Annotated in this window: 55 protein-coding genes (2 of these 55 only partly in view); 18 read left to right on the top strand and 37 right to left on the bottom strand. The window is 69.2% G+C overall.

What is annotated here, in order from left to right; translation table 11 throughout:
• The 3 genes in view from E6A21_RS12710 to E6A21_RS12700 are tightly spaced (at most 46 nt apart) and all read left to right on the top strand, a layout consistent with a single transcriptional unit that may run on beyond the window.
• Positions 1–406 carry the 3' end of a 1,4-dihydroxy-2-naphthoyl-CoA synthase gene (locus E6A21_RS12710; protein WP_171041387.1) on the top strand. The gene continues 557 nt to the left of window position 1, outside the view, so only the last 406 of its 963 coding nucleotides appear in the window; its start codon lies beyond the left edge, outside the window; the stop codon is at positions 404–406.
• A gap of 14 nt (positions 407–420) precedes the next feature.
• Positions 421–1,602: an AMP-binding protein gene (locus tag E6A21_RS12705; RefSeq protein ID WP_138444522.1), complete on the top strand. Its 1,182-nt coding sequence runs from the start codon at positions 421–423 to the stop codon at positions 1,600–1,602.
• A 46-nt stretch (positions 1,603–1,648) separates the two neighbouring features.
• Complete coding sequence (locus E6A21_RS12700; protein ID WP_138444521.1) at positions 1,649–2,527, top strand: 1,4-dihydroxy-2-naphthoate polyprenyltransferase; 879 nt, start codon at positions 1,649–1,651, stop codon at positions 2,525–2,527.
• A gap of 41 nt (positions 2,528–2,568) precedes the next feature.
• On the opposite strand, the gene E6A21_RS12695 is transcribed toward E6A21_RS12700, so the two are convergent.
• The gene (locus tag E6A21_RS12695) at positions 2,569–2,886 is read right to left on the bottom strand and encodes a DUF4229 domain-containing protein (protein ID WP_138444520.1); all 318 of its coding nucleotides are present in this window, start codon (positions 2,884–2,886) and stop codon (positions 2,569–2,571) included.
• 25 nt (positions 2,887–2,911) lie between these two features.
• Between E6A21_RS12695 and E6A21_RS12690 the strand changes: the two genes are divergently transcribed.
• Positions 2,912–3,178, top strand: a complete 267-nt coding sequence (locus E6A21_RS12690) for a PLD nuclease N-terminal domain-containing protein (RefSeq protein ID WP_138444519.1) — start codon at positions 2,912–2,914, stop codon at positions 3,176–3,178.
• 44 nt (positions 3,179–3,222) lie between these two features.
• Here E6A21_RS12690 and ccsB read toward each other — a convergent pair whose 3' ends face one another.
• From ccsB to E6A21_RS12665, 5 genes are read right to left on the bottom strand one after another with little or no spacing between them, the layout of a single operon-like run.
• Complete coding sequence (ccsB, locus tag E6A21_RS12685; protein WP_138444548.1) at positions 3,223–4,305, bottom strand: c-type cytochrome biogenesis protein CcsB; 1,083 nt, start codon at positions 4,303–4,305, stop codon at positions 3,223–3,225.
• Complete coding sequence (resB, locus tag E6A21_RS12680) at positions 4,305–6,038, bottom strand: cytochrome c biogenesis protein ResB (protein WP_138444518.1); 1,734 nt, start codon at positions 6,036–6,038, stop codon at positions 4,305–4,307. Before resB ends, ccsB begins: the two co-directional genes overlap by 1 nt.
• Positions 6,038–6,790, bottom strand: coding sequence for a cytochrome c biogenesis CcdA family protein (locus tag E6A21_RS12675; RefSeq protein WP_138444517.1), 753 nt, complete (start codon positions 6,788–6,790; stop codon positions 6,038–6,040). Before E6A21_RS12675 ends, resB begins: the two co-directional genes overlap by 1 nt.
• 1 nt (position 6,791) lies before the next feature.
• Positions 6,792–7,406 (bottom strand): TlpA family protein disulfide reductase, encoded by a 615-nt coding sequence (locus tag E6A21_RS12670; RefSeq protein WP_138444516.1) that lies wholly within the window; start codon positions 7,404–7,406, stop codon positions 6,792–6,794.
• Positions 7,407–7,411: 5 nt separating this feature from the next.
• A complete protein-coding gene (locus E6A21_RS12665) occupies positions 7,412–8,080 on the bottom strand; it encodes a histidine phosphatase family protein (protein ID WP_138444515.1) in 669 nt (222 codons plus the stop codon).
• A 237-nt stretch (positions 8,081–8,317) separates the two neighbouring features.
• On the opposite strand from E6A21_RS12665, the gene E6A21_RS12655 reads away from it, so the two are divergent.
• From E6A21_RS12655 to E6A21_RS12645, 3 genes are all read left to right on the top strand, one after another.
• The gene (locus E6A21_RS12655; protein WP_138444513.1) at positions 8,318–8,866 is read left to right on the top strand and encodes a YceI family protein; all 549 of its coding nucleotides are present in this window, start codon (positions 8,318–8,320) and stop codon (positions 8,864–8,866) included.
• Positions 8,867–9,123: 257 nt separating this feature from the next.
• On the top strand, positions 9,124–10,074 hold the full coding sequence (locus tag E6A21_RS18030) for a hypothetical protein (protein WP_212745934.1): 951 nt from the start codon (positions 9,124–9,126) through the stop codon (positions 10,072–10,074).
• A 13-nt stretch (positions 10,075–10,087) separates the two neighbouring features.
• The gene (locus E6A21_RS12645; RefSeq protein WP_138444512.1) at positions 10,088–10,681 is read left to right on the top strand and encodes a hypothetical protein; all 594 of its coding nucleotides are present in this window, start codon (positions 10,088–10,090) and stop codon (positions 10,679–10,681) included.
• Between the two features lie 46 nt (positions 10,682–10,727).
• On the opposite strand, the gene E6A21_RS12640 is transcribed toward E6A21_RS12645, so the two are convergent.
• Together E6A21_RS12640 and E6A21_RS12635 are read right to left on the bottom strand one after the other, a co-directional pair.
• Positions 10,728–11,465: a redox-sensing transcriptional repressor Rex gene (locus E6A21_RS12640; protein ID WP_138444511.1), complete on the bottom strand. Its 738-nt coding sequence runs from the start codon at positions 11,463–11,465 to the stop codon at positions 10,728–10,730.
• A 75-nt stretch (positions 11,466–11,540) separates the two neighbouring features.
• Entirely contained in the window at positions 11,541–11,807 is a 267-nt protein-coding gene (locus tag E6A21_RS12635) for a glutaredoxin family protein (protein WP_138444510.1), read from the bottom strand.
• A gap of 48 nt (positions 11,808–11,855) precedes the next feature.
• Here E6A21_RS12635 and E6A21_RS12630 point away from each other — a divergent pair, with 48 nt between their 5' ends.
• Positions 11,856–12,665, top strand: coding sequence for an HAD family hydrolase (locus E6A21_RS12630; protein WP_138444509.1), 810 nt, complete (start codon positions 11,856–11,858; stop codon positions 12,663–12,665).
• Between the two features lie 108 nt (positions 12,666–12,773).
• Here the strand turns inward: E6A21_RS12630 and E6A21_RS12625 are convergent, their stop codons facing one another.
• The 4 genes from E6A21_RS12625 to E6A21_RS12610 all read right to left on the bottom strand — a co-directional run bounded on the left by E6A21_RS12625 (position 12,774) and on the right by E6A21_RS12610 (position 15,710).
• Positions 12,774–12,872 carry a 30S ribosomal protein bS22 gene (locus E6A21_RS12625; RefSeq protein WP_003792170.1) on the bottom strand — a complete coding sequence of 33 codons (99 nt, stop codon included), beginning with the start codon at positions 12,870–12,872 and terminating at the stop codon, positions 12,774–12,776.
• 150 nt (positions 12,873–13,022) lie between these two features.
• A complete protein-coding gene (locus tag E6A21_RS12620) occupies positions 13,023–13,235 on the bottom strand; it encodes a helix-turn-helix domain-containing protein (protein ID WP_138444508.1) in 213 nt (70 codons plus the stop codon).
• Between the two features lie 135 nt (positions 13,236–13,370).
• The gene (locus E6A21_RS12615; protein ID WP_138444507.1) at positions 13,371–14,474 is read right to left on the bottom strand and encodes a 3-deoxy-7-phosphoheptulonate synthase; all 1,104 of its coding nucleotides are present in this window, start codon (positions 14,472–14,474) and stop codon (positions 13,371–13,373) included.
• A 216-nt stretch (positions 14,475–14,690) separates the two neighbouring features.
• Entirely contained in the window at positions 14,691–15,710 is a 1,020-nt protein-coding gene (locus E6A21_RS12610) for an acetylxylan esterase (RefSeq protein ID WP_138444506.1), read from the bottom strand.
• 142 nt (positions 15,711–15,852) lie between these two features.
• Between E6A21_RS12610 and E6A21_RS12605 the strand changes: the two genes are divergently transcribed.
• A complete protein-coding gene (locus E6A21_RS12605) occupies positions 15,853–16,887 on the top strand; it encodes a LacI family DNA-binding transcriptional regulator (protein WP_138444505.1) in 1,035 nt (344 codons plus the stop codon).
• A gap of 21 nt (positions 16,888–16,908) precedes the next feature.
• Here the strand turns inward: E6A21_RS12605 and E6A21_RS12600 are convergent, their stop codons facing one another.
• The 5 genes from E6A21_RS12600 to E6A21_RS12580 all read right to left on the bottom strand — a co-directional run bounded on the left by E6A21_RS12600 (position 16,909) and on the right by E6A21_RS12580 (position 23,754).
• Positions 16,909–18,342, bottom strand: a complete 1,434-nt coding sequence (locus tag E6A21_RS12600) for a Gfo/Idh/MocA family protein (protein ID WP_138444504.1) — start codon at positions 18,340–18,342, stop codon at positions 16,909–16,911.
• Positions 18,343–18,520: 178 nt separating this feature from the next.
• A complete protein-coding gene (locus E6A21_RS12595) occupies positions 18,521–20,020 on the bottom strand; it encodes a rhamnulokinase (RefSeq protein ID WP_138444503.1) in 1,500 nt (499 codons plus the stop codon).
• Positions 20,017–22,062 carry a bifunctional aldolase/short-chain dehydrogenase gene (locus tag E6A21_RS12590; RefSeq protein ID WP_138444502.1) on the bottom strand — a complete coding sequence of 682 codons (2,046 nt, stop codon included), beginning with the start codon at positions 22,060–22,062 and terminating at the stop codon, positions 20,017–20,019. Before E6A21_RS12590 ends, E6A21_RS12595 begins: the two co-directional genes overlap by 4 nt.
• Before the next feature lie 85 nt (positions 22,063–22,147).
• Positions 22,148–23,317 (bottom strand): L-rhamnose isomerase, encoded by a 1,170-nt coding sequence (gene rhaI / locus E6A21_RS12585; RefSeq protein ID WP_138444501.1) that lies wholly within the window; start codon positions 23,315–23,317, stop codon positions 22,148–22,150.
• Positions 23,314–23,754 carry an L-rhamnose mutarotase gene (locus tag E6A21_RS12580; protein ID WP_138444500.1) on the bottom strand — a complete coding sequence of 147 codons (441 nt, stop codon included), beginning with the start codon at positions 23,752–23,754 and terminating at the stop codon, positions 23,314–23,316. Before E6A21_RS12580 ends, rhaI begins: the two co-directional genes overlap by 4 nt.
• 169 nt (positions 23,755–23,923) lie before the next feature.
• Here E6A21_RS12580 and E6A21_RS12575 point away from each other — a divergent pair, with 169 nt between their 5' ends.
• The gene (locus E6A21_RS12575; RefSeq protein ID WP_138444499.1) at positions 23,924–25,021 is read left to right on the top strand and encodes a LacI family DNA-binding transcriptional regulator; all 1,098 of its coding nucleotides are present in this window, start codon (positions 23,924–23,926) and stop codon (positions 25,019–25,021) included.
• Here E6A21_RS12575 and E6A21_RS12570 read toward each other — a convergent pair.
• Both E6A21_RS12570 and E6A21_RS12565 read right to left on the bottom strand, forming a co-directional pair.
• Positions 25,018–25,596 (bottom strand): ArsR/SmtB family transcription factor, encoded by a 579-nt coding sequence (locus E6A21_RS12570; RefSeq protein WP_138444498.1) that lies wholly within the window; start codon positions 25,594–25,596, stop codon positions 25,018–25,020. The two genes, E6A21_RS12575 and E6A21_RS12570, sit on opposite strands and share 4 nt — an antisense overlap.
• 40 nt (positions 25,597–25,636) lie before the next feature.
• Positions 25,637–26,908, bottom strand: a complete 1,272-nt coding sequence (locus E6A21_RS12565) for an acetoin utilization protein AcuC (protein ID WP_138444497.1) — start codon at positions 26,906–26,908, stop codon at positions 25,637–25,639.
• A gap of 116 nt (positions 26,909–27,024) precedes the next feature.
• Between E6A21_RS12565 and E6A21_RS18185 the strand changes: the two genes are divergently transcribed.
• The 3 genes from E6A21_RS18185 (at position 27,025) to proC (ending at position 30,181) form a co-directional block, all read left to right on the top strand.
• Positions 27,025–28,407 (top strand): TrkH family potassium uptake protein, encoded by a 1,383-nt coding sequence (locus tag E6A21_RS18185; protein ID WP_246036471.1) that lies wholly within the window; start codon positions 27,025–27,027, stop codon positions 28,405–28,407.
• A complete protein-coding gene (locus E6A21_RS12555; protein ID WP_246036454.1) occupies positions 28,400–29,083 on the top strand; it encodes a potassium channel family protein in 684 nt (227 codons plus the stop codon). Before E6A21_RS18185 ends, E6A21_RS12555 begins: the two co-directional genes overlap by 8 nt.
• Before the next feature lie 267 nt (positions 29,084–29,350).
• Positions 29,351–30,181, top strand: a complete 831-nt coding sequence (gene proC / locus E6A21_RS12550) for a pyrroline-5-carboxylate reductase (protein WP_138444494.1) — start codon at positions 29,351–29,353, stop codon at positions 30,179–30,181.
• 48 nt (positions 30,182–30,229) lie between these two features.
• Here the strand turns inward: proC and E6A21_RS12545 are convergent, their stop codons facing one another.
• The 7 genes from E6A21_RS12545 to E6A21_RS12515 form a co-directional block, all read right to left on the bottom strand.
• Positions 30,230–31,090, bottom strand: coding sequence for a sugar phosphate isomerase/epimerase family protein (locus tag E6A21_RS12545; protein WP_246036452.1), 861 nt, complete (start codon positions 31,088–31,090; stop codon positions 30,230–30,232).
• Complete coding sequence (locus tag E6A21_RS12540) at positions 31,087–32,106, bottom strand: Ppx/GppA phosphatase family protein (protein WP_171041386.1); 1,020 nt, start codon at positions 32,104–32,106, stop codon at positions 31,087–31,089. The genes E6A21_RS12545 and E6A21_RS12540 overlap by 4 nt, the downstream gene beginning before the upstream one ends.
• A 7-nt stretch (positions 32,107–32,113) precedes the next feature.
• Positions 32,114–32,647, bottom strand: a complete 534-nt coding sequence (locus E6A21_RS12535) for an SseB family protein (RefSeq protein ID WP_138444492.1) — start codon at positions 32,645–32,647, stop codon at positions 32,114–32,116.
• Positions 32,644–35,412, bottom strand: coding sequence for a type I DNA topoisomerase (gene topA, locus E6A21_RS12530; protein WP_138444491.1), 2,769 nt, complete (start codon positions 35,410–35,412; stop codon positions 32,644–32,646). The genes E6A21_RS12535 and topA overlap by 4 nt, the downstream gene beginning before the upstream one ends.
• Before the next feature lie 222 nt (positions 35,413–35,634).
• Entirely contained in the window at positions 35,635–36,324 is a 690-nt protein-coding gene (locus E6A21_RS12525; protein ID WP_138444490.1) for an ArsR/SmtB family transcription factor, read from the bottom strand.
• 61 nt (positions 36,325–36,385) lie between these two features.
• Positions 36,386–38,002, bottom strand: coding sequence for a DUF7059 domain-containing protein (locus E6A21_RS12520; protein ID WP_246036450.1), 1,617 nt, complete (start codon positions 38,000–38,002; stop codon positions 36,386–36,388).
• A gap of 2 nt (positions 38,003–38,004) precedes the next feature.
• The gene (locus tag E6A21_RS12515; protein ID WP_246036448.1) at positions 38,005–38,853 is read right to left on the bottom strand and encodes an aldo/keto reductase; all 849 of its coding nucleotides are present in this window, start codon (positions 38,851–38,853) and stop codon (positions 38,005–38,007) included.
• 166 nt (positions 38,854–39,019) lie between these two features.
• Between E6A21_RS12515 and E6A21_RS12510 the strand changes: the two genes are divergently transcribed.
• Positions 39,020–39,580: a hypothetical protein gene (locus E6A21_RS12510; RefSeq protein WP_138444487.1), complete on the top strand. Its 561-nt coding sequence runs from the start codon at positions 39,020–39,022 to the stop codon at positions 39,578–39,580.
• Here the strand turns inward: E6A21_RS12510 and trhO are convergent.
• Positions 39,570–40,475: an oxygen-dependent tRNA uridine(34) hydroxylase TrhO gene (gene trhO, locus E6A21_RS12505; RefSeq protein ID WP_138444486.1), complete on the bottom strand. Its 906-nt coding sequence runs from the start codon at positions 40,473–40,475 to the stop codon at positions 39,570–39,572. The genes E6A21_RS12510 and trhO overlap by 11 nt on opposite strands.
• A 116-nt stretch (positions 40,476–40,591) precedes the next feature.
• On the opposite strand from trhO, the gene E6A21_RS12500 reads away from it, so the two are divergent.
• Together E6A21_RS12500 and E6A21_RS12495 are read left to right on the top strand one after the other, a co-directional pair.
• Entirely contained in the window at positions 40,592–41,278 is a 687-nt protein-coding gene (locus E6A21_RS12500) for a GNAT family N-acetyltransferase (protein ID WP_138444485.1), read from the top strand.
• 73 nt (positions 41,279–41,351) lie between these two features.
• Entirely contained in the window at positions 41,352–43,712 is a 2,361-nt protein-coding gene (locus E6A21_RS12495; protein WP_138444484.1) for a DEAD/DEAH box helicase, read from the top strand.
• Positions 43,713–43,723: 11 nt separating this feature from the next.
• On the opposite strand, the gene E6A21_RS12490 is transcribed toward E6A21_RS12495, so the two are convergent.
• From E6A21_RS12490 to ssd, 7 genes are all read right to left on the bottom strand, one after another.
• Positions 43,724–44,179, bottom strand: coding sequence for an Rv3654c family TadE-like protein (locus E6A21_RS12490; protein ID WP_138444483.1), 456 nt, complete (start codon positions 44,177–44,179; stop codon positions 43,724–43,726).
• A gap of 29 nt (positions 44,180–44,208) precedes the next feature.
• On the bottom strand, positions 44,209–44,610 hold the full coding sequence (locus E6A21_RS12485) for a TadE family type IV pilus minor pilin (RefSeq protein WP_138444482.1): 402 nt from the start codon (positions 44,608–44,610) through the stop codon (positions 44,209–44,211).
• A gap of 12 nt (positions 44,611–44,622) precedes the next feature.
• On the bottom strand, positions 44,623–44,988 hold the full coding sequence (locus E6A21_RS18430; RefSeq protein WP_425471553.1) for a DUF4244 domain-containing protein: 366 nt from the start codon (positions 44,986–44,988) through the stop codon (positions 44,623–44,625).
• Between the two features lie 201 nt (positions 44,989–45,189).
• Positions 45,190–45,816 carry a type II secretion system F family protein gene (locus E6A21_RS18310; RefSeq protein WP_171041384.1) on the bottom strand — a complete coding sequence of 209 codons (627 nt, stop codon included), beginning with the start codon at positions 45,814–45,816 and terminating at the stop codon, positions 45,190–45,192.
• Entirely contained in the window at positions 45,813–46,148 is a 336-nt protein-coding gene (locus E6A21_RS17925; RefSeq protein WP_171041383.1) for a type II secretion system F family protein, read from the bottom strand. Before E6A21_RS17925 ends, E6A21_RS18310 begins: the two co-directional genes overlap by 4 nt.
• Before the next feature lie 590 nt (positions 46,149–46,738).
• A complete protein-coding gene (locus E6A21_RS12470; protein WP_138444479.1) occupies positions 46,739–47,986 on the bottom strand; it encodes a TadA family conjugal transfer-associated ATPase in 1,248 nt (415 codons plus the stop codon).
• Positions 47,983–49,134, bottom strand: coding sequence for a septum site-determining protein Ssd (gene ssd / locus E6A21_RS12465; protein ID WP_138444478.1), 1,152 nt, complete (start codon positions 49,132–49,134; stop codon positions 47,983–47,985). The genes E6A21_RS12470 and ssd overlap by 4 nt, the downstream gene beginning before the upstream one ends.
• Before the next feature lie 121 nt (positions 49,135–49,255).
• Here ssd and E6A21_RS12460 point away from each other — a divergent pair, with 121 nt between their 5' ends.
• Positions 49,256–50,923: a bifunctional 3'-5' exonuclease/DNA polymerase gene (locus E6A21_RS12460; RefSeq protein WP_246036447.1), complete on the top strand. Its 1,668-nt coding sequence runs from the start codon at positions 49,256–49,258 to the stop codon at positions 50,921–50,923.
• 34 nt (positions 50,924–50,957) lie between these two features.
• Here E6A21_RS12460 and E6A21_RS12455 read toward each other — a convergent pair whose 3' ends face one another.
• Genes E6A21_RS12455 through E6A21_RS12445 form a run of 3 tightly spaced genes read right to left on the bottom strand, consistent with a single transcriptional unit; the run spans position 50,958 to position 54,036 of the window.
• Positions 50,958–51,632: an NUDIX hydrolase gene (locus E6A21_RS12455; protein ID WP_138444476.1), complete on the bottom strand. Its 675-nt coding sequence runs from the start codon at positions 51,630–51,632 to the stop codon at positions 50,958–50,960.
• On the bottom strand, positions 51,629–52,597 hold the full coding sequence (nth, locus tag E6A21_RS12450) for an endonuclease III (protein WP_138444475.1): 969 nt from the start codon (positions 52,595–52,597) through the stop codon (positions 51,629–51,631). The genes E6A21_RS12455 and nth overlap by 4 nt, the downstream gene beginning before the upstream one ends.
• Entirely contained in the window at positions 52,495–54,036 is a 1,542-nt protein-coding gene (locus tag E6A21_RS12445; protein ID WP_138444474.1) for a solute carrier family 38 member 10, read from the bottom strand. Before E6A21_RS12445 ends, nth begins: the two co-directional genes overlap by 103 nt.
• A gap of 237 nt (positions 54,037–54,273) precedes the next feature.
• Between E6A21_RS12445 and acs the strand changes: the two genes are divergently transcribed.
• Positions 54,274–55,778 carry the 5' portion of an acetate--CoA ligase gene (gene acs / locus E6A21_RS12440; protein WP_171041382.1) on the top strand. 463 nt of this gene lie beyond the right edge of the window, so the window shows 1,505 of its 1,968 coding nt (coding positions 1–1,505); it begins with the start codon at positions 54,274–54,276; its stop codon lies off the right edge, out of view.

Genomic DNA, 55,778 nt, shown 5'->3' with positions numbered 1-55,778 from the left:
CTTCAAGCAGACCGACGCGACGGTCGGCTCGTTCGACGCCGGGTACGGCTCCGCGCTCCTGGCCCGCCAGATCGGTCAGAAGCGGGCGCGCGAGATCTTCTTCCTCGCCCGGGAGTACTCGGCCGAGGACATGGTGGCCATGGGTGCGGTCAACGAGGCCGTGGACCATGCGCGGCTGGAAGAAGTCGCCCTCGAGTACGCGGCGGACATCGCGCGCCAGTCGCCGCAGGCCGTCCGGATGCTCAAGTTCGCGTTCAACCTCGCCGACGACGGACTCGCGGGCCAGCAGGTCTTCGCAGGCGAGGCGACGCGGCTCGCCTACATGACGGACGAGGCAGTCGAGGGACGCGACGCCTTCCTCCAGAAGCGCGACCCCGACTGGTCGGCCTTCCCCTACTACTTCTGATCGGGAAGGAACCCATGAGCCTGGACCCTGCCCTCAAGGCGCTCGCTGCGGCGCTCGCCTCGGAGGGCCCCGCGATCGAGTTCGGCCCGGGCGGGAGTCGTTCCGGGGCTTGGCGGCCCTGGCGGCCCACGGCTGCGGCGAACTCGCTGCCCGCGGGGACCGCCGTCGTCGTCCGCACCTCCGGGTCGACCGGGAGCCCCAAGGCGACGGCGTTGACCGTCGACGCGCTCGCGGCGTCCTCGATGAGCACGGCATTCGCCCTGCACGGGGAGGGGCAGTGGCTGCTCGCGCTGCCCCTCGAGTACGTCGCGGGGGTACAGGTCCTGGTGCGCTCGCTCTTCGCCGGGACCCGGCCGGTCGAGATGGACCTCTCCGACGGGTTCACGCCGGAGGCTTTCGAAGCCGCCGCCGCGGAGCTCACCGATCCGATCCGTTTCACGTCCCTCGTCCCGACCCAGCTGCGCCGCCTGCTCGAGGACCCGTCGCTGCGGCTTGCCCAGCTCCTGCGCCGCTTCAATGCCGTCCTGATCGGCGGAGCCCCCATCCCGCCGGGCCTGCTCGAGCGGGCGGCCGAGGCCGGCGTCAGAGTCGTGACCACGTACGGTTCGGCCGAGACCTGCGGCGGGTGCGTCTACAACGGCTTCCCGATCGAGGGGGTCTCGGTCCGGATCGCCGAGGACGGCCGGATTCGGCTCGGTGGTCCCGTCGTCGCTGCAGGCTATGTGGGCGATCCCGAGCTGACCGCCGCGCATTTCGTCGTGGAGGACGGCGAGCCCTGGTTCGTCACATCGGATCTGGGCGAACTCACCGCCGACGGGCAGCTCCGGGTCTTGGGGCGCGTCGACGACGTCGTCATCACCGGCGGCGTCAAGGCGTCCGCCGCGCGCGTCGCGGCGGAACTCGAGGCCGTCGACGGCGTGCGGGAGGCTTTCGTGGCAGGCGTGCGGGACGCCGAGTGGGGGCAGGCCCTCGCGGCCGCGGTCGTCCTCGAGGGGGTGGCCCCCGGCACGCCGCCCGCGGGGCGCGATCTCGCACTGGGGATCGTGCGGGCCGCCGCCGTCGAACGACTTGGCCGTCTCGCTCCGAAGACCTGGCTCGTACTCGACGAGCTGCCGCTCCTGCCGAACGGCAAGCCGGACCGGCAGGCCCTCGTGCTCGTCCTGGCCCGAGCCCACGTCGCGCGGCCCCCCGTCTGACAACAGCTCAACCTGCCCCATCACACCGACACCTTCAGGAACACTCGTGGCAACTACCGCCCAGTGGGTCCAGGGCGCCCGCCCGCGGACCCTTCCCATGGCCATCGCGCCCGTCATCGTGGGCAGCGCCGCTGCCTACGGCCTCGGCTCGTTCAAGCCCCTCAACGCGCTCCTCGCTGCGCTCGTCTCCGTCATGCTCCAGATCGGCGTGAACTACGCCAACGACTACTCGGACGGCATCCGCGGGACTGACGACGAGCGCGTCGGCCCGTTCCGGCTCGTCGGCAGCGGTGCCGCCAGTCCGGCTGCCGTGAAGCGGGCGGCGTTCCTCTCCTTCGGCGCCGCGGCCGTGTTCGGGCTCGTGCTCGTCGCGCTCTCGGGGACCTGGTGGCTCATCATCGTCGGCGCGCTATCGGTGCTCGCCGCGTGGGGCTACACGGGCGGCAAACGGCCGTACGGCTATCTCGGCCTCGGGGACCTGTTCGTCTTCGTGTTCTTCGGCCTCGTCGCCACACTGGGCACGACGTACACCCAGGCGCTCACGCTCAGCGGGGCAGCATGGGCGGGTGCGGTCGCGACGGGCCTCATCGCGGACGCGCTGCTCATGGCCAACAACGTGCGGGACATTCCCACCGACCGCATCGCAGGGAAGCACACCCTCGCCGTCCGGCTCGGCGACACCGCCGCCCGGCGTTCCTACCCAGCAATGCTGGGCGTCGCCATCCTCGCGGCCGTGCTCCTCGCCCCCGCGAACCCGTGGATGCTGCTCGTGCTCGTGCTCATTCCCGCCGCCATCGCGCCTTCGCGGACGATGCTCTCAGGGACGGCCGGGCCGGGGCTCATCCCCGTGCTCCAGCAGACCGGCTTCATCAACCTCGGCTTCAGTGTGCTGTTCGGAGTGGCCGCGGTGCTCGGGCGCGCATAAGCAGCGCCGCGCTGACGCAGCCGGCGCTCAGGCAGCTCCGCTCAGTTGTCCTTCTCGGAGTCCGGGGCGTGGAACTCCGGATACTCCTCGTCGGAGCGCTGAGCCTCGTCGATCGCGTCCTCGGCTTCAGCGTCCTCCACCTCTCGGCGGGCACGGACCTTCTTGCGGCCTCCGAAGACGTCGCTGACATCCCCCGCGGCGGCATTCCTCTGCCCGTGAAGGAAGAGGAAGCTCACCGCAAACGCGATGATGCACGCGTAGACGGCCGAGAGGACCCCACCGATGCCGAGCAGCAGGAAGACGACGAACGGAACCACGAAGAGGGCTGCACGGACGAGGGAGTACTTCAGGAATGCCACTGGTCAAGTTTACTAAAATGGAGGCATGGCCCGCCTTCTGCCCGTCATCGCGGTTCTGGCCGCCTGGCTCTACGCCATGGTCGACTGCGCGATGGCCGACCGCGCAGCCGTCCGCGGTGGTCTCCCGAAGGCGGCTTGGTTCCTGATCACGGTGCTGCCCGCCCTCGGAACCGTCCTCTGGTTCATCTTCGGTAGGCCGCGCCGCGCAGCACCGCCCAATGCGGGTGGAAACAGAGGGGGCCGGCGCCCGGTGGCTCCGGACGACGACCCCGACTTCCTGCGCGGGCTGTGAAATAACCCACGGCCTGCGAAATCCTGCGCAGGCTCTGAAATCCGCTACGACGTCGGCAGCCCCGCGTACGAGTGGAGGCCCGAGAAGTACATGTTCACGACCGTGAAGTTGAAGATCACGCACAGGTAGCCGACGATCGAGAGCCATGCGGCCCGTGTGCCGGTCCAGCCGCGGGTCGCCCGGGCGTGCAGGTAGGCGGCGTAGACGACCCAGATGACGAAGCTCCACACTTCCTTCGTGTCCCAGCCCCAGAAGCGGCCCCAGGCCTTCTCGGCCCAGATGGAGCCGAACATGACCGTGAGGGTCCACCCTACGAACGCGATCGTGTTGATGCGGTAGCTGAGCGTCTCGAGCGTGAGGGCGCTCGGCACGAGCCCGAGGAACCCGCCCTGGTCGGCGCCGCCGGCCGCGATCCGGGACTCGCGGCGGGCCTGGACGAGCTGGAGCACGCCCATCGAGAACGTGAGGGTGAAGAGCGCCGAGGAGAGGACGGCGATCGAAACGTGGATCACGAGCCAGTAGCTCTGGAGGGCCGGGACGAGGTGGCCGACGGGGGTCCAGAACGCGACGGCCGCGGCGACCATCATGACCACGGCGAGGCCGAGCACGAAGGTGCCCAGGAACCGGAGGTCGCGCTTGATGAGCGTCAGGAGGAAGACGGCGACGACGAGGAAGGCACCGGTGGTGCAGAACTCGTACATGTTGCCCCAGGGGACGCGGTCGGCGGCAATGCCGCGCGTCACGACGCCGGCCCCGTGGATCAGCAGGCCGAGGATGCTGAGGGCGACGCCGATACGGGCCGCATTGCGGCGCGTCGTGTAGCCGAGGCCCGGGTCCGCGACGGTCGCGCCCTTCGACGGGACCGCGGACGACGACGCAACTCGGCGTCCGGCGTCGTCGGCACCTCCCGCCGAGGCCGACGACGCGGCCGCGCTGGCACCCGCCATGGCTGGCACCTTGGCCGAGGCAGCCTTGCTTTCGGCGAGGCGCCCGGCGTCACGCTGGCCGGTCTTCCCGCTGGTGGCCATGTCCCACGCGAACGCGAGGAAGGCCACGACGTACGTCCCGGCAGCGAGCAGCATGAAGAGCTCACTGTACGAGCCGAGGGTCTGGTTGATGGGGAGCATCACGAGCCCTTCCCTGAGGTTGACTGAGTCCTATTCTGCGCCTGCCCGGCTTCTCCCGGAGCGCCGGAGACCGGATCGGCGAGATCCCACGACTTCGCGAGCGCGGCGCGAAGCGCCTTGCCCTCCCCTGCGAGTCCGTGGTCTTCGCCACGGGCCAGGAGCCCGTACTCGACCATGGTGCGTCCGTCCTCGTGGTCTCCGAACCGCAGCCAGACGCGGCGACGCGGCACGAAGAGCGAGGCAATGAGGCCGGCGAGGGAGAACAGCGCAAAGCCGAGCGCCCACACCTGGCCGGGGTTGTGATGGACGTCGAGCGCTACGTAGCGCTTGAGTCCGTCGAAGCTGATCGATCCCTGGCCGTTGGGCAGCGTGTAGGACTGCCCCGCGTTGAGGACGATGCCGCCCGCGGGCTTGTCGCGCCCGTTGACCTGCGTGAGCTTGGAGACGTCGAGCGCGTAGACGCTCTGCGGGGACCCCTTGTCGAGGCCCAGGTTGCCCACGTAGGAGTTGAGGTTGAGCTGAGGGGCCAGCGGGTCGGGGTCTGCGCTGTACGCGACGCCGTTGGAGTCCTTGACTGCGGTGGGGAGGAAGAATCCGACGAAGCCGAGCTGGGTGGGCTTCGCGTCGGGCGCCTTCACCACAAGGGTCGACGTGTAGACGGTGTCGGTCGGAAGCGATGGGATCGGGCCCTGGTAGGCGATCTTTCCGTCGCCGCCGCGGACGGTCACGACAGGCGCGTAGCCGTTGCCCACGAGGTAGACGTCCGTTCCGCCGATGCTCACCGGGTCGTTGACCTTGAGGTCCTGCTGCTTGGGGGCGGCACCCGGGGAGTCCTTCGTCGTGAGGTGCGCCGTGAAGTCGAGCGGCTGGCCGAAGTGGCCCGGCGACTCCCGGTCGTAGACGACGTCGAACTTGTCGAGCTGGATCGAGTACGGCGCGAGCCACGAGGACTGGAAGTCGGTTCCCGGGTTGAACTGGTCGTAGCCGACCAGCGTGTTCACGAATGTGTCGCCCTCGACAAGCGTTCGCTGCCCGCTGTAGCCGAACAGCACTCCGATCGCAATGGAGATGAGGACGCCGATGAGGCCGGTGTGGAAGCACAGGTTCCCGAGCTCCCGCAGGTAGCCTCGCTCGGCACCCACCGAGGCGAGGGCCGCCTTGCCGCCGGGCCCGCCGTCGACGGTCGCGGGGCGCAGGTCGACTCGGTAGCCGCGCTTCTTCAGCGCCGTAGCCGCCTGTCGCGCCGCCTCCTCCGCGCCCAGCCTCTGCTCCGACGGCACGACAAGCGTGCCGTAGACAGGCAGGCGGGAGAGCCGTGCGGGCGTCCGCGGCGGCTTCGAGCGCCAGGCCTTCCAGTGCGCGATAGCCCGCGGGATCACGCAGCCGATGAGCGAGATGAACAGCAGCAGGTAGATCGCGGAGAACCAGACGGACGAATAGACGTCGAACATCTGGAGCTTGTCGAGGATCGGCCCGTAGTCGGCGTGGTCCTTGAGGTACTGCGTGACAAGGGACGGGTTGACGGGCCGCTGCGGGAACAGCGAGCCGGGCACCGCAGCCACGGCGAGGAGGAGGAGCAGGAAGAGCGCGGTCTTCATGCTCGTGAGCTGGGTCCACGCCCAGCGCAGCATCCCGAGGACGCCGAGCGCCGGCACGGCGACGTCTTCCCGGTCCCTCTGCCGCGGCTTGCGCGGCTCCTTGGGGGTCTTCTCGTTCTGAGTCTTGAGGGTCATCAGATGGGCAGCCTCACGGTTCCGATCCAGATCTGCAGCTGGGAGATCCACTGGCTCCACACTCCGGAGACCATCAGCACGCCGATCAGGATCAGCATGCCGCCGCCGAAGGCCTGCAGTGCCCGGCGGTGACGCTTGAAGAACTTGAGCGCGCCCATTCCGCGGCGGAACGCGAGCGCGATGAGCAGGAAGGGGACCCCGAGCCCGAGGCAGTACACGAACGTGAGGAGCGCCCCCTTGTACGCGGTGGCGCCGTTGGTGAAGGCCAGGAGCTGCACGGCGGCGAGGGTCGGGCCGATGCATGGGACCCAGCCGAGGCCGAACGTCACCCCGAGGAGCGGCGCCCCCCAGAGGCCCGACGGCACCTTGACGTGCACGCGCGCCTCCCGCTGGAAGATCCCGAGGCCGCCCATGAACACGATGCCCATGAGGACGACGACGATTCCCAGCACGCGCGTGAGCCACGACGACGAGATGGCGAGCCACGCGCCGAGCTGGCCGAAGACCGCGCCCGTCGCAACGAACACCGCTGTGAACCCGAGCACGAACAGCCCGATCCCGGAGACCATGCGGCCGCGTTTCTGCTTCTCGAGGTCGACGCCGGTCAGACCCGTCACATAGCCGAGGTAGCCGGGGACGAGGGGCAGGACGCACGGCGAGACGAACGAGACGAAGCCCGCGAGCAGTGCCACCGGCACCGCGAGCAGGAGGGAGCCGTTGAGGACGGCGTCGCTGAAACCGTTCCCGCCCACGCTACGCGGCCGCCGCGGACTGGATGAGCGACTTGAGCGTGCCCTTGTCGAGCTCGCCCAGGATGCGCGCCGAGACTCGGCCCTGCTTGTCGAGCACGAGCGTCGTGGGGACCGCGCCCGGCGGCACGACCCCGGAGACCGCGAGGAGCACGCGCCCGTCCTGGTCGTTGAAGCTCGGGTACGGGATGGCGAAAGTCTGCTCGAACGCCTGGGCCGTGCCCTTCTCGTCCCGCAGGTTCACCCCGTAGAAGACGACGCCTTGGGGCGCGAACTCGTCGTGGAGCTCCTTGAGCGACGGCGCCTCGACGCGGCAGGGGGCGCACGCCGCGAACCAGAAGTTGAGTACGGTCACATGGCCGGCGAAGGTCTTGGCGTCAACGGCGGTGCCGTCGTAGAGGGTGCCCGTGAAGGCGATGGGCGGCTTGCGCTGGTCATTCGCGTACTCCGTCACCGATCCGTCGCCGGCCACGTAGTTCTTGTCGTCGCCCGCCCGGGCCTGTGCGGCCAAGGGGTCGTTCGAGGCGCATGCCGCGAGCGCGGCCACGGACAGCGCGGCAGCCGGGACGGCGGCGGCGAGCCGGAGGAAGCTGCGCCGGGTGGGATCTGGGGCGGCCATGATCCTCAAGCCCCCGGTGTCGTCGCGGCGCCCGGGAGCAGCTCGGCGGCGGGTTCGGTGTAGCGGAGTGCGACGACGGCGCCGCTTGCGGCGTCGACGGTCAGGCTCGTGACGGACGCGAGCGTGCACTCGCGCATTCGCGGATCGTGCCACAGGGGACGGCCTTGGACCTTGAGCCGCGTCACCCAGATGGGGAGCTGGTGGGCCACGAGGATCGCCTCGGCGCCGTCTCCGCCGCGGTCGACGGCGACGCGCGCAGCGTCGGCGACAGCGGCAAGGACGCGGGCGGCCTGCTGCTCGTACGGCTCCCCCCAGGACGGGCGGAACGGGTTCACGAGGTAGGGCCAGTGGCGCGGCTTCGCGAGTTCGCTGCGATTGACGCGCAGGCCCTCGAAGTGGTTCGCAGCCTCGATGATGCGGGGCTCCCGAACCACGTCGAGGCCGAGGATCGCGGCCGTCGGAGCGACCGTCTCCTGTGCACGTGTGAGCGGCGACGCCGCGAGGTAGGCGAAGCGCGCGCCGTCGTGCGCCTGCTCTGCGAAGTATTCGGCGACGCGTTCCGCCATCTTCCTGCCGCGCTCGGAGAGGTGGAACTCCGGAAGCCGGCCGTACAGCACGCCTGCAGGGTTGTAGACCTCGCCGTGGCGCAACAGATGGACGGTGGAAGAAGGCATAGCATCCAGTTTCTCAAATGGTTGAGGCTGCGGGAAATCGTCCGGCACTCCGGGCTGCGGACAGCGGAGTGCCACGGCTCGATCTCATTCTACGAGCAGTAGAACTACTCTCCGTAACCGTGAGTTCCCTGTGAGATCCCGCACAGGGGGTAGCAGAACATGCATTTGCATGGATAGGATGGTCTCATTGGTTGATACTTCAACCACCTGACGACATCAACCCTCAAGGAGACCGACATGACCGTTCCCTCCGGCATCACCACGGGCGTCTGGACGCTCGACATCGCCCACAGCGACATCGCCTTCACCGTCCGCCACGCCGGCATCAGCAAGGTCCGCGGCAAGTTCACCGATGCTGCGGCCACGGTCAACGTCGGCCAGAGCCTCGCCGAGACCCGCGTGGAGGCAACGGTGAAGACCGCCTCCTTCGACTCCGCCGACGCGAACCGCGACGGCCACGTCAAGGGTCCGGACTTCTTCGACGTCGAGGAATACCCCGAGATGACGTTCGTCTCGACCGCCATCGAGCACAACGGCGAGTCGTACGACGTCACGGGCAACCTCACCATCAAGGGCGTCACCCAGCAGATCACGATCGAGACCGAGTTCAACGGCGTTGCCGTCGACCCCTTCGGAGTCACCCGCGCCGGCATCTCCGGCGAGACCACGATCTCCCGCAAGGAGTTCGGCCTCACCTGGAACGCGGCGCTCGAAGCCGGTGGCGTGCTCGTGAGCGACAAGGTCGTCATCTCCCTCGACCTCGCCTTCACGGCTCCCCAGGCCTAGGCCTCATACCGATCAGGGCCCGGGCCGCGACGAGCGCCCACGCCCTGTAGATTCCACGACGAAGCCCCGCCCCGAGCAACTGCTCATCGGGCGGGGCTTTGCCGTGCTCCGCACTGCGCTCGAGATGGATCGCGGGGCTCGCTGGAGGCGGATATCGGCCGCGAGAATCCACGCTTTTGCGCGGTACATGCCGGTATGGTGGGCAGTGCGGGGACGGAACAGTGGCCGCTCCGTATTCGCCGAGCGGAGGACGAGCCATGAGCAACCCCCCACAGCAGCCCGAGCGCCCGCGGGACGACGACGCGAGCCGCGAGAGCTCGGGGCTAGAGGGAACGGGGCCCGAGGGAGCGGAATCCGGAGCTGGAAATGCCGGCACCGGGGCCGACCAGCCCCGCCCGGCGCCCCGCTTCGGCCAGTACGCGCCCGGGCCCCAGACTCCAGGGACCCAGACTCCAGGGCCCCAGTCTCCCGGGCCCCAGTCTCCCGAGGCAGGGCACCACGACCAGCAGCCGCCGCAGTACGGCCAACCGAGCCAGTACGGCCAGCAGCCTCACTACGGCCAGCCGCCCCAGTACGGCCAGGCGCCGCAATATGGCCAGGCGCCGCAGTACGGCCAGGGCCCCCAATACAGCCAGGCTCCCCAAAACAACCAGCCTCAGTACGGCAACACCCCGTACGGGTCGCCGGCGGGGGGCCCCTTCGGCTACGAGACCCCTCCGCCCAGCGCCCAGCAGTCCGCCGTCACGGTCGCGTTCTGGCTCATCATCGCGACCGCCATCGTCGAGGTGCTCGTCGGCATCTTCGGACTCGCGATCACGTCCAACAATCTCTCGGCGCTCCAGAACGTGTACTCGCAGGAGGCGACGGGCCCGGCCCTCTCCCCCGAGAAGTTCCGTCAGTACGTCCTGATCTTCCTGTGGGTGCTCTTCGCGGGAGCGGTGATCAACGCCATCGTGCTCGCCGTGTCCGCCGTCTTCCTCCGCCGCGGGCGCCGCTGGAGCCGCATCCTCGCCACCGTGTTCCTGGGCCTCTCGATCCTCAGCTTCTTCGGGAGCGGCTTCTTGGCGCTTCTCACCATCGCGCTTGCCATCGCGTCGATCGTCGTCCTGTTCCGCCGGCCCGTCTCTGCCTACCTCGACAACCAGAACCAGTTCAACAATCCTTATTCCGGGCCCCCGCGGTCCTTCGGCAACCCGTACGGGCAGTGAGGTCGACGTCGACATGACTCAGAGTCCTCACCCGGGCCCGTGGCCCAGCCAGCTCCCTACGGGTTCATTCCCGGGCCTGCCTGCTCCCCGTCCGCTCGAGCGGCCTGCGACCGTCAACGCCGCGTTCTGGTGCCTCGTGGCTTCGGCTGTACTGCCGCTGTTCCTCGTGCCCTATCAGATCGACGTGGCCAAGCGGGTGGTGGGCGCGGAGCTCCTCCAGCTCTCCGTCCAGCAGCGCACGTCCCTTCCGCCGGGATTCGCCGAGCAGATGCAGGGATTCGTCGAGCCCTGGATCTGGACGGGATCGCTCATCGGCGCTGCCATCCTCCTGCTCATCGCCCTAGGCGTCCGCTCCGGCCGGAATTGGGTGCGAATCGTGCACACGGTCTTCGCGGCCTTCGGCGTGATCGGGGCCCTGCTCACCATCGTCTCGGTCGTCGCACTCGGTCCGACCGCGGTGGGCATGGTCTTCCAGTCCGCTCCGACCTACTTCGTCAGCGCCGCCACGAGCACAGCGTTCATCGTTGCCGCCGTGCTCGAGTGGCTCCCGTCGTCGAGCTTCTACTTCGCCACGGCCGCCGCGGCCCGCAAGGGCTACATCCGCTGATCGCGCAGCCGCGCAGCCCGGGAGCCCCAGAGACAACCGGACCGCCCTAGGAGGCCGTTCCAGCGGCTGCCTCGCCGTGCTCGTCCTCCCCGGTCTGGCCCCCCGCCTCGCCGCGCTGGGCGTGGTAGGCGAGGATCTGGAGCTCAGTTGCCATGTCCACCTTGCGGAGCGTGACTCCCCTCGGCACCTGCAGGATCGTCGGGGCAAAGCTCAGGATGCTCCGGACGCCTGCCGAGACGACGCGGTCGCAGGCCGCCTGGGCTGCTGAGCCTGGGAGTGCGAGCACGGCCATGTTCGTCCGGGTGCGGCGGAAGATGGCCTCGAGATTGGCGGCATCGGTGACCCTGAGCCAGCCGACCTCGTTCCCGATGAGTTCAGGATCGGTATCGAGCAGCGCGACAACCTCGAAGCCACGGGTCTCGAACCCGCCGTACCGGGCCAAAGCACGGCCCAGGTTGCCCGCACCGACGATCGCGACGCGCCAGTCCCTGGTGAGGCCGAGCGCCGCCGAGAGGTGCTGAAGGAGGTTTTCCACCTCGTAGCCCACTCCCCTCGTCCCATAGGAGCCGAGCTGGGAGAGGTCCTTGCGCAGTGTTGCCGAACTCACACCGGACGCCTCGGCGAGGGCGTCGGACGAGACCCTCTCAATCCCCTCAGCAACGAAACCGTTGAGGGCGCGGAGGTACACGGTCAGGCGGGAGACGACGGCGCTCGGCAGGCGCTTGGCGGGCGGCTCACCAGAGACGCCCTCAGGCGACTGCGCGTGAGACGTCACTGCACCCATTCCTTCCGCGACCGTTCGTAAGCCCGCTTCACTCTAGGACCGCGTCCGTCCGCCGCCAAACCGCCTCGTCGACCTTCACGCCTCGGTCGCCTGGGACGACGCCGCCTCGAGCGTACGGCGCAGCCTTGCCTCATCGATTTTCCAGAAGTCACGCTGTACGCCGTCGACGAGCACCACCGGGACCTCCTCCGCGAAGCGCGCGGCGAGCTCGGCGTCGTCGTCGATGAGCCGCTCGGCCCATGGGGCACCGACGTCCGCGGCAACCCTGCCCACGACGTCGCGGGCAGCCTCGCACAGATGGCAGTCGCGGCGGGTGACCAGAACGATCTCGGGGGTGCGCATGCCTCCACGGTAGCGCGGCGGCACTCAGGTCTTGACTACACTCGGACCATGCCCGCCCAGAAGTTCGCGTATGCCTCGGCGCGCCCAGCCCCGCAGGCCCGGCCTACAGAGGCGGCGTTCTTCGACGTCGACAACACCCTCATGCGCGGCGCGAGCCTCTTCCACGTGGGCCGCAAGATGTACGAGCGGAAGGTCTTCACCCTCCGCGACGCGGCGGGGTTCGCGTGGAAGCAGTTCACGTTCGTCCTCCGGGGCGAGACGCTCGAAGACGTGCACTCGATCCAGAGCTCTGCCCTCGCGCTTGCGGCTGGCATTCGGGCCGAGGACGTGGCCACGGTCGGCTACGAGGTCTACGACGAGATGATCGAATCCCGTATCTGGCCCGGGACGAAGGCCCTCGCGGAGCAGCACCTGCGGGTCGGGCGGCGGGTCTGGCTCGTGACGGCGACCCCGATCGAGATCGCATCGGTCATCTCCGAGCGGCTCGAGCTCACCGGCGCGCTCGGCACGGTCGCAGAGATCGAGAACGGCGCGTACACGGGACGGATCGTCGGCCACATCCTGCATGGGAAGGCCAAAGCCGAGGCGGTGGCCGACCTCGCCGAGCGCGAGGGCCTGGACCTCAGGCGCTGCTGGGCCTACTCGGACTCACACAACGACATTCCGCTGCTGAGCCTCGTCGGCCACCCTGTCGCCATCAATCCGGACGCACGCCTGCGGCACCACGCGAACACCCACAACTGGCCGATCTACGACTTCCGGTCCGGCCGGCGCGCCGCAACCCTCGGCCTCAAGCTCGCCACCGTCGGCGGTGCCGTCTACGGGCTCTGGCGCAGCTACACGCGATTTCGCCGGTAGTTCCCGCGCCTCCCGCTCCCCAGCCGTCTGAGTCTCACCTGCGACGAAAGGAGCCCGTCCCCAGGAGGGGACGGGCTCCTTCTCACCGCGCCTCGAAGAGGCGGCGCCTTACTTCTTGTTGCGGCGCTGGTGACGAGTCTTGCGAAGCAGCTTGCGGTGCTTCTTCTTGGCCATGCGCTTGCGGCGCTTCTTGATAACTGAACCCACAGAAGTTCCTAACACTAACTTGGTGCACCGGGCCGCTGGCCGGGGCGCCATGGGGGCCGCTTGCAACCAACTGCTGGTGACGTGACGTCAAACGTTCCTGAACAGGATACAGCACCGAATCGGCGCCCTTGACGGGACGACCGGATACCCTCAGGCGGTCTCGGTGTTCCCGTCGACAGTAGCGCGCCGGACGAACTCCTCCACTGCCGCCTCCGGCACCCGATAGGAGCGCCCGAAACGCACGGCCGGCATCTCACCGGAGTGGACGAGACGGTAGACGGTCATCTTGGAGACACGCATGACCGCCGCGACCTCCGCAACCGTGAGGAAACGGGTGTTCGCGAATTCCCCCGAACCAGCCATCTTCAGTTCCTTGCTCGCCGTCGACGCAATCCCCATGAGGCCCGCTCGACGGCGTGACTGTCGGTGCCCTCACTATGCTCTGCTAGCTACTGTAGATGCTGGAGGGACTGTTGTGAAAGTAGATATTTTGCGAGGTCAGGCGCGGGTCCTCCGCGAATGCGCCGCCCCCGCCAGCGCGGAGAGCACGCGCTCGGTCACCTCCCAGTCCATGCACGCGTCCGTGACGGACTGGCCGTAGACCAATCGGTCCAGGGAGCCCGGCTCCAGCGCCTGCGCCCCGCCCACGAGGAAGCTCTCGAGCATGACCCCGGCGACAGCCCCGGCAGAGGGCCCGCCCGAGGAGATCTGGGCCCCGATCTCGAGGGCGACGTCGGCTTGGCGGCGATGATCCTTCCCGCTGTTCGCATGGCTCGCGTCCACGATGAGGCGGGGATTCAGGCCCTTCGCCGCCATGGTCGCCGACGCTGCGGCGACGGACGCGGCGTCGTAATTGGGGCCGCTCGCCCCGCCGCGCAGCACGAGGTGGGTGTCCGCGTTGCCGGACGTCGAGACGAGCGCGGCCCGGCCGTCGTCGTCGATCCCCAGGAAAGCCTGCGCCGCGGCGGCCGCACGGCAGGCGTCGACGGCGACTTGGAGGCCGCCGTCGGTGCCGTTCTTGAAGCCGACCGGCATCGAGAGCCCCGAGACTAGTTGGCGATGGATCTGGCTCTCGGCGGTGCGCGCCCCGATCGCGCCCCACACGATGGTGTCCGCGGTGTACTGGGGCGAGATCGGCTCGAGGAACTCCGTCGCTGTCGGCAGGCCAAGGCCGAGGGCGGCGAGCAGGACCTTCCTGGCCGCTCGCAGTCCCGCGGCAATGTCGTGGGTTCCGTCGAGGTGGGGATCGTTGATGAGGCCCTTCCACCCGATCGTCGTGCGCGGCTTCTCGAAGTAGGTGCGCATGACGACGAGCAGGTCTTCCCGGTGCTCGTGGGCGGCCGTGGCGAGCCTGCGCGCGTAGTCGAGCGCGGCGTCGGGGTCGTGGATCGAGCACGGGCCGACGATCACGAGCAGCCTGTCGTCGACGCCGTCGAGCACCGCCCGCACCTCGTCCCGGCCGCGGGCCACGGTCGCCTCGGCCTGGGCCGTGAGCGGCAGTTCGGCGAGCAGCCCGCGGGGAGTCGGAAGCGCGGTGAACTCGGCTACGCGGGCATTCCGCACCGAGGGATCGAGCGAGGTTTCTGGGGCCAGACGATTCATGGGGTCCTGTCTCTCCGGCAGACCCCGAGCGTTCAGAGCCTGCCTGAAATGGCGAAGGGCAGGGACCGGAGTCCCTGCCCTGTCGGCTCTGAAGGTTGGTATGCGTGAATCTACGCTTGGCCCTCCAGAGCCAACGCAAAATACGCCTGCCAACACTTGATCATGCGAGTACCTTACGAGGTCGCTGCTGGCAGCGCAATTGTGACGAGGCAGTGCCTACGCGAAGAGCTTCCGCAGCCACGCGAGCTGGCGGACCACGTGGTGCTCTCCGCCGCCCTCGTGATTGTTGAAGGCGTACTCCTCGATCGACTTCTCCACCCGCACGCCGCCCTCAGCTGCCTCGCCATAGCGGTTGTACGTCGCATAGACGGTCGACGGCGGGCACGTGGTGTCCCGGAGGGCCACCGAGAAGTACGCCGGGACCCGCGCGAGCCTCCCCAGGTTGACGACGTCGAAGTAGGGCAGGGTCGCGAAGGCCGCCTCGACGTTGTCGCGGTGCCGCTGGAGGTAGTTCTCGAGCTCGGGGTAGGGCCCGGTCGTCGCGATCTCGAGCGCGCGGGGGTAGTCGGCGAGGAAGTTCACGTCCGGGAGGCACGCGACCAGGCCGTCGAGCCTTCCCGCCGCGAGGCCGGCCGCCGCAACTGCGAGCCCGCCGCCCTGTGAGCCTCCTTGGACGACGACGCGGGAGGCGTCGACCGCCGGGTGCGCCTGGACCGCCTCGATGGCACGCACGGCGTCGGTGAAGAGCCTGCGGTAGTAGTAGCTGTGCGGATCGCGGATGCCGCGCGTCATCAGCCCGGGGTAGGCGGTTTCTCCCGCGCTCGGATGCGGGTCCGGTGTTTCTCCGGTCTGGAAGCCGTAGCCCTGCCCCCGCGAGTCCATGATCAGCGTCGCGTACCCTGCCTGTGCCCACAGCGTGTTCTGATGCGCGAGGCCTCGCCCCCCGGAGTAGCCGAGATAGTGGACGACGGCGGGAAGCGGCTCGCGCTGCTGCCCCGTCCGCGCGGCCGGGAGGTGGAGCCAGGCCTTGATGGGGTCGCCTGCGTAGCCCGCGAACGTCACGTCGAATGTCTCGACGAGCGGGAGGTAGGTCTCGACCCGTTCGAAGCGGACGGACAGGGGATGCTCACGGGCCTCGGCGATGGTCCTCTCCCAGAAGTCCTCGAAGTCTTCAGGGAGCGGGCTGCTCCCGCGGTAGGAACGGAGCTCCTGCAGTGGCAGGTCGATGGCCGGCATGGGATGCAGTGTAGGCGGGGAAATCGGTTTCTTCTACGCCCGATACGGGGGGAAGCGGTTGCTACACTCGTCGCAGCGGGGCGCTGCGGGTGCTTTCGCCCCCGCGGACGAGCGGCCCTCCGGCGGCCTTCGAGGAGGACTCATGGCACGGATGAGCACGCGTCCGCCACAGCGAGTGACGATCGCCCACGTCGCCGAGGAGGCGGGCGTCTCCCGCGCGACCGTCTCCCGCGTGATGAATGGCCTCGCGACTGTCGACGCCGAAATCGGGAAGCGCGTGCGGGAGGCGGCGGCCAAGCTCAACTACTCGCCCAGCACCGTGGCCCGCAGTCTCGCGATCGGGCGGACCCAGACCGTGGCGATCGTGGTCCCGGACTTGGCGAACCCGATGTTCCAGGAGACGCTCCGAGGACTGAACCGGGCCGCGGCGCGGGAGGGATACCGCGTGCTGGTCGCGGATTCGATCGAGAATCCCGAGGAGGAGGTCATCCTCGCTCGGGAGGCACGGAGGCGGTGCGACGCGCTCGTGCTCGTCTCCCCGCGCATGGAACCCGAAGTGCTCGCCGAGCTCCTGCCCGAACTCTCGCCGGTCGTGCTCGTGAACCGCGAGAGCCCGGCTCCCGGGGTACCCAGTCTCGCCGTCGACTACGGCTCGGGCATCCGGAGCGTTGTCAAGGAGCTCGAGCGGCTCGGCCACCGTCGCATCGCCTATCTCGCCGGTCCCGACGGCTCGCACGGAAACCAGGCCCGCATGGCCGCGCTCCAGCCTCCGGTCCCGTCGGCCCCCCAGCCTGAATTCGTCTTCATCCCGTGCGGCGCAATGTTCGAGGACGGCTACCGGGCGCGCGAAGCAGTTCTCGGCTCGGGAGCCACCGCCGCAGTCTGCTTCAACGACCTGGTCGCGCTCGGCCTGCTCGGCGCCCTCCACGAGGAGGGCGTTGCCGTGCCCGGGCGCCTCTCGGTCACGGGCTTCGACGACATCCCCTTCGCCCGCTTCGCCTCCCCGGCACTCACCACGGTGTCAGTCCCCCAGACGCAGCTCGGCGAGCAGGCGTGGGCGCGGCTCTGGGACCTCCTCAATGGCCGTGATCCCGAGCACGACCTCACCGTCACGCCTCGCCTCGAAGTTCGGGCGAGTTCGGGGCCGCCGGCCGCCGAGGCGGCCAACGCCCCCTGACGACGGCGCCGTCGTCGGGACCTACGCCTGCGCCCCTGCCGCCTGCTCGTCCTCGAGGCTCCCGCTGCCGAAGGTGAGGGGCGCGCCGTCGTCCAACGGGACGCCGAAATCGGCGAGCCGTACTGCTTGGCCGGTGCGGAGGGACTCGTTGCCCCCGATCCCCACGAGGACGCTGCGGACGCCGTCGATATAGCCCGCTTGGCGGTGCAGCGGGTCGTCGCCCGGTCCGGCGAAGACGTCCGAGAGGAGCACCGCGTCGCCCCCGCCATGCCCGCCGTCGCGCTCCGGAAACTGTATCTCGCGGGCCGGTTCCCAATGGCGTTGGAGGAGGATCCGGGTTCCCTCAGGCCGTGCTGGCGCGGCGGCGCCCTCGGGATCAGCGGCGACGGAAGGATCCAGCGTGTGCCTGTCGGGAGAAACCGATCCCCGCTCGACGACCTCGATCTCCACCCTGCCCTCGGTGCCGTTGATCGCAACCCGGTAGCCCTCCCACGGCGAGTGGGCCACGAGCGTATACGCCATCGATGCCCCGCCGCGGTACCCGACCACGAGGCTCAGGTTGTCCTCGATGTCGATGCCTTCGCCGAAGACGTCGCGATCCCGGTGGTAGCCGTCGTCGCCCTCGGCCTCGAGGTACAGCGCGCGGAGCTTCCGGTCGGCGCCCAGGTCGAGGTTGAAAGGGTCGTCGCGGTCGGGGTTGTCCCGGCTCAGCTCGGGTCGCGGGCCCAGACCTCGCTCGGCGGCGTTCTCCGCCCCGTAGAAGCGGAGGCCGCCCTGCGCGTAGACGGTCTCCGGCACGTCGTCGAGCCACCAGTTCACGAGGTCGAAATGATGTGTCGACTTGTGCACGAGCAGGCCTCCCGAATTGGCCTTCCTGCGGTGCCAGCGGCGGAAGTAGTCGGCGCCGTGGACCGTGTCGAGGCACCACTCGAAGTGAACCGACGTGACCTTGCCGATCCTGCCCGACTGGACGATGTCCTTGAGGGCAGAGTTCCGCGGCGAGTAGCGGTAGTTGAAGGTCACGACGAGCTTCGCGGCCCTGCCGTCACGCGTGCTGCCCGCGGCGGCTCGGGCGGACCTGACGATGTCCGCGATGCCCCGGACCGAGGTCGTCATGGGCTTCTCGCAGATGACGTCGATGCCGCGGTCGAGCGCCGCGGTGACGTAGCGCGCGTGGGTGAAGTCGGGCGTCGTGACGATGAGCGCGTCCGGGCGCTCGACGTCGAACATCTCGTCCAGTCCGTCCGGACCGTAGTGGCGCGGCATGGGCCAGTCGGGGCGGCGTTCCGCGATCCGCGCGCCGTGGTACGCCATCCGGTGCTCGTTCGTGTCGACGAAGGCGACGAGGGAGCCGCGATCGGAATGAGGGCCCAAGAGGGCGTCGACGTACAGCTCGGCACGGGAGCCAGTGCCAGCGAGGGCATACTTCTTCCGCGGGTTGCCGCTGGATGCCATGGGCGGGGTCTCCTCAGTGAACGCGTGGATCCGCTCGGTAACCGGTTTCCGACCACCGTACCCCGGCGGAATCACCCCGCCAAGAGGCGCGGGGGCGCCGCCGCCGCCCGTCGTGGTTGGGGTTAATTATCTTTTGCACCCCACACGACGCGGGACCTGAGGGAAGGGAACGGCGGGTCTACGCCCGCACGGCTGTGTACTCGCGCGGCTGGGCGCTAGCGCGCACGGCGGCACGCAGGGCAGCGAGGCCGCCGCTGATGGCGCCTGCAGCCCGGGCCTGGACCAGCACGTTGCCCAGCGCTGTGGCCTCGACTGGGCCGGCGAGCACGGGCAGGCCCGTCGCCTCGGCGGTGAGCCGGCACAGCAGGTCGTTCTGGGATCCCCCGCCCACGACGTGGACGGCTCGCGGGCGGCGGCCCGAGAGGGCCTGTGCCTGCGCGAGCGTGCGCGCGTAGGCTGCGGCGAGGCTGTCGAGGATGCAGCGGACGACGGCGGCCGGGTCGCCCGGGAGGGTCCCGTCGCGGCGTTCGACGGCGGCCGCGAGCCGCGCGGGCATGTTCCCGGGGGCGAGGAACTCATCCGAGTCCGCGTCGACCTGCGGGCCGCCGGACGGGAGTGCGGCTGCGTCTGCCAAGAGCCTCCCGAGCGGAAGCTCTCGCCCTTCTTCGGCCCACTGGCGCTGGCACTCGCTCAGCAGCCACAGGCCGCCGACGTTCCGGAGGTACCGGATCGTGCCGTCCACGCCGCGCTCGTTCGTGAAGTTGGCCGCGCGGCTCGCCTCGCTCAGCACGGGCCCGTCGAGCTCGACGCCCACGAGGGACCAGGTGCCCGAGGAGATGTACGCGACGTCCTCCCCAGCCTCGGCCGGAACGGCGGCGACGGCGGAGGCGGTGTCGTGTGAGCCGACGGCCACCACAGGGGTGTCGGCCGGAAGCCCAGTACGCTCGGCGACGGCGGGCAGGAGCGTCCCGTACGCCTCACCGGGCGCGATGAGCTCGGGGAAGAGCCCCTCGGGAAGCCGGAGCGCGGCGAACAGCTCTGCCGACCAGGTCCCCGTGCTCGCATCGAGCAGACCGGTGGTAGAAGCATTCGTCTCCTCCGTGCGGCGCACGCCGGTGAGCCAGAACGCGATCAGGTCAGGGATCAGGAGCGCCTGCAGGCCCTCGAGGGTCGGCTCGGCGGCGAGCTGGTACAGCGTCGTGAAGGGCAGGAACTGGAGCCCGTTGACGGCATAGAGCCGCTCGGGAGGGACCGCCCCGTGAACCGCGGGAACCGTAGCGTCGGTCCTCGAGTCCCTGTAGGCGTGGACGGGGAGCCGGAGCGTGCCCGGGGAGTCCACGAGCCCGTAGTCCACCGCCCATGTGTCGATGCCGACGCTCTCGATCCGAAGCCCCCGCGAGCCCGCGAGGTCGGCGACCTTCGCGAGGCCCGTCAGGACCTCGGCGAAGATCCCACACACGTCCCAGCACAGCTCCGTCTCGCCTTCGCCGTCCACGCCCTCCAGCACCCCGTTCGGGAAGCGGTGGACGACTTCGAGCGCGACCCGGGGCGCGCCGTCGTCCGGGCCCGGGGAAACCGACGCGAGGATGACCCGACCGGAGGAGGCGCCGACGTCGACCGCCGCGAAGCAGCGCTCGACGGGGCGCTTGCCAGCGTGACAGGAAGGGCTCTCGTTCACCGGAGGAAGGCGGCGGCGACGCCGGCGTCGACGGGGATGTGCAGCCCGGTGGTGTGCGAGAGCTCGTTGCTGGTCAGGACAGCGGCCGCGTTCGCGACGTTCTCCGGCAGGACCTCGCGCTTGAGCAGCGTGCGCTGGGCGTAGTACTCGCCGAGCTTCTCCTCCGGGACCCCGTAGACGGCGGCGCGCTTGGCGCCCCAGCCGCCCGCGAAGATCCCCGAGCCCCGCACCACGCCGTCGGGATTGATCCCGTTGACGCGGATGCCGTACTCGCCCAGCTCTGCCGCGAGGAGGCGCACCTGGTGGGCCTGGTCGGCCTTGACGGCGGAGTAGGCGATGTTGTTCGGGCCCGCGAAGACGGAGTTCTTCGAGGAGATGTACACGATGTCCCCGCCCATGCCCTGGGCGATCATGGCCTTCGCCGCGGCCTGGGAGACCAGGAACGAGCCCTTCGCCATGACGTCGTGCTGGAGGTCCCAGTCCTTCTCGGACGTCTCGAGCAGCGGCTTGGAGATCGACAGTCCGGCGTTGTTCACCACGAGGTCGATCCCGCCGAACGCGAGGACGGCGGCGTCGACCGCGGCCGCGACCTGCGAGGCGTCGGTGACGTCCGCGCGCACGCCCACGGCGACGTCGGCGTTCCCGAGCTCGGCCGCGGCTGCCTGCGCCTTCTCGAGGTCCAGGTCGGCGATGACCACGCACGCGCCGTCTGCCGCGAGCCGGGTGGCGATGGCCTTTCCGATGCCCGACGCCGCGCCGGTCACGAGCGCGATGCGGGTCGCGTGCGACTTCGGCTTGGGCATGCGGGCGAGCTTGGCCTCCTCGAGTGCCCAGTACTCGATCCGGAACTTCTCGCTCTCCGAGATCGGGGCGTAGGTGGAGATGGCCTCGGCGCCGCGCATGACGTTGATTGCGTTGAGGTAGAACTCGCCCGCGACCCGAGCGGTCTGCTTGTCCTTGCCGTAGGAGAACATGCCCACGCCGGGGACCAGGACGATCGCGGGGTCGGCGCCGCGCATCGCGGGGGAATCCGCCTGAGCGTGGCGCTCGTAGTACGCCGCGTAGTCCTCGCGGTACGCCCCGTGGAGCTCCTTCAGGCGGGCGGCGCTCTCCTCGATCCCCGCGCCGGCGGGCAAGTCCAGGACGAGGGGCTTGACCTTCGTGCGGAGGAAGTGGTCCGGGCAGGACGTTCCGAGGGCGGCCAGACGCGGATGCTCGGCCGAGGCGAGGAACTCGAGGACACGCTCGTCGTCCGTGAAGTGGCCCACCTGCGGCCTGTCCGTCGAGGCCAGGCCGCGGATCACCGGGGCGAGCGCGGCAGCCTTTGCACGGCGCTCGCCCTCCGGGAGCGCGCCGTAGCCCTCGAGCGCCGGGCCGAAGGGTTCGGGACGGCCGTGGGCGGCAATGTACTTCTCGGCCTCGGCGATGATCCACAGGGAGTTGGCCTCTGCCTCCTCGCTCGTCGCACCCCACGCAGTGATGCCGTGGCCGCCGAGGATCGTCCCGATCGCCTCCGGGTGCTCCTCCTTGATCGCGGCGATGTCGAGACCCAGCTGGAATCCGGGCCGGCGCCACGGCACCCACACCACCCGGCCGCCGAAGACCTTCTCGGTCAGCGCCTCGCCGTCGGCCGCGGTCGCGATCGCGATGCCGGAGTCCGGGTGGAGGTGGTCCACGTGCGCGGCGTCGACAAGGCCGTGCATTGCGGTGTCGATCGACGGCGCGGCGCCGCCCTTTCCGTGCAGGCAGTAGTCGAACGCGGTGACCATCTCGTCCTCCCGCTCGACGCCGGGGTACACCGCCTTGAGCGCACGGAGACGGTCGAGGCGCAGGACCGCGAGGTTCTTCTCCGCCAGGGTCCCCAGGTCGCCCCCGGACCCCTTGACCCACAGGAGCTCGACCGGCTCGCCCGTGACCGGATCGGTCTCGGTCCCCTTGGCGGAGGTGTTCCCCCCGGCGTAGTTCGTGTTGCGCTTGTCGGCGCCCAGCCGGTTCGAGCGGGCGATCAGCTCGGCGACGGCCGGATTCTGCGTCTGGTTCATGGCTTCGGGGTTCCTCTGTGGGTTCGGGATCTCGGTGCAGGCCGGGCGGACTGGGCCAGGCAGGCGGCTGACGAGGGAGCGAGGACTACGCGCCCCAGCCCGCCTGCGTGCCGCCGACGCGGGTCTCGTTGATGAGCTTCTGGTAGCCCGAGGCGGCGTAGGCGGCGATAGGGTCGGCCGGAAGGCCACGCTGCTCACGCCACGCGGCAAGGGCGGGGCGGACGTCGGTGTAGAAGGCGTCCATGAAGATCGCATTCGCGCCCAGGACGTCGTGGTTCCGCTGGGCCTCCTCGAGGGCGGCGCGGTCGAGGAGCAGGGCGCGGAGCGTCATCTCCTGGACGTTGAGCACCGAGCGGATCTGCCCCGGGATCTTCTCCTCGAGGTTGTGGCACTGGTCCAGCATGAGGGCCACGCCCGAGTCCGGCCCGAGACCCCCGCCTCGAACGACCTCGACCATGATCCGGAAGAGCTGGAATGGGTCCGCCGCCCCGACGATGAGGTCGTCGTCGGCGTAGAAGCGCGAGTTGAAGTCGAACGAGCCGAGCTTTCCGAGCCGGAGCAGCTGGGCGACGATGAACTCGATGTTGGTGCCCGGCGCGTGGTGGCCCGTGTCCAGGCACACGAAAGCCTTCTCGCCGAGCGCGAGGGTCTGGGCGTAGGAGGTTCCCCAGTCCGGGACGTCGGTGTGGTAGAACGCCGGCTCGAAGAACTTGTACTCGAGCACGAGGCGCTGCTCCTCGCCCAAGCGCGCGTAGACCTCGGCCAGGGACTCGGCGAGGCGGTCCTGCCGCGCACGGATGTCGTCCTGCCCCGGGTAGTTCGTGCCGTCCGCGAGCCAGATCTTCAGGTCACGCGAACCGGTCTCGTCCATGATGTCGATGCACTCGAGGTGGTGCTCGATCGCCCGGCGGCGCACGGCGTCGTCTGAATGCGTCAGGGAGCCGAACTTGTAGACGTCGTCCTGGAACGTGTTCGAGTTGACGGTGCCCAGCCTGACGCCCAGGCCCTCTGCGTAGTCCCGGAGCGCCGCGTAGTCCTCGACCCTGTCCCACGGAATGTGCAGCGCCACGCTCGGGGCAAGGCCCGTCAGCTCGTTGACCTTCGCGGCGTCCTGCAGCTTCTCCTGGACCGTGCGCGGAGCGCCCGGCGTGCCGAACACCTTGAACCGCGTACCCGAGTTGCCGTACGCCCACGAGGGGACTTCGATCGCAAGGCTGTCGAGGGCCTCGGGAATCCGGACTTCGCTGGTGCTCATGCGTACTCTCCTGTGGTCGGTGCCGCGCCTGCGGCGGGTGAGCTCGGTTGGGGGGCAGCGGCGCGGTCGGCCGCGCTCTTGGCCCTGGCGGCCTCGAGCTGGTCTTCGAGGTTGAAGACTTCCTCGATCGTGACGAACGACTCGTCGGGGGGCGCTTCGATGCCGTCGAACAGGTCGGCCATCTCCGCCTGCCAGCGGGCATTCACCTCATGCGCAGCCATGCGGGCAGTGGCCGCTTCGAGGCTGTCCGTCTCGACGTACCCGATCAGGAGGCCGTCGGGCCGGAGGAAGAGGGAGTAGTTGCACCAGCCGGCGTCACGGAGGGCTTCGAGCATCTCGGGCCAGACCGCCGCGTGGCGCCGCTTGTACTCCTCGATGCGGTCGGGATCTATCTGCTGCTGGAAGCAGATCCGCCGCCGCCCTGCGGTCTCGCTCATGGTGCTCCCGGGGTTCGACGGCGACATTGTCGTCGCGGTGGATGGAACAGTTCGTGAATCGATTCAAAGCTGTCCTTACAGAGTAGGTCGGGGCAGCCGGCTTGGTCAACAGATTTGTCGGGGACGGCCGCGGAAGAGGCTCGGCTGCAAGGCGGGGTAGTCTCCCTGCATGAGCCACGCCCACCCTTCTTCCGCCGCGTCCCACGGGACTGCGAGCATCCGTGACGTCGCGGAGCTCGCGGGCGTCTCGGTGGGCACGGTGTCCAACGTCCTCAACCGCCCTGACATCGTCCGCCCGGCAACCGTCGAACGGGTCCACGCAGCCATCAAGGAGCTCGGCTTCGTCCGGAACGACGCGGCACGCCAGCTGCGGGCCGGCCGCTCGACCACGATCGGCCTCGTCGTGCTCGACGTCCGCAACCCCTTCTTCACGGACGTAGCCCGAGGAGCCGAGGACGAGGCTGGCCGCGATGGCCTCTCCGTCGTCATGGCGAACAGCGACGAGTCCCCGGAGCGCGAGGCGACGCACGTCGCCTACTTCGAGACCCAGCGGGTGCTCGGCCTCCTGATCTCCCCGATTGGCGACCTCGGCGAGCGCCTCGAGCGGCTCCGCTCGAGCGGCACGCCGGCAGTCCTCGTCGACAGGGTCGCGGGCGGCCGTCGCCTCAGCTCGGTTGCGGTCGACGACGTCGAAGGCGGTCGCGTCGCCGCCCAGCACCTGCTCGACCTCGGTCGGCGACGGCTCGCCTTCGTCGGCGGCCCCGCGGACCTTGCCCAGATGCAGGACCGACTCGCCGGCGTCGAGAGCGCGGTCGCGAAGGCCGAGGGCGCGAGCGTCGAGGCGATCGAGACGCTGGGCCTGGGGTTCGAGGACGGCCGTCGCGCCGCCCGCGCCCTCCTCGCCCGGCACGCCCCCGCCCGACCGGACGCCCTTGTAGCCGGCAACGACCTCGTCGCGATCGGCGCGCTCCAGGTCCTCATGGGCGAGGGCCATCTGAGGGTGCCCGACGACATGGCCATCGTCGGATACGACGACATCGACTTCGCGAGCGCCGCCGTCGTCCCTCTCTCTTCGGTGCGGCAGCCCCGGGATCTCATCGGCCAGACCGCAGTCCAGATCCTGCGCGAGGAGGCGGAGGACCCCTCGCTCGCCCCGAGGAACCTCGTCTTCAAGCCGGAACTCGTGGTGCGGGAGTCGACGGCGGGCCGCGCCTGGCCGCGGCCGAGCCCCGGGTCGGCCGGCGGGGTGGCACCGGCCCGAGCCTAGCCCTGCTGGCGGCCCGGCTCCCTCCGACGCCATTTCGGAAGATTGGCGATGATCTCGGCCGCACCCTTCGCGGCGCGCTCGACCGTGCGTTCCACGGTCCGTTGGATCTGCTGGGGACGCGTCCCAGCCGCTGCCGCTCCGACGCCCGCAGGCGAAGGGGCCAGTGGCTCGATGGGGACCCCTGACTGGAGCGGCCCCCCTGGCTGGAGCGGGGCTACGGGCTGGAGCGGTGTCCCCGCCTGGATGGGGGTCGCCGGGGAAGTCGCGGCGGCTGGCGGCGTCGAAACCGCCGGCGCTTCCTCGGGCGCGGGGGCCGACGTCGTCCACAAGGAAGTGAGCCAGCCGCCGACCTCGGCGAGCGGCTCGAGGCGGAGCGCGTAGTAGCGCTTCTGGCCCTCGGCGCGAGTGGTCACGAGGCCCGCGTCGCGCAGGACCTTGAGGTGCTTAGACACCGTGGGCTGGCTCGCGTCGAGGGCCTCGACGAGCTCGCCCACCGCCTTGTCGCCGGCGCAGAGCTCGCGAAGTATGTCCCTTCGCGTATGGTCAGCGATGACGGCAAAGATGTCTGTCATCATGCCTCAAGACTACCGACCTGAGAGGGTCTCGGCGCTCGCCTCAGTCGAACCACGGGTCCAGCCCGTGGAGGGGGAAGACTTCCTTCCGGGTCGCCATGATCGCACGGTCCACGGCGTCGTTGGGGTTGAAGCCGATCTCCCACGAACGCCACCATGTGTCGGCCTCCTCCCCCATGCTCTGCGGCAGGCCTTCGCCGGGCGAGAGCCGCTCGGGGTGATGCTCCCGGACGTAGTCGCGCCACGATTCGGGGATCGGGGTGCGCAGCTGGATGGGGTGGCCGGCGGCGATGCCCACGAGGTGCGTCCACACCCGTGGGACCACGTGGACGAGGTCGTAGCCCCCGCCGCCGGTTGCGATCCAGCGGTCCAAGCAGTAGCGCGCCGCGAGCCGTGACACCGCGAGGGCGGCCTCGCGCTGGGCGTCGATGCTCGTCCGGAGATCGGCGAGCGGATCCCGGGCGTGCGAGTCGCAGCCGTGCTGGCTCACGATCACGTCCGGCCGGAACGCCTCGACGAGCGGCGGGACGATCGCGTGGAACGCCCGCAGCCACCCGCCGTCGCCCGTTCTCGCGGGAAGTGCGACGTTGACTGCCATCCCCGCTGCGTCCGGGCCACCGACCTCCGACGGGAAGCCGGTCCCCGGGAAGAGGGACAGGCCGCTCTCGTGGAGGGAGATCGTGAGGACCCGCGGATCGTTCCAGAACACGGACTGCGTCCCGTCGCCGTGGTGGACGTCGACGTCGATGTACGCGACCCGCTCGATGCCCCCGTCGAGCAGCCGCTGGATGGCGAGCGCGGCGTCGTTGTAGATGCAGAAGCCGCTCGCATGGTCCGCCGCCGCGTGGTGCATGCCGCCGGCGAAGTTGACGGCGTGCTGCGCGCGGCCGCCGAGGACGGCGTCAGCCGCCTCGAGCGAACCGCCCGCGATGCGCGCACTCGCCTCGTGCATCCCAGCGAAGGCTGGGTCGTCCTCCGTGCCGAGCCCCCGCTCCGGCACGGACGACGACGGGTCCTCGCTCACGCGGCGGACCGCGGCAATGTAGTCGCGGGTGTGGACGGCGGCGAGCTCGTCGTCGCTCGCGATGTGGGGTTCGACGACGGTGACGCGCGGAAGGGAGAAGAGCCCGAGGTCCTCGCAGAGCCGGGCTGTCATGTCGAGGCGGCTCGGGTGCATGGGGTGCCGTGGGCCGAAGTCGTATTCGCACAGCGCCTCGGACCAGGCGACCCTGGTCTCGTAGTCCGGGCGCCCGGCCGCATGCGAGGCCGCGCCCGAGGCCGCGGACGAGTGCTGCGTCGGTGCGCCGTCGGACATAGGCTCAGGCTACCGGACCCGCATGGTTTACTGGTCCGGTACGGCCTTCGGCCGCCCAGAAGACCCGGCATGAAAGACGGTTGAGCGTGGTAGAGACGGAGTCGTCATGGCGGCCCATGCCGCCGCGCGAAAGCCTCGGCCCGCTGACGGGGCTGCGCGACTTCGTCGACCGGCTCGCCGCCTCGTCGCCCGCGCGTCTCGCGCTCCTCGCGTTCTTCAGCGTCATCGTCGTCTTCACGCTCCTGCTGTCACTTCCTTTCGCCTCCGCGGACGGCCAGGTGACGCCCCTCCACGAGTCGCTCTTCACTGCGACCTCGGCCGTGTGCGTCACGGGCCTCACGGTCGTCTCGACCGCCGCGCACTGGTCGGCGTTCGGGCACGTCCTGATCCTCCTGGCGATCCAGATCGGCGGCTTGGGCATCCTCACCCTCGCCTCGGTCCTCTCGCTCGCGATGAGCCGCGGCCTCGGCGTCCGCGGAAAGCTCATCGCCCGGGAGGCGATGAACAATGCCGGGCGCCTCGGCGAGGTGGGCGGGCTGCTGCGGGTCGTCGTCGTCACCTCGGCTGTCGTGGAGGGCGTCCTCGCGCTCTTTCTCGCGCCTGCGTTCATCGCGCAGGGCGAACAGTTCTGGCCGGCCGTCTGGCACGCCGTGTTCTACGCCATCTCGTCGTTCAACAACGCGGGCTTCACGCCGCACAGCAACGGCGTGGTGCCCTACCAGTACGACCTGTGGGTCCTCGTTCCGCTCATGGCCGGCGGCTTCATCGGGAGCCTGGGGTTCCCCGTGCTCCTCGTGTTCCTGCGCTTCAAGGCCCGGGCGCGCTTCTGGACCCTCCACGCGAAGCTCACGGTCGTCGTCTCGTTCATCCTGCTCGTGGTCGGCGCCATCCTCTGGGGCGCGATGGAGTGGAACAACGCCCGGACCATCGGCGGCATGCAACCCGGCGAGAAGGTCGTGCAGGCCGTCTTCGCGTCCGTCATGACGCGATCGCTGGGGTTCAACCTCGTCGACATGAACCACCTCACGCCGTCGACGCTCCTGCTCTCTGACGCACTCATGTTCGCCGGCGGGGGCTCGGCATCGACGGCGGGCGGCATCAAGGTCACGACCGTCGCGGTCATGTTCCTCGCAATCGTCGCGGAGGCACGCGGAGATCGGGACGTCCGCGCGTTCGGGCGCACCGTTCCGCAGGAGATCATGCGGCTGGCCATCAGCGTCATCGTCATGGCGGCCACGCTCCTCATGGTCGCGTGCATGCTCCTGCTCGCGATCTCCGGCCAGAGCCTCGACCGGGTCCTCTTCGACTCGATCTCGGCGTTCGCGACCGTGGGGCTCAGCACAGGCCTCACCTCCGAGCTCCCGCCAGCGGGCGTCTATGTCCTCACCGCGCTCATGTTCTTCGGCCGCGTCGGGACCATCACGATGGCGACCGCCCTGTCCCTGCGCCAGCGCAGATCGCTGTACCACTATCCGGAAGAGAGGCCGATCATTGGCTGACAGGAATCCCCCGGGACGACCCCACCCGAACGCTCCGGTCCTCGTCATCGGACTGGGCCGCTTCGGTGCTGCAACAGCCCAGCAGCTCGTCAAGCAGGGCCGTGAAGTGCTCGCGATCGAGCGCGACCGCGACCTCGTCGAGATCTGGGCCCCCGTCCTCACGCACGCCGTCCAGGCCGACGCGACCAACATCGAATCGCTCCGCCAGCTGGGCGCCCAGGAGTTCCGCTCGGCCGTAGTGGGCGTGGGGACCTCGATCGAGTCCTCGGTCCTCATCACCGCGAACCTCGTGGACCTCGGCGTCGAACACCTCTGGGCGAAGGCGATCACGCCCTCGCACGGCAAGATCCTCTCCCGCATCGGCGCCAACCACGTCATCTACCCGGAGGCCGACGCAGGCGTGCGGACGGCTCACCTCGTGAGCGGCCGCATGCTGGACTTCATCGAGTTCGACGACGACTTCGCCATCGTCAAGATGTACCCGCCGAAGGAGACCCAGGGGTTCACGCTCGCCGAGTCCCAGGTGCGGGCCAAGTACGGCGTGACGGTCGTGGGGGTCAAGAGCCCCGGCGAGGACTTCACCTACGCGCAGCCGCATACGAAGGTCAGCAGCCGCGACATGCTCATCGTGTCGGGCCACGTCGACCTGCTCGAGCGGTTCGCGGCACGGCCCTGAGGGCGTGGCTGCGCTTCGCTCGGTCGTCCCTGCTTAACGAGTAAGGCGCTGGCTTAACGAGTAAGGCGCTGGCAGAAGCGGGGAAGGTGGGGGACCAATATCCGCGTCTGCCAGCGCCGTGCGGCCGCTTGGGGGAAGCGGCCGCTCCATCACTCGCACCCTGTGAGGTGTCTACAACACTAGGAAGCCTTCTTGAGAATAGGCCTTGGCGAAGATGTGAACAGGCTGGGAATGCACGTCCGGGGCGACGGCTGGCAGGATGGGGACATGAGCAACAAGATCGCCTTCCTGGGCTGCGGCTCCATGAACGAGGCCATCATGGCCGGCCTCCTGGCAGCTGGCTTCCCCAAGACCGACGTGACGGCGACCGTCCGTCGCCGGGAGCGCGCGGCGGAGCTCGCCAAGCGCTACGGCGTCACGGTCATGGCCACGGGCGAGGAGGACGACGCCAACCAACAGGCGGTCCGCGGCGCCTCGCTCGTCATCCTCGGGGTCAAGCCCGTGGGCATTGCCGACCTCGCGCGCGGGATCGCGCCCGCGCTCTCGCCGACGGCCGTCGTCGTGAGCGTCGCCGCGGCGGTCTCGATTGCCCAGCTCGAACGGGCGCTGCCCGCCGGGCAGCCGGTGATCCGCACCATGCCGAACACGCCCGCCAGGCTCGGCCGCGGCGTCGTCTCCGTCTCCGGAGGAACGCATGCCCTGCGGGAGCACATCGAGAAGGTGAAGGGCCTCTTCGACAGCCTGGGGCTCATCATCGAGGTTCCCGAGGACCAGGTGGACGCAGTCAGCGCGGTGAGCGGGTCCGGCCCCGCCTACGCGTTCTACCTCGCCGAGGCAATGGCCGACGCCGGGACCCGACTGGGCCTGGACCCCGACCTTGCGCTGCGCCTCGCACGCGAGACCGTCGTGGGGGCGGGCTTCATGCTCGCCGAGCCCGGGGCCGACCCGATGGCCCTGCGTCGCGCTGTGACAAGTCCCAACGGGACCACGGAACGCGCTATCGCGACCTTCGAAGAGCGGGGCCTCCCCGGCATCATCGCCGACGGCGCTCGCGCTGCGGCGGAGCGTTCGAAGGACATCACCCGCGAACTCGGCTGAGCGCCGGTCCTGGCAGCACCGGTCCTGGCGACGGCGTGCCTGGCGGCGTTAGCGCGCCCGCTGCTGCGCACCGCTCCGATCGGTGTGCTGCCCGAGGTGCTTCCGGGCGAACTCGAGGGTCGCGGCTAGCATTTCCTCGCGCTCCCCTGCGAAGCGGGCCTTGCGGGTGCTGATCTCTGCCACGATCACGCCGTCGAACGCCGTGTCCGCAAGGTAGGCGAGGCATTCGGCGACCCGCTGCGTGCCTTCGCCGGGAAGCAGGTGCTCGTCCCGGAACGACGCGCCCGAGCCGTCCGTGAGGTGGATGTGGCGCACGGTCTCGCCGAGGGCCTTGAGCGCCTCCAGACTGTCCTCCCTGGCCGTCGCGGCGTGCGAGAAGTCCCAGGTGACGTCGCGGTAGCCCTGGCCTACCGGGTCCCAGTGCGGGAGATACGCTCGCGCATCGCGCCCACGGACCCGCCAAGGGTACATGTTCTCGACCGCGATGTGCACCTCGTACTCTTCGGCGAGGTCGCGCACCCCGACCGAGAAGCCGTCGGCGTAGCCCGTCTGCCACCGGAACGGCGGGTGCACGACCACGGTGTCACAGCCCACCTCGCGCGCCATCGCACACGACCGGCGGATCTTGTTCCACGCACCGCCCCACACCTGCTGCGTGAGCAGGAGAGTCGGCGCGTGGATCGACACGATCGGCTGGTCGTAGCGTTCGGCGAGCTGGATCAGCGCTTCCGGCGCCTGGCTCGTCGCGTTGTTGGTCACCATGACCTCGACCCCGTCGTAGCCTAGGTCGGCCGCGCAGGCGAACGCGTCGTGGACGCTCAAGGGGTAGACCGAAGCGCTCGAGAGCGCCACCGGGACCTCCGGGATTCCGTCCGACTTCCGCCACTGCGGCTGGTCGGCCCCGCTCACCGGGCGCTCCAGGCCGGGTGCTGCATCTCGCTGCGTCGGCGCTCGCTCGCTATCGGCCGGATGTGGTCGGGCGGGGCGAGCGGACCGTCGAACACGAGCTGGTCGAGCCGGCGCAGGATCAGCCCCTCCCGAAGGGCCCATGGACAGATCTCGAGCTCCTCCACTTCGAAGAGCTCCAGCGCCGCCTCGGCGACGAGCGCCCCGGCGAGGAGCTGAGGCGCACGCGCCTCGGAAACGCCCGGCAGGTGGATCCGGTCGCACGAGGACATCGCGGAGATCCGCTGCGTCCAGATCCCGAGATCGGTGCGCTGCAGGACCCGGCGGACGTAGGGGCCAGCCGCGCTCGGCGCCGCCCCCGCGATGCGGGCCAGGGAACGGAACGTCTTCGACGTGCCCGTCACGAGCGTGGGCTGGCCGAGCTCCTGGAACGTGCGGACGACCGGCTTCAGGGTCGACCGGATGTACCGGCGGAGTTCCTTGACGGATTTCGCCGTGGGCGGGTCATCCGGGAGCCAGTCCCGCGTGAGCCGCTGGGCGCCGAGCGGCACGGATTCGGCGATGTCCGGGAGCGAGTCGTTGCCCATCGCCATCTCGAACGAACCCCCGCCGATGTCGAGGGAAAGGATCTTCTCGCGTCCCCAGCCATACCAGCGGCGGACGGCGAAGAAGGTCATCGCGGCTTCCTCACGCCCGGTGAGTTCTTGGAGCGTCACTCCCGTCTCGCGGTGGATGCGCTCGATCACGGCCTCCCCGTTCGCCGCCTCGCGGATGGCCGAAGTGCAGAACGCGAGCAGATCCTCGGCGCCGTTCTGCCCCGCGAAACCCCACGCCTCATGGACGAAGTCGAGGAGCTCGCTCTGGCCCTTCTCGCTGATGCTGCCGTCCTTGTCGAGGTGCTTCACGAGGGAGAGCGACCTCTTGTGGGAGGCGAACGCGACAGGCTGCGCGCCGGGATGGGCGTCCACCAAGAGCAGGTGCACGGTGTTCGAACCGATGTCGAGGACGCCTAGACGCATGAGCCTATTATTCCCTGCCCGTCCCTGAGTCGCTGTCCCGAGCCGCCTCGATCTCTTCCTCGGTCGCCGGCCGGAAGTCGTTCAGGATCGCGGCGACCTGCTCGGCCGCCAGCTCGAATCCGAAGGCACTGCCGGGATTGAGGACCACTCCGAGTTCGCTGCCGAGGTTCTGGAGGAGCACCGCGCCCTGTGTCGTGACGACGGTCGGGGCGTGCTCGAGGAAGTCCGAGCGGATCCGCGCCGTGTCGGTGAACGCCGCGACGAGCGGATTGCCCTCCGAGTTCGTCAGCACGAGCGGTTCAACGTATTCGGTCTGCCCGGGGACCGGCTCCGGGACGAGGAGGCACACGAGGCTGTTGAGGAACACGAGAACCGGCTCCGAGCTGTCCGTCTCGCCCTTCGAGGCCGCCTCGAGCGCCGCCTCGAGGTCATTGAGGGGCGTCGGATCAAGGTGGGGAGCGGACGACGGCGACGGTTCGGCGCCCGCCGTCGTCGCGCCGTCGTCCGCGCTCGCCTGGGGAAGCTCCTGCTCGTTGCTCATTTGGCTCCTGCCTTGGCTCGGGTGCCGCCGGCCGTGCGGCGGGGGGCCCGCTTGGCCGGTCCCTTGGCGCGCTTCTCGGCGAGGAGCTCGACGGCGCGCTCGCGCGTCAGCTCCTCGATGGCTGTGTCACGGGGAACCGTGATGTTCGTGACGCCGTCCGTGATGTAAGGGCCGAAACGGCCCTCCTTCACGACGATCGGCTTGCCGGACTCGGGGTCGTCGCCGAACTCCGCGAGCGGCGCGGCCGCCGTGCGTCCGCCGCGCGTCTTCGGCTGCGCATAGATCTTGAGCGCTTCCTCGAGGGTGATCGTGAAGATCTCGTCCTCGCTCCCGATGGACCGTGAATCGGTGCCCTTCTTGAGGTACGGCCCGAAGCGTCCATTCTGAACCGTGATGACGTTGCCTTCCTCGTCGTTGCCCAGGACGCGCGGCAGGCTCATGAGCTTGAGCGCGTCGTCGAGCGTGACGGTGTCGACGCTCATGGACTTGAAGAGGGACGCCGTGCGCGGCTTCACCTTGGTGGGCTTCTTGGGCGGCTTCGGCTTGCCGTTCTTGTAGTACTCGACGGGCTGGGCGGCCAGCTGCTCCGCAGACGGCTCAGGGATGACCTCAGTGACGTAGGCGCCGTACCGACCGTTCTTGGCGACCACGGTGTGGCCGGTGTGCGGATCGGTTCCGAGCACGCGCTCCTCGGGACCAGCGGTCTCCATGAGCTCCCGCGCCTTTTCGGCCGTCAGCTCGTCGGGTGCGAGGTCCTCGGGGACGTTCGCCCGTTCCGGCGCGCTGCCCTCGGGCGCATCGGCGGGCAGCGGCTTCTCGAGGTACGGGCCGTACTTGCCGACGCGCAGCACGATCCCCGGCGCGATCTCCACGGAGTTGACCTCGCGCGCGTCGATCTCGCCGAGCCCGTTGACGATCGTCGTGAGGCCCGGCTTGCCCTCGCCGCCGAAGTAGAAGTCGCTGAGCCACTCGGCCCCGGCCTGCTGGCCGGCTGCGATGCGGTCCAGGTCCTCTTCCATCTCCGCCGTGAAGTCGTAGTCGACGTAGTCGTGGAAGTAGTCCTCGAGGAGCCGCACCACCGAGAAGGCGATCCAGCTCGGGACGAGGGCATTGCCGCGGGTGCGGACGTAGCCGCGATCCATGATCGTCGAGATCGTGGCCGCGTACGTCGACGGCCGCCCGATGCCTCGCTCCTCGAGGGTCTTCACGAGCGAGGCTTCGGTGTAGCGCGGCGGCGGGGACGTCTGGTGGCCGTTCGGGGTGAGCGCGAGGGCGTCGAGCGGCTGGCCCTTGCTGAGCACCGGGAGGCGGCCGCCGTCGGCTCCCCCTCCACCGTTCTCGGTATCCTCGCGGACCTCGTCGCGCCCTTCCTCATAGGCGGCGAGGAAGCCACGGAACGTGATGACGGTGCCCGAGGCCGAGAACTCTGCGTCGCGCCCCGCAGCCTCGCCGGAGCCGGCGACCGCGCCGAGGCGGACCGTGGCCGTCGAGCCCTTCGCGTCCTCCATCTGGGAGGCGACGGTGCGCTTCCAGATGAGCTCGTAGAGGCGGAACTCGTCGCCGCGGAGCTCCTTGGCGACCTGCGCCGGCGTGCGGAACGAGTCGCCCGCGGGGCGGATGGCCTCGTGTGCCTCCTGCGCGTTCTTCGCCTTGGAGGCGTAGACGCGGGGACGCTGCGGAATGTAGTCGGGGCCGTACAGTTCCGAGGCCTGGCGCCGTGCTGCACCGACCGCCTGATCGCTCAGGGCGGTCGAGTCGGTACGCATGTAGGTGATGTAGCCGTTCTCGTACAGTCGCTGCGCGACCTGCATCGTCACACGGGCGGAGAACCGGAGCTTGCGGGCCGCCTCCTGCTGGAGGGTCGACGTCGTGAACGGAGCGGCGGGGCGCCGGGTGTAGGGCTTCTCCTCGACCGAACGGACCGAGAACGCCGAGTTCTCCAGGCCTGCCGCGAGGGCTCGTGCCGCGACCTCGTCGAGGAGCACAGCGTTCTTGGCCGTGAGGTTCCCGCGATCGTCGAAATCGCGTCCCGAGGCGACCTTCCTGCCATCCACGGCCGCGAGGCGCGCTTGGAAGCGCTGGCCGGCAGCGCCGTCGTCGGATCCCTGGGCCTGGGGGGCGAGGGTCGCCGTCAGGTCCCAATAGTCCGCGGTGCGGAACGCCATGCGTTCGCGCTCGCGTTCGACCACGAGGCGTGTCGCCACCGACTGCACACGGCCCGCCGAGAGGCCGCTCGCAACCTTGCGCCACAGGACGGGAGAGATCTCGTAGCCGTACAGGCGATCGAGCACGCGGCGGGTCTCCTGCGCGTCGACGAGCGATTCGTCCACCTGGCGCAGTTCTGCCATGGCGCGCTGGATCGCTTCCTTCGTGATCTCGGGGAACGTCAGACGGTGCACCGGCACCTTCGGCTTGAGCACCTCGAGCAGGTGCCACGCGATGGCCTCACCCTCGCGATCACCATCGGTGGCGAGGTAGAGCTCGTCGGCGTCCTTGAGCTTCGCCTTGAGCTCCGCGACCTTCTTGCGCTTGTCAGGCGAGACCACGTAGTAGGGCTCGAAGTTGTGCTCGATGTCCACGGCGAACTTCCCCAGCGAGCTCTTCTTGAGCTCGGCGGGAAGGTCCGACGGCTGCGGCAGATCGCGGATGTGGCCCATGGAGGCATCGACCACGAAGCCCTCGCCCAAGTACTGGGCGATGGTCTTGCTCTTGGCCGGCGACTCCACAATCACGAGCTTCTTGCCGGATCTAGCCTTCGTGGCCACGCTTCTCCTCAGGACAACAATCGATGCAGGGCAGGCGGCTCGAAACCACCTGCGGCGCGACGGCCCCATCAACTCGACGGCGCCCCTGCGCAAGTCCCTAGTTCACCATACGACGGCGCTCGGCATGCAAGTGGGGGCGTTCGCGGTGTGGATAAGGCGACCCAGATTACTGCTGGACGGGACAGGCTGATGGCCGGCAGGACCACTGCCCGGCAGGACGGGTCACACCGGATTCGCCGTAGCGGCCTTGGTTGCCGGTCGCCGCACAGGCGGCCTGCTCGTTGCCGGCACATCGACCGGCTCCCGCACCTCCGGAAGCATTGACCACAGCACGTACATGCGCTCGGTGCCCGGCGGGGTCGCGTCGATCTCCTCCTGGTCCTCGACAGAAGCCTGGTCGAACTCGTCGAGGAGCTCGGACATGCGCCGCTTGAACTCCGCGCGCTGCTCGAGGCTCAGCTTGAGCACGTTGCCCGAAACCATCATGACCGGCGACTCGTCCGGTTCCCCGCGGCGGCGTGCCGCGTCGCGATGCTTGGCGTGGCTCGCGATGCGCTTGCGCAGGGCATCGAGCTCCATATCGACGATGGCGAGCCCCGGCGTCTGGCCGGTTGTCGCCGTGTCGAGGTTGAGGTCGGTGCCAGCCGCCTTCCAGCGCCGCTCCCGGCCGTCGCCGTCGTTCGGCGCGTCCACGACGATGCCCCACTTCTTGAGCGCCCTCAGGTGATAGCTCATCGCGCTCGGTGTGAGCCCCGTGAACGCAGCGAGTTCGGTCGCCGTCCAGCTCTTCTGGCTCGAGTAGAGCTCATTGATGGCCGCCAGCCGTGCTCCGTGGGCCAGCGCCCGGATCGCCTTGGGGTCCGTGATCCGTACGGGGTTCTCGGTGCGTGGACTGCGCTTCTTCTCGCTCATCTGCTTCTTACTTCGTGGGTCGTGGCTGTTATTTACGCCACATCTCTCCAAGGATGTCAAACTATGCCTTCACAAGGAACCCGTCCAAGGTCAACTCCCTCACCTGAAGCATGAGGTCGCGCCGAAATTCCTCGTCGTCGCGCTCCAGCAGCGCGCCGAGCGCTCCCGCAATCTGCCCGACGCTGAGGTCGCCGTCGCAGGCCGAGACAAAACCCGCCTGCTCGGTGCTCAGCAGTGACGTTCGGCGGAAGCCCGCTCCCTGCCGCAGGAGGATGACCCCGGGATGTTCGGCCCCCGGCCTCTGGTGACGCTCCTCCGTGACGTCGTCCGCCACCACGAGATGGGCGGCAGAGAATCCCTCCGGCCCGAGGCCCTCGAGCCAGTCTGCGCGCTCGACGGTCGCCTGCCAATGGGGGCCGATCGGCTGCTCGAGAGGATGGCCCAGCTCTTCATAGCGGTCGAGGCGCGCCTGAGCGGCGCTCGGACGGCGGAACCACAGCATGCCGAATCCGATTCCTGAGACGTTCCTCGACGAGAAGTCATCGAGGTAGGCCGCGTACGAGCGCGTGTAGGAGGCAAGGTCCCGCTGCTCCGACGCGTCCTGGAGCCACGTCTCGGCGTACTGCTCGGGACCCACGAGCTCGCGCTGGACCACCCACGCATCGAGGCCGGCCGGAACCCACGAACGCACCCGGTCGTGCCACGCGGCGCCCTCGCCGACCTCCCAATTGCCCAGCATCTGGGCGGTTCCGCCCTCCAGAAGGACGTCTGCAAGGCCCGAGACCAGGTCCGCTACCAGCTGGTCCCCCGCCAGCCCCGCGTCACGGTAGGTGAACCTGTCCTCCGCGGTCTCACCCTGCAGACGCGGCGTGATCACGAAGGGCGGGTTGGAGACGACCATGTCGAAGCGGTCTCCCGCAACCGGCTCGAGCAGCGATCCGAGCCGAAGCTCAACGCGCTCGTCCAGGCATTCAGGGTCAATCGCGAGAGTCTCGGCATTGAGCAGGAGGTTGAAGCGCGTGAAGGCCAGCGCCCGCTCAGACACATCGGTGGCGACGACGTGACGTGCGTGCCGCAAGAGGTGGAACGTCTGGATTCCGCACCCAGTCCCGAGGTCCAGGGCCCTCTCCACGGGGCGCCGCGCAGTGGACTGGATGAGGGTGGCGGAGGCTTGGCCGATGCCCAGCACGTGGTCCTTCCGGAGGACGCCCGTCCGCTGGTGCGCTGCGAGGTCGGAAGCCACCCACAGATGGAATTCTCCCCCGCCTTCGTCCCAGGCGTAGGGACGCAGGTCGACGCTGGCACGCAGCGCGGGGGCAGCTTGCTCTCGGGGCTCCTCCACCGCCTCCTCCGCGAGTCCGAGCTCGAGGAGACCCTCGGCCCGGAGGGTGGGGAAGGCTCCTTCGAGTTCCTCTGCCCCAGCGCTTTGACCGAGGAGGAAGAACCGCACCACGGTGGCCAGGGCGCCCCTGCGCGCGGCCGCGCCGTTCTGGCTCTGCCGTTCGAGCGCGACGAGAGCAGGAACGATCTGGTCTCGCGCGAGCGCGGCATGAGCTGCCGGCCCGAGGAGGTCCGCAACACCATCGACGGTGTAGCCCAGACCAGCGAGATCTGCGGCGAGACGCCGAAGGAGGACAAGATTTCCCGAATGGGGCACGTCGATGGGCCGGGCACCCACGCTCAGGCCTGCGGCATCTGGCTGAACGCCGCGGTGGCGGGATCAGCTCCGATGCGCGAACCGGAGTCGAGGGCGTCGATGACCGAGATCTCCTCCTGCGTGAGCTCGAGACCCGCGGCGGCGAGGTTCTCGCGCATGCGGTCCGCACTGGTGGTCTTGGGAATCACGATCGTGCCGTGGGCGAGATGCCACGCGAGCACGACTTGGGCGGGAGTCGCATCGTGGGCGCGAGCGGCCTTGGCCACGGGTTCCGCTTCGAGATCCCTGCCCTGGCCGAGCGGGCTGTAGGCCTCGACCGCGACCCCCGCATCACGCGTCCGCTGGGCGGTCGCAGGCTGCTGGAAGGTGGGGTGGAGCTCAATCTGGTTCACAGCCGGCACGATGTCCGTTTCGCCGAGCAGGCGGTCCAGATGATCCGGGAGGAAGTTCGAGACACCGATGGACCTCGCCTCTCCGCGGCTGTAGATCTCCTCGAGTTCCTTCCACGCGGCCACGTAGAGGTCTTGAGAGGGAACGGGCCAGTGGATGAGGTAGAGGTCGATCACATCCAGTCCGAGGGCCCGTCGGCTCGCGTCGAAGGCTTCGCGCGGTTTGCCTTGTTCTCCGTTGCGGAGCTTGGTCGTGACGAACACATCCTCGCGGGCGATGCCGGTCGCGCGGAGGGCCGCGCCGACCCCCGCCTCGTTCTGGTACGCGGCGGCCGTGTCGATGTGCCGGTAGCCGACCTCGAGCGCCGCTTCAACGGCCGCCTGGGTCTCGGCCGCAGGCACCTGGAACACGCCGAACCCCAACTGCGGGATCTCGACGCCGTTGTTGAGGGTCACATTGCTGACTGCACCGCGCTCGCCCACGGAGACTCCTTCACTGAAAGACGGGTGTTTGTCCACGCTACAACGAGTTCTCGACTGCCTTCGCCCCAAAACCTCCCCGTTGTGGACAGCCAACGGGCGCCACATTTCGCCTCTGGCGCCGGGGAGCGGGCGAGCGCATGATCGGAAGAGGACGAGGAGGTGGACCATGCCGCTCCTGGGTCCGAGCATGAAGCGCCGAGGCCCGCGCACCGCTTGGACAGTGGCTGCACTGGTTGCGGCCGCGGCTGGCCTCTCCGCCTGTGCCTACTCGTACGACGACGGCCTGCCGCCCCTCGGCGAGCGCTCCACGCCGTCGTCAGCCCCGCCTGCCCAGACCCTCCGACCGCTGCCCGCACCGGCTGCGACCGATCCGCCGCTGCGTGATTGGACCCCGGACATGGTCGCGTCGTGGGCCGAGGCCGCCCTGCCCGACCAGAAGGGCCTCTCTTTCGGCTTCGGCTACGGCATCGTCCTCGAAGGCGAGCCGGTCGTGTCGAGCAGCGCCGTTCCCGCCGGGACGATCACGCTCGAATACGAGTGCCGCGGCGGCCCGGCTGCGCACCTCTCCCTCGAGCTCGGTGGCATGGCAGTGGTCGACGCCGACTACGCCTGCGGGCAGGTGTGGGTTCGGACTTTCGTGGCGCCACAGGATTCGGTCGCCGACGTCACCTCGTCCGCAGTAGCGGGCAGCGCCGCTGCCTACGTCTACCGCGTCGTCAAACGCTGACTTCGGAAGCACAGCCGCTCGGGCAGCGAAGCGGTTCTCCGTCGCCCGCGCAGTCAGGGCAGAACAGCGTGAGTTGGCGGCATGCCGGATTCTCACAGTTGTGATATTCGCTCGTCGGCGCGGCGCAGCGAGCGCATTCTCCTATCTCGACTGCGTGCTCGCTGAATTCCACGTGCATTCTGCGGTCGAAGACGTAGAGAGAGCCCTCCCAGAGGCCGGCGTCCTGGAAGGCCTCTCCGTAGCGGACGATGCCGCCGTCGAGCTGGTAGACCTCCTTGAAGCCGCGGCGGCGCATGAGGGCCGAAAGGACCTCGCAGCGCACACCGCCCGTGCAGTAGGTGACGACCGGCTTGTCCTTGAGGTCGTCGTACACGCCTGAATCGAGTTCGCGGATGAAGTCGCGGGTCGTTTCGATCTCGGGCACGACTGCTCCCTTGAACCGGCCGATCTGGGCCTCGAAGGAGTTCCGCCCGTCGAAGAACACCACGTCCTGCCCCTCGGCCCGCTGGGAGTCGACGAGCTCGTGGAGTCCTTGCGGGGTGAGTCGCGTTCCGCCGCCGACCACGCCGTCGGCGTCGACCCGAAGCTCGTCGGGAGCGCCGAACGAGACGAGCTCGGGGCGGACCTTGACGCTGAGGCGCGGGAAATCCTCCGCGCCGCCTTCGGACCATTTGACGTCGATTCCGTGGAAGCCGGGGTACTCCTTTGTCACGCGCACGTACCGTTTGACGGCGCCGAGTTCACCGCCCACCGTGGCGTTGATTCCATGGGACGAGACGATGATCCGTCCGCGCAGCCCCAGCCCCTCGCACAGCGTCCGCTGCCACAGCCGCACGGCCTCGGGGTCAGGGAGTGGGGTGAAGCAGTAGAAGAGGACGATTCGGTTCAAAGCCACGCATTCTAGGGTACCGAGACCTACGAGAGGGATGCCGGTGACCGCGGGGTTGCCGAGGAGTGACAGTTGTGTCACGAGCCTTATCAGGAACTCGTGGCGCCGGTATCGTCATGCCTATGGCAGAGGCAGAGCTCAAAGATCTTCTGGTCACGTGGGTGGAGGGCTGGGCCTCGTCACGCCGCTATCCGACGCAGTCTCTCGGCGGTTTCCCTGCAGCGCAGCTGACCGACCGCACCGGCGACTGGGCAGCATTCGCCGCCGAACCGTCGGATGAGGAATTCCGGCGCCTCGTCGAATTCATGTCCGCGAGCCGGGACCGCATCTTGACGGTCCTCACGGACAACCACCTGCGCTTCCGCACCCTTGCAGAGCAGCACGGCCTCGCCGTGCTCGGCGCGGACCAGGAGCTCATGGTCATGGACTTCGAGGGCAAGGACGTCGAGGCGCCCTGGCTCAACGACGACGAGCTCAGGCTAAAAACCGATATCGAGGACAGATCCGCAACGGTCACTGTGGTGACGGACGACGGCGAGACGGCCGCGAGCGGACACGTCGCCGTTGCAGATGGCTTCGCAGTCTTCGACCGCATCGTCACGGAACCGGACTACCGCCGCCGCGGACTCGGGTCTTTCGTCATGCGCGCGCTCACAGCGGCCGTGAGCGGGCACGGTGCCGACCAGGGACTGCTCATCGCCTCGATCGACGGCCAGCACCTCTACCATCACCTCGGCTGGAGTGACGTCTCCGGCGTCCTCATGCTCAAGAACCCGAGCAACCCCGACGGCCCGTCCCTCAACGACTGACTTCGCTTCTCCACTGCTCCTCTCCGGCGGCCCGAGGTAAGCCGCGGGCATGCGACGCTGGCAGAATGCAGGGGTGGCGCAGCACGATTCCCTGATACCGCTCCTCGGGAGAAGCCCTCAGCCCGAGCAGCTCCGCCACGTCCGACGTCTTCCTGCACGAGAGGCCCGGACCGCACCCTGGCCTGACTGGGTGCATCCCGATCTCGTCCACGCCTACAGTCGGCTCGGAGTCGCGGAGCCATACACGCATCAGGTTGAAGCGGCCGAACACGCGCAGGCAGGGCGACATGTCGTCGTGGCCACTGGAACCGCCTCGGGAAAGTCCTTGGCCTACCAGCTCCCGGCGCTCAATGCCGTCCACCGCTCGGAGCTGCGAGTGCTCGCCGAACCGGGACGCGTGCACGACGACGGCGCTGCCGTCCTCTATCTTTCGCCGACGAAGGCCCTCGCGGCTGACCAGCTCGCCTCGATCCGTGCCTTGCGGCTGCCGACCGTGAGAGCGGAGACGTACGACGGCGACACGGAACAGTCAGCCCGCCGCTGGATCCGTGACCACGCGAATGTCGTGCTCGCGAACCCGGACATGCTGCACTACGGCGTGCTGCCCAACCACGCCTGGTGGTCCGCGTTCTTCCGGCGCCTGCGGTTCGTCGTGATCGACGAGGCCCACAGCTACCGGGGCGTCTTCGGTTCTCACGTCGCCAACCTGCTGCGCAGGCTTCGGCGGGTCTGCGCCTACTACGGCGCTGAGCCCGTCTTCATCGCAGCTTCGGCGACGACCGCAGAGCCCGAGACGTCGGTGGCGAGGCTCATCGGGGCACCCGTCGCCGCTGTGACGCAAGACGGCTCTCCCCACGGGGCGACCGAAGTCGCCTTCTGGGAGCCGGCGCTCACCGAGGCCCGGGGCGAGAACGGCGCCCCGCAGCGGCGCACGGCAGTGGCGGAGGCCTCCGACCTGCTCGCCAACCTCGTGTCCTCCCGAGTGCGCACCATTGCGTTCATCAAGTCCAGACGCGGAGCCGAAGCCATCTCCTCGATCACGCAGCGGCTTCTCGACGAGGTCGACCCCAGCCTTCCCGGACGGGTCGCAGCCTACCGGTCCGGGTACCTGCCGGAGGAACGACGCGAACTGGAACGCCGCCTGAGAACCGGAGAACTGCTCGGAATCGCGAGCACCTCGGCACTCGAACTGGGCATCGACATCTCGGGTCTCGACGCTGTTCTCGTCGCGGGATGGCCTGGCACCCGCGCATCGCTCTTCCAACAGATCGGCCGCGCTGGACGCGCCGGCCAGGACGCGCTCGCGGCGTTCGTGGCTAGCGACGACCCGCTCGACACGTATCTCGTCAACCATCCAGAGGCGATCTTCGACGTCCCCGTCGAGGCAACGGTCTTCGATCCCTCCAACCCTTACGTCCTGGGACCGCACCTCTGCGCCGCTGCGGCCGAGAGACCGTTGACGCTCGCCGACCTCGCGCTCTTCGGCCCCGCGGCCGAAGGCATCCTCGGCCAGCTCGAACGCCAAGGGCTGCTGCGGCGCCGTCCCTCGGGCTGGTTCTGGACCCACCCGGAAAGCGCAGCCGGCATGGTGAGCCTGAGGGCAGACGGCGGGGGGCCCGTCCAGATCATCGAATCCGAGACGGGCCAAGTGCTCGGCTCGATGGATTCGCCCCAGACGCACTATCAGGCGCATCAGGGCGCGATCTATGTGCACCAGGGCGCGAGCTACCTGGTGGAAGAGCTCAACGAGGCCGAGCACTGCGTGGTGGTGCGACGCGTCAATCCGGACTACTACACGACGGCCCGGGACATCACCCAGATCGAGGTTCTGAAGGAGGATCGGAGCGAGGCCTGGGGGCCGGTGGGCGTCCATTTCGGCGAGGTCAAGGTCACGACTCAGGTTGTCTCCTTCCAGCGCAAGGCGCTTGTCTCGAATGAGGTCCTCGGCGAGGAGCCGCTGGACTTGGGAGCGCGGGACCTCTTCACCAAAGCCGTGTGGTTCACGGTGGACAACCGAAATCTCTTCGCGGCCGGGCTCATCGAAGCTCAATTTCCGGGCGCGCTGCACGCAGCCGAGCACGCGGCGATCGGGCTCCTCCCCCTCGTTGCTTCGAGCGACCGGTGGGACGTCGGAGGCGTCTCGACCGCGCTGCATGCCGACACAGAAGAGCCGACGATCTTCGTGTACGACGGCCACCCGGGCGGGGCTGGGTTTGCGGAACGGGGATTTGAACGGGCCCGCGAGTGGCTTTCAGCGACGAAGGCGGCGATCGAAGCCTGTGAATGCCCTTCCGGCTGCCCGTCCTGCGTCCAGAGCCCGAAGTGCGGCAACAAGAACAATCCCCTCGACAAGGCAGGAGCGATCCTCCTTCTCGGCGCGTTCCTCCGCGAAGCTGAGAGGGCAGAACTCGGTGCGGGACCTGCTCCTTGGTGATCGGCTGAGGCTCATGGTGGCTGGCCCGCCCGTGCCCGGCCCTCGGCATGGACGCCTGCGACAGCTTTTTCACCTCGCACCACCACACGGACGATCGAACCGGGCACTTCGATCTCGCACGAGATCACACGCGCCGCGTTGAGCATCGCCACCTCTTCTGCCGAGACGCACGTCCCCCCGCCACTGAGGCCTCGCTCCGCATCCGCCGCGGCCAAGGCCGTCAGGTCAGCCGCCCGCGCCGTGCGTTCCCCGGCGACGATCCCCTGGGAGACCAGTACGGCGGCCGAACAGGCCGACACCGCGGCAAGGGCGAGGGCCAGAGCCAAGATCGTCCCCGCTCCGCGCTCGCTCCGCTTGCACCAGGTCGGTGCTGACCAAGTCGGTGCTCCTGCCTCCCGAGATGGTGCCTCCGTCTCCGAAGCCGGTCCCCCGGCCCCGGAAGCCGCGATGCTGCCTCCCGCCGTCATCCTTGGCCGCTCGCTCGAGCATCCGCGAGTCACGGTGCGGTCTCAAGACGGACGGACGCCGACGCTTGGGCGACAAGGCCTCCTGCAGCCGCGAGGGGTCCGGAAACCGGAAGGCGCGCGGTGACGTTGGCCCTCGATCCTTCCACGTCGACAGTGAGCGCAATGCCATCTCCCGCGATCCTGCGGGCGACGGAATCAGCGATCTCACGCGACTCTCCGCGAGCAAGCTCCCTCGCGGCGCCTCGTACGGCCTCCTCCACCTTGAGCTGGGAGATCCCTGCGCTGAGCGCCGTCAGGAGCACCCCGAGAAGGCCAACGACGACGAGGATCCCCACGGCGAGCTCCGCGGTGACCGCTCCCCCTGATCCGCAAGTGCGAACCCGCCGTTTCGGGTCTGCCGCGCGTTCTGCCGCCTCAGTGCCGGTAACCATGCGCGGAGGCTTTCACGGTAGGGCGAGGGCCGTCCGGACGATGGCGAGGAGGAACCCTCGCACCTCGTCGCTCCGCATGATGACAACGAGGAGGCCTGCGAAGGCGACCGCTGCCAGAGTGGCGATGGCATACTCTGCGGTCGCCATTCCCGCTTCGGCCGTTTCCGCTGGAAATCGCCGTCGTGCCACTCGGACCGCGAACCGGAAGCGTCCCACTCCTCGCGATCGTCGACTGCGACGACGGGCAGCACTCGGCCCGCCCGCCACCCGTGGACTCTGAGATTGCCGGATTGGACGTCGTTCCGCCGCTCCGGGATAGAGTTCCACGACCTCCGCACGTCCGCTTCGGGACTCCAACGGGCCTGTTCGGCTCTCCAATAGCGGTTGCCCCTCGTGCAGCCGCTGGCTCTCTGCCCTGTCCTCCTGCGCCATGCTTCCCCCTTTGTTTGGTCCGACTTGCATTTGGAACGACTTGTTTTTGGCTCGATTTGCAGTTGGTCCCGCTGAGTGTTTGGCGCCACAGTTGAGGACCGGGTCCTTGCGATCCGGTGTTTCTTGCTTCTCGGTTGAGCTCATGACTCACGGCCCCATTGAAAGAAGCACCGGGACCACGCCGAGGCAGAGGAATGCGGGGAGCGAACAGACTCCGAGAGGTACGACGAGCCTGACCCCGAGAGCCGCCGCGCGCCGTTCAAGCTCCTGATGTCTTCGGCGCCGGAGCATACGGGCACGAGCAGAAATCAGTTCCGCCGAGGGCGCACCGCTGGCCGCTGCGAAGTCCAAAGCCTGACGAAGTTCGGCCCCTTGGCGATCCCCGAGGGCCGATCTCCACGCCTGATCCCATGGGACGCCGAGCTCAAGAGCCGTCGCAGTCCGTCCGGCGGGACCATTCGCCGGCCCAAGGGCTTGGGCAACGATCCGAAGAGCCCGCTGAAGTGACGAGCCTGATTCGAGCATCGCCGCGATGAGCTCGAGCGTCAGGGCCGTCTTCGGGTGGTCATCTTCAGATCCCTCCGGGCGTCGACGCCAAACGGGCTGCCGGACCGCGGCCCCGCCTCGATCGTCTGCAGGGACCGATCTGGGCAAGCCGACCGCGGGCCACCCCGAACCCCTCGGCTTCGACAGAATCCAGCACCCGGCGAACAGCTGGACGCCGATGACCGCAGACAAGAGCGCGTGCCACGGGACCCAGCCTCCGACGCTCATCGGAGTGCTCCCGTCTGGGCAACCAGGCGATTGGACCACAGACGCCCTGCGAGCGCGAGCACGCCGCCACCGATGAGGCAGGCGAAACCGACGAATGTGCTGGTGAGCGTTTCCAGGGGGTTCGCTCCAATGAATATCCCCAGCAAGAGTCCGACGAAGGGAAGTACGCTGAGAATTCGCGTGGTGGCCTTCGGCCCGGCCAGAGCGGTTGCCCGGGCCGCCGCGGCATCGGCTTCGGACTCGAGATGAGCCGACAGTCGGTCGAAGACTGCGGCGAGAGGGCAGCCGGACGATTCCGCAGCCTCGACGCATGCCGCCACATCACTCCACATGGCGAGCGCCTCCCGCTCTCGTAGCTTCCTTCGGTTCGGCCCTTCGTTCCTCCACCCCACAACCGCCCACGCAGAGGATGCCATCGGATGCTGCCCGTGCCGCGGCTCAGACAAGGCGTCGCGGATCGCGGGCCCCACCGGGAACCCGAGAGCAGACGCCTGGGCGGCAGCGTCCAAGACCGATGCGGCTCCCAAGTCTTCACGAGCCGCAAGCTGTCCTGCGACGCCCCTATCCCGCAACGGGTGGAGGAACCCGGGGCGTCCCGGGCCTCGGCGCCGCTTCGCCGTTGCTGCCGAAGGGCTTTCCTGCCAAACCATCGGGCCGTCGCGCAGAGCTTCGCCGAGACGTCGTCTCTCGTTCAGGGCTGCTTGCCGCCACATCTGCTCGGCCGATCGACCCGCCCGCAGCAATGCGGCCAGCTCGCCCACCAGGAGCGCCGCATCGTGCAGATCCACTGCAGATCTCGTGCCAGCCCGGAGGCTGAAAGGAAGCACGAGCCGGGTGGGCCCGACCCGGTTGAGGACTGATGGCCGCCGCACGAGGACAACTGCGGCCGAGCACAGGAGCGCGAACACCAAGAGCGGAAGGATCATGCCGTCGCCTCGGACTCCTCTGAAATTCGGGCAGAGAGCGCGTCCCAACCGGGCCCTTTCCTCACGGCGTCGGAACCCGGAAGCCGGACCAGAGCAGGGGCTACGACGAGTCTCCCAGCCTTCTCGGCCAATGCAGCGACAGTGGCCAGCCGCCTCGGACCGCCCCTCCGCTCGAGGTGCAGCACGGCACCGACGGCATTCGCAGCCTGAAGAGTCATCGCCTCTGGCGAAAGTCCTGCGAGGGCTCCAAGTGCGATGAGTCGGGCGGCGACGGCCTCTGCGGAATTCGCGTGAACGGTACCGGCACCGCTGTGTCCCGTGTTGAGCGCGGCGAGGAGTTCCCGTACTTCAGCGCCACGGCACTCCCCGACCACGAGTCGGTCGGGGCGCATCCGCAGGGCCTGCCGGACGAGTTCGGCGAGGTCGACCTTCCCGCTCCCTTCCACGTTCCCGTGACGCGCCTCGAGCCCGACCACGTGCGGATGAGCGGGATTCAACTCGGACGCATCTTCCACGAGGACGATCCGCTCGGTGGACGGTGCTAGGCCCAGCAGGGTGCTGAGCAGGCTCGTCTTCCCGCTTCCCGTGGCGCCGCTCACGAGGTAGTTCACTCGCCCTGTCGCAATCGATTCGAGGACGGAACGCTGCTCCGGAAGGATCGTTCCGGCGTGCTCGAGCTCTGTGAGATCGAAGGCCTGGTGACGGCGGATACGGACCGACAGGAGCGTAGTCCCGGTCGAGATGGGCGGGAGCACCGCATGGACCCGGTACCCGCCTGCGACCCGCACGTCCACGCATGGTGAACTGTCGTCGAGCCGTCGGTCCCCCGAAGCCACCAATCGGACCGCGAGCGCACGGACGGCCTCCTCCGATGGGAAGCTGACCGGTGCAGGCTCAAGCCCGTCTCCCCGGTCGAGCCAAACCTCGCCGGGTCCGTTCACGAGGATGTCCGTAACGCGCGGATCCTTGACGAGCTTCTGGAGGGGTCCCAGTCCGCTCAGTTCTGCGGAGATCAATTCGACGGCGGCGAGCGTCCCCGCGGTGCCCAAGAGACGACCGCTCTCGTGGACGGCCGCCGCGATACGGGCCGGGGTCACGGGACCGGGCACCGCGAGGACGCGCTCCCGCACGTCGTCGAGAAGCTCAGCGTCAACGAGGTGGGCCGCGCCGACGAGCGGGGCAGTGCCGACGAGCGGGGCAGTGCCGACGAGCGGGGCAGTGCCGACGAGCGGAAGGGTGTTCATCGGGCCGCCTGAGGGAGGCGGGCGTGGCGAGGCATGGGTGCTCCGGCTCTCGGCGAGGACCTGCCCGGAGAGCCCACCAGCCCTTCGAGGATCAAGCCAGCCGCCCGCCGCACATCCCGGCGGCGGGACAGTTCGGGGAGGCGCCCCTCCTCGGTGGCCGCGTTTGCCGCCCGGAGTTCCGGCAGATGGGCGGCGAGCGGGCAGCCGACGGCCCCGGCGAGCCTCTCGGCGTCCACTCCCTCTCCCAGACGTCCCCGCACTACGAGCCCAGTTGGCACCGGCGGTATCTCGTGGAGGAGCTGCGTCGCCGCGACCGCAGCGCGTATTCGGCCTGGAACGACGAGCAGGAAGCGATCGCTCGCCCAGCCGAAGTCGTCGATCCCTTCCCGGCTCCTTCCGAGGTCAATCACCACGAGCTCGAAGGCGCTTCGCCCAGCCTCGAGCACCCCGGCGATCGCCTCGGGTGCGACCGGCTTCGCGTATCCCGCCGAGGCTGGCCACGACACGTACGGAACGCCGAGGACCCGGGGCAGGGCAGCCTCCAGCTGGGGTGGATGAATACGGCCGCTCGCAGCTGCGAGATCGGGCCAGGCAAGCCCGGAGGTGTGCTCGTTCGACAGGCACAGTTCCAGCCCGCCCCCGAGGCGGTCGCCGTCGACCAGAAGCACGGACTCGCCGCGCGCATTCGCCGCCATGGCGAGGAGCACCGCCGTCGTGCTCGCCCCGGCACCGCCGCACCCGCCCACAAGGCTGACGACTAGGCCATCGCGACCTTGGGACAGCCGCCTGCCGAGGAATTCGACGAGCCATCCTGCGGCCTCGGGCAGTTCGGCGACGTGTTCGACTCCCAGTTCCGCCGCCCTGTGCCACAGTAGTCCGCTGTCATTGCCCCTTCCGACGAGGATCATGTCCGGCCGGTTCCGGGGAGGAACGTCCCGAACGTCCGCCCCCAGAAGGAGCGGGACGTCGTCGTCCACTCCTTTCATTGCCTCGCCGAGCGTGGGCGCGGTTCTGAGCGCGACGCCAGCCACGGCGGCGACGCGGGCGCACTCGTCGAGGAGCACGGGATCCCCGGTGACGCACAAGACCGCCTCCCCGTGCGGACGCCAGCCGGCCTCGGCGTCGTCTGTTCCCTGTCTCATGCCCATGGTTCAAGCCTGCTGCTCGCCACCGCACGGCTGAGGCAACGACCGGCACCATGTGGAGGACACTCCACCGGCATTGCTGTGGAGGACAACAACGGTCCCGATCCCACGCGAGAATATGGAGGTGTATGAGATCCTGGCGCCCTCCCCCGACGGGCAGGTCCTGCTCAGGCCCCTCGACTCCTCGGGCCAGCGCACCGGCCCGGACACAACTGTCGTGCCCTCCGAGCTGCCGGCCCTTGTTGCCCGTCGGGAATCGGCACACAAGCCGCGCTGGGTGTGGCGGAAGGCGGCCGACTGGTATCCGCGCCTGCTCGCCACCGGTGTGCCGTTGCTCCGCTGCCACGACCTGACCCTCTGCGGGACCGTCCTCACTCACTCCGCGTACACCGCGGCGTTCACAAGCTCCCTACCGGATGCAGACAGCGCGACGGATCCGAGCGGGATCCTGCCCCCTGCCGGTCCGCCCAAGGGCCAGGGCTCCCTCTTCGACGAGGGAGAATCCGTGCAGGGACCGAGCGCCGACGAGCTTGAGGCCGAGCTCGTGGCACAGCTTGGGGCCATCTCCGCCTCTGACCACCCGGGCCGATTGCGCCTCCTGTGTGCCGCGGATTCGGCCGGGGCACTCATCGCAGCGGAAATGCAGGCCGCGGGGATGCCGTGGGATGCCGTGGCCCACGAGGCGCTCCTCGCCGATCAACTCGGACCCCGACCGCGCGGCTTCGAGCGCCCGGCGAGGCTGGAGGAGAAGGCGAGCGAACTGCGAGACCGCCTCGGAGCCCCCCAGCTCAACCCGGACTCGCCCCAAGAGCTCATGCGGGCCCTGCACCGGGCCGGCATCGAGGCCAGGACGACCCGGGCATGGGAGCTCCGCGAATTCAGGCACCCGGCAATCCCGCCGCTCCTCGAATACAAGAAGCTGGCTCGGCTCTTCGCTGCGAATGGATGGGCGTGGCTCGACTCATGGGTCCGTGACGGTCGGTTCCGGCCTGAGTACGTCGTGGCTGGCGTCGTCACGGGGCGGTGGGCATCGCGCGGCGGCGGCGCCCTCCAGATCCCCAAGCAGGTCCGCTCGGCGGCCCGCGCGCTCCCCGGCCACAAGCTCGTCGTGGCGGACGCGTCGCAGCTCGAACCCCGGGTCCTCGCGGCGCTCGCCCGGGACGACGCGATGGCGGCCGCGGCGCAGGACGCGGACCTGTACGCGGGGATCGCGGCCGCGGGGTTCGGGGGCGACCGGGCGAAGGCGAAGGTAGCTCTCCTGGGAGCAATCTACGGCGCGACGACGGGCGAGTCCGGCCGACTCATGCCCCAGCTTGCCCGTCTTTACCCACGAGCTGTCGCCTTCGTCGAGCAGGCGGCCCGCGACGGCGAACGCGGGCTCACGGTGACGACCCACCTTGGGAGGAGCTCGCCGCCGCCGTCCGAACGCTGGCAGCGGCTGCAGCGTTCAACGTCCGCCGAGGAGCAGCGGCGGGCCGACGCCGCGTCGCGGGACAGGGGGCGGTTCACGCGCAACTTCGTCGTCCAGGGGACAGCCGCCGAGTGGGCCGAGTGCTGGCTTGCCGAGCTGCGTCTGCGGTTGCGCCGCCTCGCCGGCCACGGCCTGCGCGCCGAACTCGTCTACTTCCTCCACGACGAGGTCATGATCCACGCCCAGGAGGAGGCCGCGGCTGCCTGCGTCGAGGCCGTGCAGGAGGCAGCGACGGCCGCCAAGCGGCTCCTCTTCGGCGACGCGCCCGTGCAGTTCCCGGTGAGCATCGCCGTCGTCGACAGCTACGACCAGGCGAAGTAGCAGCGCCAGGCCGGAGCGCGAAACCCCGAGGCGCTCACACCGCGATGTAGTGCTTGCGCTCGCGGTCCCATTCGACCGCCCAGCCCAGCCCGTTGAGCAGTGCATCGAGCACCATGGCGGTGAAGCCCCAGACGAGCACGCCGTTGACGAGGAAGGCCGGGCTCGAGAAGATCGCGCCCCGGCGGCGCACCACTCCCATGACGCGGTTGGCGGGATCCAGGAGGTCCCGGACCGGCGTGCGGAACACCTGCGCCGACTCGGCGAAGTCGACGACGTCGACGGGCGACGGCGACGCCCACCAGGCGAGCACCGGCGTCACGACAAAGCCGCTCACCCCGAGCGCGAGGGGTGGCAGCTCGCCCAGGACGTCGACCCCGCTGGGATCCAGCCCTGTCTCCTCGACGGCCTCCCGCAGGGCGCAGTCGACGATGCTCGCGTCCTGCGGGTCCCGGCTTCCTCCGGGGAAGGCCACCTGGCCGGGATGCGAACCGAGGGTCTGGGCCCGCTCGAGGAGCAGGACGTCCAAGTCGGCGGGTGCGAGTGGCTTGTCCGACGTCGCCTGGACTGTGTCGAGCTTGCCGAACAGCACGAGGACGGCGGCCTCACGCCCCTTATGGTCCACGCTGGGGTGCCAGCGCCGGTCGAACGGGTCGAGCCTCCCTTCACGGATGCCGACGGCGAGGGCCTCGAGCTCGGCCCTTGCGCTCACAGCCCACCGCCGGGTTGGGGGTCCGCGAGCCCCGCGACAGGATGCCCCTGCTCACGCATCCGGATTTCCGCGGCCCGGTGAACGTTCGCGACCATCTCCTCGCGGAGCGCTTCCTGCCCGGGCGCGAGTTCGTATTTCAGGAGCTTCAGCGCCTTGCCGGGGTCGGTCTCGCCGATCCCGAACGAGGGGCATAGGGCCGCTACGGGGCATGCACTGCAGGCCGGGCGGCGAGAATGGCACACGCGCCGGCCGTGGAAGATCACCCGGTGGGAGACCATCGTCCAGTCACGAGGCGGAAAGAGCTCCATGACGTCCTGCTCGACCTTGACCGGATCGTCGGAATCCGTCCAGCCGAACCGCTTGGCCAGCCGCCCGAAGTGGGTGTCCACACTGATCCCCGGGATGCCGAAGGCGTTGCCGAGCACGACGTTGGCGGTCTTCCGTCCCACACCGGGAAGCGTGACGAGGTCCTCGCGCCGGGCCGGGACGACGCCGTCGAAGTCGTCGACGATCTTCTGGGAGAGGACGTGCAGGCTTCTGGCCTTCGCCCGGAAGAAGCCAGTCGGCTTGATCATCTCCTCGATGTCAGCCAGCTCGGCTTCGCTCAGCGCGCGGGCGTCGGGGTAGCGGGCGAACAGCGCCGGCGTGACCTGGTTGACCCGGACGTCGGTGGTCTGCGCGGACAGGACCGTCGCGACGAGCAGTTCGAACGGATTGCGGAAGTCGAGCTCGGCGTGGGCATAGGGGTAGAAGTCGGCGAGGATCCGGTCGATCTTCCGTGCGCGGCGTTTGAGGGCGAGTGGCGACTCCTCGGGGGTGAGCCGACGCCGCTCGGGCTTCCGGGCGGCGCCGGCGAGGCCGGTCAGCCCCTCTCGATTCCGGCCAGATCGCGCAGCACGCCGATCCGCCCATCCTGGCTCTGGACGAGGAACTCGTCCCCGCGGTCCTGGAGCGCGAGGATCCATTGGCCGGGCTCGAGGGTGAACAGTGGAAGGCCGCTCTCGGGATCCAGTGCCGCCCTCGCGTGGTTCACAGCAAACCAGAACGCCTCGTACTCGGGCTCTGACTCGTCGTAGTTCCGAGTCGCCTCGAAACCGGCCGAGCGATCGACGGCGGGGGCCAGCTGAGTCGCAGGGCCGCCCTCTGGCTCAGGTTCGGGCCGTCCCAGGGCGGGCGAGGCCTGCGTCGGGGCAGGCTCGCTCGCAGGTGAGGGTTCAACCGTCGGCTCGACACGTGCCGCAGCGGTGGGGGCGCCATACGGCTCGCCATCGGCGCCCCCGAGCACGACGGCGTCGTCGGCGGCGGGGCCGATGGGCGTCTCCGCCGTCGAAGGGGCCTGCGAATCGTGGCGGCCGATGAACTTCCCGTCCGTCTCGGAGGAGGGCGCTTCCGACGACGGCGAGGACGCACCGCCTTCGCGTGTCACACCCGCGGCGCTCGGCACGGCCGAAGTCGCCGGCTCGCCCTCTCGGCCGGCCGCACCCCGCGCTTCGTCCCCTTGCGCGGCCTTGGCTCCGGCGGCCAGGGCGGCGACGCTCGCGCCGGCCGCAGCCGCGCCGGCCGCGCCCGTGGCGGCCGCCGCGGCTCCCGCTGAGGAGACCCCAGCGGGACCTTCATGAGGCTTCACGGACGAAGTGGTGCCGTCGACTGCCGTTGCTCCGGCCCGTGGGGCCGGAGCGCCGCTCGCCTCGCTCTGCGCCTTGGCCGCGGCGGGGAAGCGGGAGCTGCCGCCCTGCTGCGTCTTCGACTGCCGGGAGGGCTTCAGCGCCATCGGCTTCTTGGACCCCGGCTCGTTGCCCCTCGGCTTCTGGGTAGGGGCGACGGCGTCCCGGGCGACGACGTGCGCCGGCACCTCGGCCCGTCCCGCGAAGTCGACCGCGAACGCTGGAATGGCGCGCGCGAGGACAGTCGAGGCCACCAGGATGGCGCCGCCGATGAAGCCGACGATCGCGCCCGGGGTCAGCGCCGTCACCGCGAAGACGAAGAAGTACGTGCATGCGAAGGCCGAAACGACAGATGCGAACTGGTCGAGCGAGAGGGAGCCGACACGGAACACCGTCTGAGGGGAGAGCCGGCGCCACACGAACAGGCCCGCGAGCACGAGGGGCAGCAGGATGCCGATGCCGATGAAGTAGACGTTCTGCCCATTCCAGAGGTTCAGCGTGCTTCCCCTCTGGACGAGCGGCAGGAGGGAACCGACGAACGTGATGAACACACCGACGAACACTGCGACGTCGCGGGCGGTGAACGGGCCCACTACGGCCGCAGGAGCACCGTCCTGTGCGAGGCTCCGGGCGGGATCGCCGCCGCGCGCGGAATTGCCGGCCCCCGGATCTGCGGGCACGCTGTCGGGTCCGGGTACCGCGCCACCAACGCGAGAGGGACCCTGACGGGAATCAGACATGGGCTGCTCCTTCGGTCGTCCTTGCCGTTCAGCCTAGCCATAACGCCTGTGCCCCACCTAGCCCGCAAGGCCGTGGTTCCCCTCCCGGGATGTGACGTGCGCAACTCCACGGGCGCCGCGCAAGGTCTACTGTGGGAAGAGGCAGCCGACCTGTCCCGTCCGCAGATCAAGAAGGTCCTGGATCTGCCGCGAGGACGCGGGCTGGCCCACGCGATGGATCGAGCCGAAAGGACGTTCATGTCCCAGCAAACCGTCAACGGGGACGCTTTCGAGAACCTCCTCCATGAGGAGCGTCATTTCCCGCCCACACCCGAGTTCGCGGCCGCGGCCAACGTGCACGAGGACGTCTACGCGTCGGCGGCCGAGGATCGAGTGGCGTTCTGGGCCGAGCAGGCGCGGAAGCACCTGACGTGGTCGAAGGACTTCGACCAGACGCTGGACTGGTCGGACGCGCCCTTTGCGAAGTGGTTCGTGGGCGGGGAGGTCAACGCCGCGTACAACGCCCTGGACCGGCACGTGGAGAACGGGCTCGGGGACAGGGTCGCGATCTACTTCGAGGGCGAACCGGGTGACACCGAGAAGATCACGTACGCGGACCTGACCGAGCGGGTGAAGAAGGCCGCGAACGCCTTCGAGTCCCTCGGCGTGCGCAAGGGCGATCGGGTCGCGGTCTACCTGCCGATGATCCCCGAAGCGGTCGTCACGATGCTCGCTTGCGCCCGCATCGGCGCGGTCCACTCGGTCGTCTTCGGCGGGTTCTCCGCCGAGGCGCTCCGTTCCCGGATCGACGACGCCGAGGCCAAGCTGGTCGTGACGGCTGACGGAACGTATCGTCGCGGCAAGCCGTCCCCGCTCAAGCCCGCGGTGGACGACGCCCTCGCCGCGCCCGGGCACTCAGTCGAGCACGTCGTCGTCGTCCGGCGCAACGGCCAGGACGTGGACTGGACCCAGGGCCGCGATCTGCACTGGAGCGAGCTCATGGATGCGGCCTCGGGCGAGCACACGGCGGTCGGGCACGAGTCCGAGCACCCTCTCTACATCCTCTACACCTCGGGCACCACGGGGAAGCCCAAGGGCATCCTCCACACGACAGGCGGGTACCTGACGCAGACCGCGTTCACGCACTCCGCGGTGTTCGACCTCAAGCCTGAGACTGACGTCTACTGGTGCACGGCGGACATCGGCTGGGTCACGGGCCACTCCTACGTTGCCTACGCGCCGCTCGTGAACGGTGCGACGCAGGTCATGTACGAGGGCACTCCGGACTCCCCGCACCAAGGCCGCTGGTGGGAGATCGTCGAGAAGTACAAGGTGTCCATCCTCTACACGGCCCCCACCGCCATCCGGACCATGATGAAGTGGGGCCGGGAGATCCCCGGAAAGTACGACCTCTCGAGCATCCGGGTCCTCGGCTCGGTCGGCGAACCGATCAACCCTGAAGCGTGGATGTGGTACCGGGAGGTCATCGGCGGCGGGAAGGCGCCCATCGTGGACACCTGGTGGCAGACCGAGACCGGCGCGATCATGGTCGCCCCACTGCCCGGGGTCACCTCGACCAAGCCTGGCTCGGCGCAGGTGCCCCTCCCCGGGATCGCTGTGGACGTCGTGGACGAGAACGGCAAGCCGGTCCCCAACGGGCACGGCGGCTTCCTCGTGGTCCGCGAGCCCTGGCCCTCCATGCTCCGCACCATCTGGGGCGACCCTGAGCGGTTCAAGGAAACCTACTGGTCCCGGTTCGAGGG

It is taken from the genome of Sinomonas susongensis, from assembly GCF_005877005.1.
Taxonomy (GTDB): domain Bacteria; phylum Actinomycetota; class Actinomycetes; order Actinomycetales; family Micrococcaceae; genus Sinomonas; species Sinomonas susongensis.
The sequence above is the reverse complement of the archived record's forward strand: the minus strand, read 5'-3'. Positions and strand labels throughout refer to the sequence as shown.

Bases quoted from the DNA above. Each gene is read 5' to 3' on its own strand.
- E6A21_RS12705 (WP_138444522.1), top strand. From the start codon at position 421: ATGAGCCTGGACCCTGCCCTCAAGGCGCTCGCTGCGGCGCTCGCCTCG.
- E6A21_RS12690 (WP_138444519.1), top strand. From the start codon at position 2,912: ATGGCCCGCCTTCTGCCCGTCATCGCGGTTCTGGCCGCCTGGCTCTAC.
- ccsB (WP_138444548.1), bottom strand. From the start codon at position 4,305: ATGCTCCCCATCAACCAGACCCTCGGCTCGTACAGTGAGCTCTTCATG.
- resB (WP_138444518.1), bottom strand. From the start codon at position 6,038: ATGACCCTCAAGACTCAGAACGAGAAGACCCCCAAGGAGCCGCGCAAG.
- E6A21_RS12670 (WP_138444516.1), bottom strand. From the start codon at position 7,406: ATGGCCGCCCCAGATCCCACCCGGCGCAGCTTCCTCCGGCTCGCCGCC.
- E6A21_RS12665 (WP_138444515.1), bottom strand. From the start codon at position 8,080: ATGCCTTCTTCCACCGTCCATCTGTTGCGCCACGGCGAGGTCTACAAC.
- E6A21_RS12655 (WP_138444513.1), top strand. From the start codon at position 8,318: ATGACCGTTCCCTCCGGCATCACCACGGGCGTCTGGACGCTCGACATC.
- E6A21_RS18030 (WP_212745934.1), top strand. From the start codon at position 9,124: ATGAGCAACCCCCCACAGCAGCCCGAGCGCCCGCGGGACGACGACGCG.
- E6A21_RS12645 (WP_138444512.1), top strand. From the start codon at position 10,088: ATGACTCAGAGTCCTCACCCGGGCCCGTGGCCCAGCCAGCTCCCTACG.
- E6A21_RS12640 (WP_138444511.1), bottom strand. From the start codon at position 11,465: ATGGGTGCAGTGACGTCTCACGCGCAGTCGCCTGAGGGCGTCTCTGGT.
- E6A21_RS12635 (WP_138444510.1), bottom strand. From the start codon at position 11,807: ATGCGCACCCCCGAGATCGTTCTGGTCACCCGCCGCGACTGCCATCTG.
- E6A21_RS12630 (WP_138444509.1), top strand. From the start codon at position 11,856: ATGCCCGCCCAGAAGTTCGCGTATGCCTCGGCGCGCCCAGCCCCGCAG.
- E6A21_RS12620 (WP_138444508.1), bottom strand. From the start codon at position 13,235: ATGGCTGGTTCGGGGGAATTCGCGAACACCCGTTTCCTCACGGTTGCG.
- E6A21_RS12615 (WP_138444507.1), bottom strand. From the start codon at position 14,474: ATGAATCGTCTGGCCCCAGAAACCTCGCTCGATCCCTCGGTGCGGAAT.
- E6A21_RS12610 (WP_138444506.1), bottom strand. From the start codon at position 15,710: ATGCCGGCCATCGACCTGCCACTGCAGGAGCTCCGTTCCTACCGCGGG.
- E6A21_RS12605 (WP_138444505.1), top strand. From the start codon at position 15,853: ATGGCACGGATGAGCACGCGTCCGCCACAGCGAGTGACGATCGCCCAC.
- E6A21_RS12600 (WP_138444504.1), bottom strand. From the start codon at position 18,342: ATGGCATCCAGCGGCAACCCGCGGAAGAAGTATGCCCTCGCTGGCACT.
- E6A21_RS12590 (WP_138444502.1), bottom strand. From the start codon at position 22,062: ATGAACCAGACGCAGAATCCGGCCGTCGCCGAGCTGATCGCCCGCTCG.
- rhaI (WP_138444501.1), bottom strand. From the start codon at position 23,317: ATGAGCACCAGCGAAGTCCGGATTCCCGAGGCCCTCGACAGCCTTGCG.
- E6A21_RS12580 (WP_138444500.1), bottom strand. From the start codon at position 23,754: ATGAGCGAGACCGCAGGGCGGCGGCGGATCTGCTTCCAGCAGCAGATA.
- E6A21_RS12575 (WP_138444499.1), top strand. From the start codon at position 23,924: ATGAGCCACGCCCACCCTTCTTCCGCCGCGTCCCACGGGACTGCGAGC.
- E6A21_RS12570 (WP_138444498.1), bottom strand. From the start codon at position 25,596: ATGATGACAGACATCTTTGCCGTCATCGCTGACCATACGCGAAGGGAC.
- E6A21_RS12565 (WP_138444497.1), bottom strand. From the start codon at position 26,908: ATGTCCGACGGCGCACCGACGCAGCACTCGTCCGCGGCCTCGGGCGCG.
- E6A21_RS18185 (WP_246036471.1), top strand. From the start codon at position 27,025: ATGCCGCCGCGCGAAAGCCTCGGCCCGCTGACGGGGCTGCGCGACTTC.
- proC (WP_138444494.1), top strand. From the start codon at position 29,351: ATGAGCAACAAGATCGCCTTCCTGGGCTGCGGCTCCATGAACGAGGCC.
- E6A21_RS12540 (WP_171041386.1), bottom strand. From the start codon at position 32,106: ATGCGTCTAGGCGTCCTCGACATCGGTTCGAACACCGTGCACCTGCTC.
- E6A21_RS12535 (WP_138444492.1), bottom strand. From the start codon at position 32,647: ATGAGCAACGAGCAGGAGCTTCCCCAGGCGAGCGCGGACGACGGCGCG.
- E6A21_RS12525 (WP_138444490.1), bottom strand. From the start codon at position 36,324: ATGAGCGAGAAGAAGCGCAGTCCACGCACCGAGAACCCCGTACGGATC.
- E6A21_RS12510 (WP_138444487.1), top strand. From the start codon at position 39,020: ATGCCGCTCCTGGGTCCGAGCATGAAGCGCCGAGGCCCGCGCACCGCT.
- E6A21_RS12500 (WP_138444485.1), top strand. From the start codon at position 40,592: ATGGCAGAGGCAGAGCTCAAAGATCTTCTGGTCACGTGGGTGGAGGGC.
- E6A21_RS12490 (WP_138444483.1), bottom strand. From the start codon at position 44,179: ATGACGGCGGGAGGCAGCATCGCGGCTTCCGGGGCCGGGGGACCGGCT.
- E6A21_RS12485 (WP_138444482.1), bottom strand. From the start codon at position 44,610: ATGGTTACCGGCACTGAGGCGGCAGAACGCGCGGCAGACCCGAAACGG.
- E6A21_RS18310 (WP_171041384.1), bottom strand. From the start codon at position 45,816: ATGAGCGTCGGAGGCTGGGTCCCGTGGCACGCGCTCTTGTCTGCGGTC.
- E6A21_RS17925 (WP_171041383.1), bottom strand. From the start codon at position 46,148: ATGTGGAGTGATGTGGCGGCATGCGTCGAGGCTGCGGAATCGTCCGGC.
- E6A21_RS12470 (WP_138444479.1), bottom strand. From the start codon at position 47,986: ATGAACACCCTTCCGCTCGTCGGCACTGCCCCGCTCGTCGGCACTGCC.
- ssd (WP_138444478.1), bottom strand. From the start codon at position 49,134: ATGGGCATGAGACAGGGAACAGACGACGCCGAGGCCGGCTGGCGTCCG.
- nth (WP_138444475.1), bottom strand. From the start codon at position 52,597: ATGGATCCTCGCGCTCCAGGACCGCGGGGACGAGTTCCTCGTCCAGAG.
- E6A21_RS12445 (WP_138444474.1), bottom strand. From the start codon at position 54,036: ATGTCTGATTCCCGTCAGGGTCCCTCTCGCGTTGGTGGCGCGGTACCC.